This is a genomic window from Marivita lacus (assembly GCF_014637725.1).
Lineage (GTDB): Bacteria > Pseudomonadota > Alphaproteobacteria > Rhodobacterales > Rhodobacteraceae > Marivita > Marivita lacus.
On the sequence record NZ_BMFC01000022.1, the window covers coordinates 1 to 48,373 of the forward strand.

The following is a 48,373-nucleotide window of genomic DNA, read 5'->3' on the forward strand; positions in this document are numbered from 1 at the left end:
ACTACATCGAGCGCTTCTACAATCCCAGGCGACGCCATTCCAAACTGGGCTACCTAAGCCCCATGGCGTTCGAGGACCGAGCTATGCAAACCTAACCCTGTGTCCACGAAATCGGCAGCAGGCCACAGGGAATGCAGACGGTTGTGACCGGTTCGCGTGTCTGTCAGCAACTCGCCCGCGATATCGTGCAGACCAAGCACCTCGTCCAATTCCCTGAACAGCAACAGACCACCGTCGGAACTGATCTTCGAGCCATGAAACTCCAGCCGCACGCGACAGTCAAATCCAAGCCGAACATTGTCCGTTTCGCCTGCACCCTCAGGGTGATCCATGATCCGCCACCTTCAGTCCAGTTAACGTGCTGAAATATAACACATTACTGGCCACTGGTGGGATGAAATCGCCCAGTTACTTGGGAAATGCGGGTTTAAGTGTGATTGTGTCAGCTTCGTCACGCCGTGCGCGACTTGTCCGCCTTCCAGTGCCAAAGCGTTCACAACGGTCGTCCGTCAGGTAAGCAGCATCCGGTAAAATCGGCCCAGAGCCGCCGTCCGCAGGTGTGTTCGGATGCTGCGGTGCGGCCAATCATTGCGGCCTTTCACTGCCAGTGCGCCATCACAAGCATGGCGATTTCATGCTGTGCGGGACTTCGCCGATGCTTAAGATATGCTACCCAATGACAAATCGTGAATTGGCATGAACAGCACCGATCAATGGAAAGAGGACCAATTGTCGAGCCTTGTGTCCAAGCGATCCTCTTGCAACGGCTTGATCTTGGATTGATGGCGTGATGCCGTCGACGAAACCGCCGCCTTGATGACGTCGACGAGATGGGCGAAGCCGCGCAGCTTGCGCCCGATTTTTTTGGCGCATTGCCCGAGCTTGAACATCATGTGCAGCAAGCCGTCTCTGCTGAGACAGCCTTTTATGCATTCAGTCCGGGGCCGCAGTGGGATGCGGTATTGGGAAGAGCGGGGCAGCTGTCCGGCACGTCAATTTCACGCGCTTCAAGCCAAGCGAGCATTGCGTGGATCTCCTGTGTATGTTCGAAGATGATGTGGCGCGCCCACTCCATGTTTTTGGTGTCGGAACCGGCAGCGATCTGGGTATGGGCCATGCTGATGACACCCATTTCATGCGGGATCATCCCGAACACGCAGGCGACATACGTGTCTTCGTGCTTGACGCCGGTCACCATGTCGAGTGCATCCCCACCATTGACTGCACATATGCGTCGATAACGGAAGTATCCCCAAGATCGACGGCCTTGATTTGCAGAAGATCCTCTCAGTCTCGCAGGGTCGCCGGCGCTTTTCGACCGAGCAGGAGCTTTGTCGAGCAAGAGTGCGTGGCCATTCCGCTCTGTGCTGCCCGGATCTCTGCCATGGTCTGGGTGTCAGTCCCGTAGAAGCCGGCGTGTAGCCGCCAATTCGTCCGCGATCTGGAACAAACGGGTTTTCATCGTGTTGATCGTCTGTTAACGGTTTAGTGATCCGACCGTGAACTATCACACGTAAGCCCCTGCAAAGAGGGGGCGGGGAGGCAGCATGTCAGATCGACAAGCCACCGAACCCGGAATGCCACCGGAACGACCAAGCCGCCGCACGGAGTTGACCCGTTTTCTGGTACTCGCTTTTGGCGTATGGCCTTTTTTTGCAGTCTGCGTCGTCGGCGGCTACGGGTTTTTCGTCTGGATGTATCAGATGATTGCCGGTCCGCCTGGCCCGCCGGGATATTGAGGCTGGGTCGTGCGGTCCTCCACCATATCCCGCCGTGCGCTGCTGCGCGGCACGCCGCGCCCGGCACCGTTCAGGCCGCGCCCGCCTGGAGTATCGCTCGGCACCCTGGATGCCTGCACAAGGTGTGGCCTCTGCGTCACTGCATGCCCCGAAGACATTCTTCGCGTCGCTGACGTCGGAGTGGAACTGCTTCCCGACCACGGTGAGTGCACTTTCTGTGGAGCCTGCGCGGAAGCCTGTCCGGAGCCGGTGTTCGAGGCCTCTGCGGGTATGGCGCACGTCATGGAGATCACCACGGATTGTTTCGTGCAGGCTGGCATCGCGTGCATGTCCTGCCGCGATTCCTGCCCCAACGCAGCGATTACCATGCAGCCTCAGATCGGCGCACCCTTTCTGCCGCGCCTTGACGCCGCCGCATGCACCGGGTGCGGAGCCTGCGCTGCTTCTTGTCCAGCGGATGCCATCCGCGCAGTCGAGAGGGAGGTCGAAAATGCCTGAGGGACGCTGGCATGTTTCGTCGGCTGTGATGAATGTCGCAGCAGAGGAACGCGACCCTGTGCGCGCCCGGGTCGAAGCTTTGGACGGGGTGGAGGTGCACGGTTGGGACGCCACACACATCATCGTCACCATCGAGGGGAACAGCACCGGAGAACTGGGCGACCGTCTTACCGAAATCAACCTGATGCCAGGCGTGCTGGTGGCCAACATGGTCTTCGAGCATGCGGAGGAAATGGAGGAATAGCCATGCCACTTGATGTCACGCGTCGCCAGCTACTCAAGGCTCATGCCGCGGCGCTCGCCGCCTCTGCCGTAGGTCTGCCGCAGGAGGCTCTGGCCCAACCCGTGCCGGGCGGGGTTGAGGCACTGAAAATCAAGTGGTCCAAGGCACCCTGCCGCTTTTGCGGCACCGGTTGCGGTGTCATGGTCGGCGTGAAGGAGGGCAAGGTCGTCGCGACGCATGGCGATGTGCAGCACGAGGTCAACCGCGGTCTGAATTGCGTGAAGGGCTATTTCCTGTCCAAGATAATGTATGGTGAGGACAGGCTGACCACGCCCCTGATGCGCAAGACAAACGGGAAGTTCGACAAGAACGGCGAATTCGAGCCGGTCAGCTGGGACGAGGCATTCGACGTCATGGCCGAGCGCGTCAAGACGGTGCTTCGCGAGAAAGGGCCGGAGAGCATCGGCATGTTTGGCTCAGGCCAGTGGACGGTGATGGAGGGCTACGCCGCCTCGAAGCTGATGCGAGCCGGCTTCCGGTCTAACAACCTCGACCCGAATGCGCGGCACTGCATGGCTTCGGCCGCGACAGCGTTCATGCGGACCTTTGGCATAGACGAGCCGATGGGCTGCTATGACGATTTCGAACATGCCGACGCCTTCGTGCTCTGGGGGTCGAACATGGCAGAGATGCATCCGATTCTCTGGACACGGCTCGCCGACCGCCGGCTCGGCACGCCCGACGTGAAGTGCGCGGTTCTCTCGACTTTCACGCACAGGTCGATGGACTTGGCCGATATCCCAATCGTGTTCAAGCCGGGCACGGATCTCGCGATCCTCAACTACATCGCCAACCATATCATCGAGACCGGTCGAGTGAACCAGGAGTTCGTCGACCGGCACACAGTTTTCAAGAAGGGCGCTACTGATATCGGCTACGGTCTGCGGCCTGATCACGAACTCGAGATGGCGGCCACCGGCGCCGGCAATCCCGGTCTGATGGAGGACAGCAATTTCGCGGCTTTCCGGGACCACGTGTCGACCTACACACTCGAATACGTGAGCGCGCTTTCCGGAGTAGAGCCGGGGTTTCTCGAGGAGCTGGCGGAGCTTTACGCTGATCCGGACAAGAAGGTCATGTCGCTCTGGACCATGGGCTTCAACCAACACGTGCGCGGCGTCTGGGCGAACCAGATGGTCTACAATATCCACCTTCTGACCGGGAAGATTTCGGAACCGGGGAATTCGCCCTTCTCGCTCACAGGCCAACCGTCGGCATGCGGCACGGCGCGGGAGGTAGGCACCTTCGCGCACCGGCTGCCAGCCGATATGGTGGTGACGAATCCCGACCACGTGGCCATCGCCGAAAAGCTATGGAAGCTGCCGAAAGACCTCCTGAACACCCAGCCCGGGTTTCACGCGGTGCAGCAGGACCGGATGCTGAAGGATGGGGTGCTGAACTTCTATTGGGTGCAGGTCAACAACAACCTCCAAGCTGCGCCCAATTGCCAAAACGAAACCTACCAGGGCTACCGCAATTCCGACAACATGATCGTGGTGTCGGACGCATACCCTACAATCACGGCGATGGCGGCCGATATCATTCTGCCAGCTGCCATGTGGGTGGAGAAGGAAGGCGCCTACGGAAATGCCGAGCGCCGCACACATGTCTGGCATCAGCTGGTGGATGCACCAGGGGAGGCGCGGTCGGACTTGTGGCAGCTCGCAGAATTCTCCAAGCGCTTCACCACGGACGAGATCTGGCCGACGGAGATCCTTGACGCCAACCCGGATTTTCGCGGCAAGACGCTCTTCGACGTGTGCTTTGCGAATGGGCAGGTCGACCGCTATCCTCTCGCCGATATGAGCGAGGACTACGCCAACCACGAGGCACAGGATTTTGGCTTCTATATCCAGAAGGGCCTGTTCGAGGAATACGCGGCATTCGGGCGTGGCAAGGCGCATGACCTGGCACCCTACGACACATATCACCAGAACCGTGGGTTGCGATGGCCGGTGGTCGACGGGCAGGAAACGAAGTGGCGGTTCCGCGAGGGGTATGACCCCTATGTCAGCGAAGGCGCGGGTGTGGAATTCTATGGTAACCCGGACGGCCGCGCGGTGATCATCGCCGTGCCCTACGAGCCGCCGGCCGAAAGCCCCGACGATGAATACGACATGTGGCTGGTCACCGGCCGGGTGCTGGAGCACTGGCATTCCGGGTCGATGACGATGCGCGTGCCGGAACTCTACAAGGCGTTTCCCGGCGCCAAGGTGTTCATGAACGCCATCGACGCGCGCAACCGCGGACTAAACCAGGGGATGGAGGTGCGGCTAATCTCGCGCCGCGGCGAGATCCGTAGTCGGGTGGAGACGCGGGGGCGGAACCGGATGCCCTCGGGCGTCATATTCGTCCCTTGGTTCGACGCAAGCCAGCTCATCAACAAGGTGACTTTGGACGCGACCGACCCGATCTCGAAACAGACGGACTTCAAGAAATGCGCCGTGCGCGTGGAGCCGGTATGATGGGACAGTTCCGCCTTTCCGCAATCATCGCCTCCTGCCTCTGCGCGACGATCGTGCTGGCACAGACTGTGCCTGAACTGTCTGGACCACAGCCCGACCCGATGGAGTCGGTCCCGGCCGAGCCGCTGGAGCGCTACGTGACCGACGACGAGCGCCAGATGCGGGCCTACCCTGAGCAGCCGCCGATCATTCCGCATTCGATCGAGGGCTATCAGCTGTCAGTCAACGCCAACCGCTGCATGACCTGCCACCGGCGGGAGCATGTGCAGGGGTCCGGCGCGCCGATGATCTCGATCACGCATTACATGACGCGCGAGGGGCAGATGTTGGCCGACGTCTCGCCCCGCCGTTACTTCTGCACCCAATGCCACGTGCCGCAAGCCGACACTGCCGCCCTCATTGACAACACCTTCACCGACATGTCCGAAATGGGTGCTTTCGGCGCGGGGAGCGAGTGACATGCGCTGGATCACGAAGCCTTTCCGCTGGTTCTGGAACGTTCTCTGGACCCCAGCCGGCACACTCGGTCTCGGGTTTCTGACGCTCGGCGGCTTCATCGGCGGCGTCATCTTCTGGGGCGGGTTCAACACGGCGCTGGAAATTACCAACACCGAAGATTTCTGCATCTCGTGTCACGAGATGGAGGCCAACGTCTATGAGGAGATGTCGCGCACCATCCATTTTTCCAACCGGTCTGGTGTGCGCGCAAGCTGTCCGGATTGCCACGTGCCGCACGAATGGACGGACAAGATTGCCCGCAAGATGCAGGCATCCAAAGAAGTCTGGGGACACATCTTCGGCACGATCAGCACCCGCGAGAAGTTCCTGGACCATCGATTGGTCATGGCCAAGCGGGAATGGGCGCGGCTGAAAGCCAATGATAGTCTGGAATGTCGCAACTGCCATTCCGATGTGGCAATGGACCTCAGCCGACAGGCGCCTCGCGCGGCGGAAATTCACACCGAATATCTGCTGAGCGGCGAGCGCACCTGCATCGACTGTCACAAGGGCATCGCGCATGACCTGCCGGACATGACCGGAATCGATCCGGGGTGGACCGTGCCCGAGGCGCTACAGGGCGACGTGCAACCGGGCCTGACCGAGGCCGAAGAAATCCAGAGCTACCTGTTAAAGGCTCCGTTGGAGAATTGATGTTGTCGCCCTCTGACGGGTCGCAACTCTGGCAATCGGTGAACAGTGGCACCTGACCTTCAGGCTCTCTCAGGTCCTGTCTAGCCCAACGGAAGACAATTCGGTCACGTTCCCAGACCACCAGGAGGTCAAAGTGTTTTTGTCACTGGTGCCCCGCAGCAGACACCTGCGACCTTTGCAGAATAGCCTGCTTTACTCCCCGGGGCAGCCAGCCCTCTCGAAATAGGTAAAACTACGGAAAGTCAGACCTGCTGCGACTTGCACATTCCGTCTTCCAATATTCACTGAAGTCTCGGAATTGGGTTTCCAATTGCGGCGAAGTCAGGCTCGAGACGAGTTTCCGGCTGCGCCGGCAACGTGTCCCATCGTCTGAAGTGGAGGTCAGCTTTCAGCTTGAATACAGTTTTACGTCGCGAGGCAGCGTACGACCGCTTTCCTGAAGGTTTTTCGATGTGGGCCGCGGCGCGACGTGAGCGGCCTGGAGTTGGCGGCCCGCGTTGACAAACCTCGGAAGGAGGAAGCCGCGGGGGTCTTGGATCATTCTATGGGGAAAGTGCGCAGGCGGTCGGAGCGGCGGCTGCATCCGGGGTGCGGCTGATGGCGAGCCAGGTGCCCGAGACGATGGCAAATCCGGCCAGTGATCCCGACAAGGCTGTGCGTTTCGGAGTTGCTGCCGCCTTTGGCCGCGCTGGAAATGGGAGCGCACACGCTGTTCGGATCGGAACTGCGGATTGTAGCCGGTGCTGCTTCGTATCGGATGACGGGCGATATGTCATGCGGCCTGCTCCCTGGGTGGCGCGCGCGACATCGGTTTTTGCCCGCGCCGGAAGATTTCGATGATGCGCATGGGGCCGCCGCAACAGGGACAGGGTTCGCGCAGGGTGAGCGGGGCGATCTCGGTCTGTGGTTTCGGTGCGGCGACCAGTTCAGGCCGCTGGACGCAGAGCAAGGCGCGGATCTTGGTGATGGTGGCTTTGCGGGCGGCGCTGGCGAGCAGCCCGTAATGCCGGATGCGATGGAAGCCGTCAGGCAGGACGTGGATCAGGAACCGGCGTATGAACTCAGGCGTGGCCAACCGCATGACCTTTTGGCGATCACCGGATTTGACGCGGTAATCCTTCCAGCGGAAGGCCACGGTATTGGCATCGGCGCTGATCAGGCGGGCGTTCGAGATCGCGACCCTGTGGGTGTATCGACTCAGATAGGCGAGCACGGCCTCCGGGCCGCCGAATGGTGGCTTTGCATAGACCACCCATTCGGATTTGCGGAACGGAGCGAGCCAGGTGGCAAAGGCATCTGCATGCGCCAGCCGTTCGAGATCGCCGAAGAAGGCAAGCCGTCCGGCGCGATGCAGATCCATCAGCCCTTCCAGAAACAGGCGCCGGAACAGTCGCGATAACACCCGCACATGCAAAAAGAACCCCGGCTTGCTGGCGACCCACCTGGTGCCATCGGGCGACAGGCCGCCGCCGGGCACGATCATATGGATATGCGGATGGTGGGTCAGCGCCGAGCCCCAAGTGTGCAAAACGCTGGTCATGCCCACCCGCGCGCCCATACGCCTGGGATCGGCCGCGATGGTTATTACCGTTTGTGCCGAGGCCCTGAACAGCAGACCATAGACCACCTTCTTGTTCCAGTAGGCGATCTTCGCGATCTCGGCCGGCATCGTGAAGACGACGTGGAAGTATTCGACGGGCAGCAGATCCGCGGCACGCGCCTCCATCCAGTCGCGCGCCGCTGGCCCCTGACACTTCGGGCAGTGCCGGTTCTTGCAAGAATTGTAGGCGATGTGATGGTGGCCGCATTTGGCGCAACCAGCCACATGCCCACCGAGCGCTTCGGTCCGGCAGGCTTCAATCGCTGACATCACCTTCAACTGGGACAGGCTGACATGCCCCGCATTGGCCTGCCGCCACGCAGGTCCGTATCGTCGAAAGATGTCAGCGACCTCCAGCTTTGGCCGGGCCACTGGTCCCGGGCGCTATTGCATCCCTCGTCGCAGGGTCTCGTCTTGCAGCAGCTTGATTTGCTCATAGGGACTGACGGTGCTGCGGATCGTCTTGGTGGCCACATGGGCATAACGCGCAGTGGTCGTCAGCTTGGCGTGGCCGAGAAGCACCTGAATGACCCGCACGTCCGTGTTCGCCTCCAGCAGATGGGTCGCGAAGCTGTGGCGGAGCGTGTGCAGCGTTGCCGCTTTCTTTATGCCCGCCATGTGCTTGGCCGAGGTGAACGCCCGGTTCAACTGGCGTGGCGACAGCGGATTGATCTTGGGTTTGCCCGGGAACAGCCATCCCTCCGGACGGGATTCGCACCAGTAGTCGCGCAACAAGGCCAGCAGATTGGGCGACAGCATCGCTTTGCGATCCCGACCGCCCTTGCCATCATCGACATGGATCAGCATCCGGTCGCTGTCGATATCATTGACCTTGAGATTACACACTTCGGAGGCGCGCAGTCCCGCACCGTAGCTTATGCTGAGCGCGGCCCGATACTTGAGCCCCGGCCCGGGAACCGCGGCCAGCAGATCGGCCACCTCCTCCACGCTGAGCACCACCGACAATTTGCGGGGTTTGCGGTGGAACTGCATGAAGCGCTTCATCTCGTCCCTCCCGCAGGTCACACCGAAAAAGAACCGCAGCGAAATGATCCGGACGTTGAAGGTGCTTGCGGAGACCCCGTCCTCGGTCATCTTCAACTGGTATGACCGCAGCTCTTCTGGCGTTGCTGTATCCGGCGAGCGTCCGAGGAAGGCGGCGAAATGCTTCACGTTCCGGATGTGAGCCTTCTGGGTCTTCTCGCCCATTCCTCGGATGCGCATATCTTCGATCATCCGCTGACGCAGCGGGCTCAACTTCTCCTCTGTCATGGGAACCTCCTGTCTGATGATTGAGAAGGCCCCAATCGTCAGGCAGGTCGGTCAGATCGCAAAATGCGCGCCGCTATGGGGGTCTCACCCCATCAGCCAAATGCGCCAATGCCGCGAAGCGGCTTCGTCCTCCCATGCCGCACTGCCATCAGTCCGCTTTCCGCCCAGAAAGTCTTTCCCTATGGCCGGTCAACGCCGCGCAGACGTGGTGCATGGACCGGGCTTCTGAGCAGGAGAGCTGCTGCAACGCCCGCGAGGGCGCCGAACAGGTGGGCTTCCCAAGACACGCCGGGTTGCCCCGGCAGCACGCCCCACAGGAGGGAGCCATAAAGCCCCCCGATGACGACTGCGGCGCCCAGTGTCACGGGTGAGCGATCTATTAGGCCCCGTGCAATCAGGAAGCCGAACCAGCCGAAGATCAACCCCGATGCGCCGACGTGAATTGCCGGACTACCGAGTATCCAGACGAGGCCGCCGCCGAGCGCGACTATCATCATGTTCACAGCCAACAAGGCCCGTGTTGCGGTCGCCATAAGCAGTCCCCCCATGACAAGCAAGGGCGGCGTGTTTGCGATGAGGTGGGCGAAACTGCCGTGTAGCAGGGGCATCGCGACAATCCCGTCCATTCCGCTGACGTGACGCGGGACCAGGCCGAAGGCTGGGTTCAAGCCATAGCCACTGATCCAATTGACGATCTGAATCGCCCACAGCAGGGCGACGAAGGCGGCAAGCGCCGCTGCTCTGCGCAAGAAGGCGTGCATCTGGTTCTGAGTTCTCATGAAGTCGATGGTACTCTCCGGCCCAGCGGGTTCAACGGTTATCCAAGACGCTGGGAAGGACGGGCCCGCGCCCGGTCGCCCGGACGAGAGCCCGGATCACGCTGCGAGGGCTGTTGGACGAACGGGGCAGGCACGCCTTCCACCTCCCCTACATCACAGTCTTAAACCATGTCAGTGCTTTACCAGCGGCAGCAGAGGCGCTTACTGCTCTACGAGCCGCATGGTCAAAGGCGCACCACCGCCTTGTATCTCAAGCAGGCGCTCTATGTTCGGATGCGCGCCGGGTCGGTTTCGCGCGTCCTGGGTATGTTCCGCAAAGACTGCCAGCCCGTGTGTCGCGGCTTCGGCATTCAGAACCCCATACGTCGCGAACAGGTATTGGTAGACCGCCAGGGACCCTTGCTTGCCCGGTTGGTTCTCGATGGACGCGACCACATCGCCGGCGGCATCCATCATCTCCAGTCTTTCGATCCCGTCAATGGATGGCAGGTTCTGAAGGTTCTCCTTGAACGAAGATACGGGCTGTTTCATCCGGCTGTCCTTTCAAATGTCATTCGGAACCGCCCATACCAAAGGCCCCATTCTAACCGTACCCTCCGTCAGAGTACCTTCCGCTTCAGCACGACATTGAACGAGATCGAAACGCGTGGCTCATCCACGAGATTAGGGTGGACAAGGTGGTGCAGAAAACTTGGCCAGAGGAATAACTCGCCAGGCATCGGCAGTCGCCTGTACTCGGGGTTGAATTGGCCATCGTCCCTGACCGCATTCATGTTGGCTTGCGGACGCGGATCGAAGAAGCTGATCTCGCCCGGATTCAGGTCGCTCCGATTGCGAGACGCCGGGGATTGATTGGGGACCTGCACGTAGTAGGTGCCGGAGAGCCAGGAATGCGGGTGGTTGTGAAGGTTGTGATAGTCCCCGCGCCGGTTGACGTTCGCCCAGCCCTGAATGTCGAACTCTGGGCGATAGCTCATGTTAAGCTCGGCGGCATAGTCAAGAACCGCTTTGTGGCAGCATTGGCGCAGCCAGACGATGGCGGGATGCGATTGGCCGAAGATGTCCTGATCGAGATACCGAACAGTCATGTCCTCGGCCCCGGTATCCTCTGCAAGTAGCATCGGGGCCAGCACGGCATTCGCCTGATCCGCGCCGGGAAGAGTCAGTGTCATCAGGAGAGTCGGCCAGAGACGTTCGAACTGGGGGCGTGCCAAGTCAGTCATGTGAAGTGTCCGCAATACCTCGGACATGAAAACGTCATCCCCGGGTTGCCGGGGGAATGACATATTAACGGGGCGGGTGCCAAGGACTGAGTTCGAGTTGCAGGCCACGATCTTGGATTCGTGCTCTTCGCGATCTTCGGAGGAGTGGTCGGAAGTCATGTCGAGGGCAGCCATCCCGGCCTGCGCGGAAGTTCCGCGATAGCTCGTGGTGGTTTTTCAGTAGCAATCCTTGTTGTCCAGACACAAGCAGGGAAGTCTAGCGGAGGCTAATTCTTGTCAACATTTCCGGTCGAGCGACTGGATTGAACTCAAGCAGCACGCCCGGCACCACGCACTGCCCGTTGAAACATGAGCCCCATAAGCATATCTCGCGCCTCCTTATCCTGCATGAAGGCGTTCCGCATGGCGTTATCCCGCTGGAAGGCTTGAATGGTCCGACGCATGAATTCCGCATCGAAGCGTGGACGGACATCGCGCGGATCATTGTTCCGAAGCATCTCAGCCCAGACATCGTCATCCAGAATGTCGTTGTTGACCGCCTCGAACCGGATGTAGTCGTCTTCCGAAAATTCCGTGCCATGACGGGCGTTGAAGGACTCGATGATCTCGGTGAGGGTCTTTGATTCCTCTTCAGTGTAGGGGTTGGCACCAAAACGGTCGATCGGGCTCAGGGCCTGATTATCTTCCGCAGTCAGGCTCGCATCCTGAGGATCGCCCTGCTTCTCAAGACGGTAGGCGGCCATGTCGAGCATGTCATCGGTCACATCCTCACCCTGCGGGGCTTGGCGGGATGGCAGCATGCGTTTGAGCCACGAGCCGTAAATATGCATCTTCTCTAGGTCGGTGTCCCCAAGACTGATGACCTGAGCAATGAAGGAGTAAAATCGAAGGAAAGAGGCCAGTGTCTGGCGGAATTCTTCCTGCTCGGTATCGTTCAGTGTTTCCGTGAAGCGGGTTACAGCTTGACGGACAATTCCTTCCAGGATTGGGCGGTCATCTGTCCGCTTTCGGGTCTCCACAAACCGGGTGACAAACCTGTCGATCTCGGCCGCATCCAGAATGCCAAAAGCCTTGAGGCGGGCGTCCAAATTGTAAATTTGGTTCGGGTCCGAGACATCCTCAAGCTGTGTGACGTTGTAGTAGGGCTTGAACGCTTCCTGGATTTCATCGACCGTATTGCGGAAATCCAAGATAAATGTGCGCTCTTTCGATGGATAAATCCGATTCAGGCGCGCCAGCGTCTGGACAGCCTGAAGGCCACTTAGTCGGCGATCGATATACATCGCGACAAGCTTGGGCTGATCAAAACCGGTCTGGTTCTTCTCGGCCACCACAAGGACATTATAGGCATCACCATCGAACTGCCGCGGTAGTTCCGTCTCGGAAAATCCATTGATCCCGGGCTCTGTGTAAGGTTGCCCATCCACATTGATCTCGCCGGAGAAGGCAACCAGTGATCTGACATCCGTGTATTCGTTGTCCAGGATGTATTTCGAGATCGCCTGATGCGTGCGGATCGCATGTTCCCGGCTGGAGGTCACCACCATCGCCTTGGCATTGCCTGAGAGCTCGGGCAATGCATGGCGTCGGAAATGCTCCACGATCACTTCCGCTTTCTGGAACATGGCTGTTTCGTGGAAATCGATGAACCTCGCAACCTTGCGTGAAGATTTCCGCTCCAAAAGCTCAGGGTCATCTTCGATTGCCTTTTCGAGCTTCGCATAGGATTTGGGCTCAGCTGGTCATGACAGTCCATGACCTGACCGTTCGGGTGCCCCCGAAAGCTCTGATGTAGGCTTTCGCGCCTGCTGGAGCGTGACCCGTTCGACAGAGTGGCCGGGCAGGCCGTTCAGACACCTGCGCATGGATCCAGAATTAGGGCCTTTTTTCAGGAGCTTAAAAAGTTTCTATCCACCTGAAATCATACGCGTTGACACGGAGGTGCATCAAGCCTATCCAGAATTACACAGTGTAAGAATGAAAATTGAAGGAGTCGATGATTTGGGGCAGCCGCGCAACAGGCGAGAGACGCGCGCGTCGATCCTTAGCGTGATCTGGCGCCAGAACGGGGCCTATCGCACTGATATTTCTAAATTCATCGACATATCCGAGGCCAGCGTCTCGCGGATCGTCGCGGACCTGAAGGCCGAAGCCATCGTGCAGGAGGTGCATCGCAGCGCACCGTACCGGGGTGGGCCCAGTACAATCCTTACACTCAGCAATCAAAAACATGTGGCGGCGATCGAAGTGTCGAACAACCGCATGCATGTCGGCATCGCCAGCCTGCAGGGCAAACTGCTGTATTCGGAACGCGTACCCCTTAAGGACGGCGCCGACCAGATCCGCATTGATGAGGCGATCAAGACAGCCATCCAGATGCTGGCCGACGGGACGCAGCGCGGCAACTGGCTGATCGAGCAGATCGCCGTGACCATTCCGGGGTTCAATTTGGACCGCCCGCGGAACCCGATCATCGACCTGGACCCGAACCTGCTGCGCACGCAGCTTGCCGCCCGCTTTCCGGGCATCCCCGTGCAGATCGAGAATTCCATCCTTGCGCGGGCCATCGCGCACCGCCTGCGTTCGGCCGAAGATGCGGCGCGCGACCGGTATCTGTATGTCTTTGCGGGGCATGGTGTCGCGGGGGCGATGATCGACGGATCGTCCGATGCGGGCGATGTGACGGCCTGCGAGCTTGGCCATATGGTGGTGGATCGCAAGGGTCCGCTGTGCCGCTGCGGCCATCACGGCTGCGCCGAGGCCTATGCCTCGACCGTCGCCATCGCGCCTTTGATGAAGGTCGAGGAGCAGACCCTGCTGGAGATGGGCGACAGCTGGGCGCAAGAGCTTGGCCTGCCAGCGCGGGTCAGTGGGGCCCTTCACGACCGACTGACCCTTCTGGGCATCGCGATCGGCAACACGCTGAACGTGACCCGTGCGCGCCGGATCAGGGTAGGGGGCTGGCCCGCAGCCATGGGCGCCGCAGGCGAGGACGCCATCCGGAACGGGTTGGACATGAGCCTTCTGGGCGGTGCCAGCGCGATAGACCTGAAGTTTGTGCAATCAGAACTGGGGCGAGAGCCGGAGTCCGCGCTTGCTTTGGCAACATTCGACTTTTTGCGTCAAGGCGGCAAGTCAGTTCACCAGCAAGACCAAACCGATGCCTGGGCAGAAGAAGCCATCGGCACGGAATAGATGAAACACTAAGGGAGGATACGATGAGGAAATCCGCATTCTTGACCACATGTCTGCTGTTGGCAGGCATAGGTCTGGGCGCAACGGGCGAATCTGCCGAAGAGGTGCTGCGCATCAAGCCTTCGGGCGACGTCAAGGTTCTGGACCCGATGCTTGGGTCGGATTCGATGGCGCGCAACTACGGCTACATGGTTTATGACACCCTGTTCGCCGTGGACGCCGATCTGAAGATTCAGCCGCAGATGGTCGATGCCTGGTCCAAGTCGGACGACGGGATGACCTATACCTTCACGCTGCGCGACGGGTTGAAGTTCAGCGATGGCGCGACTGTCACCTCGGCTGACGTCATTGCTTCTCTCAAGCGCTGGAGCGTGAATGACAGCCTTGGCCAGCAGCTGAACACCAATGGCGCCACCTATGCCGAAGTCGATGCAAAGACCTTCACCCTGACCCTGTCCAAGCCCTGGGGCCTGGTGATCGACGCCCTGGGCAAGCCTGGCGCCCCGGTACCGTTCATCATGCCCGCGCGGATCGCCGATGCGACCGCGCCGACCGATCCCGTCAAGGACTATACCGGATCGGGCCCGTTCATGTTCGTGGCCGAAGAATGGGTTCCCGGTGCGAAACTGGTGTTCACGAAGAACCCGCACTACACGCCGCGCGCCGAAGCGGCCAGCGGCTTTGCCGGTGGCAAGGTCGCCCATATGGACCGCGTCGAATGGCTGATCATACCTGACCAGCAGACCGCAATCGACGCACTGAAAAAGGGTGAGATCGACATCAACGAGGATCTGGCGGCCGACCTGATCCCGCTGGCCAAGCAGGATCCGAATGTCGTTGTGACCAAGCAGGACGAAATCGGCGTGGCCCAGCAGATCCGTCTGAACACGCTGCAGCCGCCGTTCAACAACCCGAAGGTCCGCCAGGCGGTGCTTCACGCGGTGGATGGCAATGACTTCCTTGCCGCCGTTCTGGATGACCCGAGCCTTGGCAAGGTGTGCCCGTCCTTCTTCATCTGCTCTTCGCCCTATTTCACGGATGCCGGTTTCCCTGCGCCGGACCTTGAAAAGGCCAAACAGATGCTGGCGGAAAGCGGCTATGACGGCACGCCGGTCGTGCTGCTGGATGCGACGGAAAACACCAACATCCATGCCTTTGTCACGGTTGCGGACCAGTTGCTGCAAGAGATTGGCATGAACACCAGGGTCGAGGCCATGGATTGGGCGACGATTACCACGCGCCGCAAGAGCAAGGACCCGGTCGATGCGGGCGGCTGGTCGATCTTCATCTCGGGTCCAGGCGGGTTGGACTATCTTGAACCGGTCAGCCATCTGGGCCTGCGGTCCAACTGCGAAAACGCATGGTTCGGCTGGCCCTGTGACGACCAGATCGAGACGATGCGCGCCGACTTTGCGGGCCTTTCGGATCTGGAAGAGCGCAAGGCCCTTGCCGCCAAGATCCAGGCACGGGCGCTTGAAACCGTGCCCTATGTGCCGATCGCGGTGCAGTACCAGATCCGCGCCCATGCCGCAAACCTGACCGGCATCCTGACGCCGCCGGCGCCCGTGTACTGGGGCATCGAACGCAAGTGAATCTTGTCTCTGGCGGCGGGCACCAATTGCCCGCCGCCAGAGACTGATCGAATGGCAGGAGGCCCGCAGTGCTCAACTTTGTTGTCAGACGACTGGTTTCGACCATTCCGGTCATGGTGTTCGTAGCGCTGTTCGTGTTCAGCCTGATCTACTTTGCACCCGGCGACCCTGCGGCCCTGATCGCGGGAGATCAGGCCTCGGCTGCGGAAATCGAACGGATCCGATTGTCGCTTGGTCTGGATCGCCCCTTCTTTCTGCGGTTCTTCGGGTGGCTGGGTGACGTCCTGCAGGGCGACCTTGGCGTTTCGGTGTTTTCTCAGCTGCCGGTGACAACCCTGATCGGCCAGCGGCTTGAACCCACTCTCTCGCTCATGGTGATGACGGTGGTCCTGTCGGTCACGATCGCCGTGCCGCTGGGCGTTGTTGCCGCGGCCAGGCAGGGCACCTGGATCGACCGGTTCGTGATGACCTTTGCGGTCATCGGATTTTCCGTGCCGGTCTTCGTGATCGGCTACATCCTGAGCTATGTCTTTGCGATCCGGCTGAACCTTCTGCCTGTGCAGGGGTATTCGCCGCTTGCAGAAGGTTTCTGGCCCTTCTTAAAAAGCCTTCTGTTGCCCTCCGTTGCGCTGAGCGGTGTCTATGTCGCGCTGATCGCCCGGATCACCCGCACCTCGATGATCGAGGTACTATCGCAGGATTACATCCGCACTGCACGCGCCAAGGGGCTGGGCCAAGGTCCGATCCTGTTCGTGCATGCGCTGAAGAATGCCTCGGTTCCGATCATCACGGTCATCGGCATCGGCATCTCCTTGCTGATCGGAGGGGCGGTGGTCACGGAAACCGTGTTTGCCATTCCGGGGATCGGGCGGCTTGTCGTCGATGCGATCCTGCGTCGCGATTACCCCGTCATCCAGGGCGTCGTGCTGTTGTTCAGCCTTGGCTACGTGCTGATCAACCTGTGCATCGACCTGATCTACACCCTTCTGGATCCGAGAGTACGCTACTGATGGACACCCCCACCCAAGCGCTGCCGCCGCTTCCAGATCTGTTTCCGCCGCAACCCCGGCGCGGAAAGGTCCGGCGATTGATCGTCCAGCATCCGTCCATCGTGATCGGCGGCAGCCTGCTGGTTCTGATCATACTGCTGGCCATCTTTGCGAACTGGCTTGGCACGGTTGACCCCTACAAGATCGCCCCTGCCAAGCGAAACCGGCTGCCGTCGATGGACTTCTGGTTCGGCACGGATACCCTGGGCCGCGACATCTATTCCCGGGTGCTTTACGGAGGACGGGTCTCGCTGTTCGTGGGCGTCTCGGTGGCGTTTCTGGCCACGGTGCTTGGGCTGGTCACGGGTCTGATTGCCGGGGCCTATCGACGGCTTGACGCCATCATCATGCGGCTGATGGACGGGTTGATGTCGATCCCGCCGATCCTTCTGGCCATCGCCTTGGTGGCCGCCATTGGCGGGTCGGTGCTGAACGTCATTCTGGCCATCACGATGGCCGAATTCCCGCGCATGAGCCGCATTGTGCGAGGTGTTGTCCTGTCGGTGCGCGAACAGCCCTTCATCGACGGCGCCATCGCGGCCGGATCGACGATGCCGAAGATCATCATCCGCCACATCCTGCCCAACATCATGGGCCCGATCATCGTGCAGGCGACCTATATCTGTTCGGCCGCGATGATCACCGAGGCAGCGCTCAGCTTCATCGGGGCGGGTACGCCGCCTTCGATCCCCAGTTGGGGCGGCATCATGAACGAAGGCCGGATGCTGTGGCAGATCAAGCCCTACATCATCCTGTTTCCGGCGGTCTTTCTGTCGGTGACGGTTCTGGCGGTCAATCTGCTGGGTGACGGCCTGCGCGATGCGCTGGACCCGCGCTCTGCAACCCGGCTATAGGAAGGGCAGCCTGATGGAACTCTTGAACGTTCAGCATCTGCGCACGCATTTCCGGTCGGCCGAGGGGGCGGTGCGGGCGGTCGAGGACGTGTCATTCCGCCTTGAGACTGGCAAGACGCTGGCCATTGTCGGAGAGTCCGGGTCCGGCAAGTCGGTGACGTCGCTGTCGATCATGGGGCTTCTGGACAAGAAGACGGCGCGCAACAGCGGCTCGATCACCTTTGGCGGCCGCAACCTGCTGACCCTGTCGGAACGCGAGATGCGCAAAATCCGCGGCAACGAGATCGGGATGGTATTTCAGGAACCGATGACTAGCTTGAACCCCGTCCTGAGCGTCGGGCGCCAGATCGGCGAGACATTGCGCCTGCATCAGGGCTTGTCCAGACAGGCCGCGCGGACGCGGGCGATCGACCTGCTGCGGCTGGTGGACATTCCCGCGCCCGAACGCCGGATCGACGAATACCCGCACCAGTTGTCGGGCGGGATGCGCCAGAGGGTGATGATCGCCATCGCGCTGGCCTGCGAGCCGAAGCTGCTGATCGCGGATGAACCGACAACCGCGCTGGATGTGACGGTGCAAGCGCAGGTGCTTGACCTGATGCGCGATCTGCAGAAGCGTACCGGAACCGCCATCATACTGATCACCCATGACCTGGGCGTCGTGGCCGACATCGCCGACCGTGTGATCGTGATGTATGCCGGGCGCACTGTGGAAGAGGCCGCAACGGCCGATCTCTATGCCCGCCCGATGCACCCCTATACCAAGGGGCTGCTGGCCACGATCCCGCGGCTGGGCTCATCCCTCTTGCCCGGCGAACCGGCGCGGCTGGAGGAAATTCCCGGGCAGGTTCCCAGTCTGCGCAAGCCGATTCACGGCTGCGCCTTTGCCGGGCGCTGCAAGTTTTCCGTCGATCTGTGCCGCAGCAAGGCCCCGGTGCTGGAGCGCAAGTCAGAAGGCCACAGCGTCGCCTGCCACCTTGCGGACAACGGAGTTTCGGCATGACAACGTGCGCCCCGCTTCTTGAGCTCAGAAACCTGCAGAAGCACTATTTTCTGCGGCCCAATCTTCTGGGTAAGCCCACAGCGACGGTCCATGCCCTGGACGACGTGAACCTGACCCTGTCGGCGGGCGAGACGCTGTCCATCGTCGGGGAAAGTGGCTGCGGCAAATCCACCCTGGGCAAAACGGTTGTCCGCCTGCACCAGCCGACCGACGGCCAGATCCTGCTGGATGGACGTCGGGTCGACCAGATCGGCGGGGCCGAGCTCAAGGCCTTTCGCGCGCGGGTTCAGGTGGTGTTTCAGGACCCCTATTCCAGCCTTAATCCCCGCATCCGGGTGCGCGACACCCTGAGCGAGCCGCTGCACAACTTCGGGCTGGCCAAGGATGCCGCCGCTGTGACGCAAAGGGTCGAGGAACTGCTGGATATGGTGGGATTGCCGCGCGACGCGGCCGGCCGGTATCCGCATGAATTTTCCGGGGGCCAGCGGCAGCGCATCGCCATTGCCCGGGCGCTTTCCCCGCGCCCCGATCTGATTGTCTGTGACGAGGCCGTGTCGGCGCTGGATGTCTCGGTCAAGGCGCAGATCGTGAACCTTCTGGGCGATATCCAGAAAAAGACCGGCCTGGCCATGCTGTTCATCAGCCATGATCTGGCCATCGTGGAACACCTGACGCATCGCGTTGCGGTGATGTATCTGGGCCGGGTGGTCGAGGTCGGCAACCGCCGCGAGATTTTCGGCAATGCCCTGCACCCCTATACGCGGGCGCTGATATCCGCCGTGCCGCAACCGGACCCGATGAACAAGACCAGGCGCAAGCTGCTGACGGGTGACGTCCCCAGCCCGATTGCGCCGCCACCGGGTTGCCGGTTCAACACGCGCTGCCCCTTTGCCACCGACCTTTGTCGCGCCGAGGTGCCCGTGCTGCGCGCTGTCGGCGGCACTCATCAGATCGCCTGCCATTATGACAACCTTGTCGAGGCGGCGGCATGAACCTGCAGCCGGCCGTCAAGCCAGAAGACACGGCCGAATGTTGCATAGAGGTGGCACAGGGCGCGTTGCGCGGCAGCGAACAGGGCGGATACCGCCGGTTTTTGGCCGTCCCCTATGCCGAGCCCCCTGTCGGGCGGCGTCGGTTTCTTCCAGCACTGCCGCCGCGTTCGTGGGATGGCTTGCGCGATGCGCAGACACAGGCGCCCGTCGCCCCGCAACGACCCGATCCTGGGTTCTTTCCCGGCGACCCCGATGCCATGCCCGCATCGGAAATGGACGAGGATTGTCTTTACATGAACATCTGGGCCCCGGCTGCGGGCAGCGCGCCCTGTCCGGTGCTGGTCTGGCTGCATGGCGGATCGCAACTGATCGGCGGCACCGCCCGGCCCGTCTATGACGGCGCGGCCTTTGCCCGGGCCGGTATCGTCTGCGTCACCGTCGGGCACCGGCTGGGGCTGCTGGGGTTCATGGAGCTGGAACATCATCTGGGGGCGGACTATCGCGAAAGCGGCAATGCAGCGCTGGGGGATATGATCCGGGCCCTTGAATGGGTGCGCGACAATATCGGCGTTTTTGGTGGTGATGCGCAGCGTGTCACCCTTGGGGGTGAATCGGCGGGCGGCAAGAATGTTGCGACGCTGCTAGCCGCCCCGCGCGCGCGCGGGCTGTTTCAGGCCGCGGTCATTGTGTCCGGTGGCGGCGAGACGATCCTGACCTTCGACGAGGCCAAGGCGCTGGCCAATCGGGTCATCACCCTGACCGGCCACGGGGCACAGGCTCTGTGCCATCTGCCTTGGCCCGACATGCTTGACGCGCAGCGGCGCCTTTTGTCCGGCGGGGGCCGCAAGCTGCCGACACGGCCCTTTGTTGGCGGCGCCATTCTGCCTCTGCCGCCGCTGGCCGCCATCGAAAGCGGAACGGTTCCCCCGGTTCCGTTGCTGCTGGGCACCTCGCGCGATGAGATGATTGCGTCTGTGCTTGGGGCGCAAGGCGACTGGGCATGGATGCCCGAGATCCTGAGCCACGCCCTGCCGGATGACATGACCCGGATCGAGGGTGCGGCCAGACAGGCCTGGCCCAAACTGGACGCTGTGGCCCGCCGCTGCGCCCTGCTGACGGCCGAGGAATACTGGCTGCCGGCCCGACGCCTTGCCGATGCGCAGGCACGGGCGGGCGCGCCCGTGTGGATGTACCGCAATGATATCTCTTGTACGACTGGCCCACTTGCCGGATATGCCTCGCATGTCTCGGATCTGAATGCTCTGTGGGGCCATCTGCCGGCCCTTCCCTCTGCGCGGCTGCACCGCATGCTTTGCGATTTCGTCCGCAATCACGCCGCCCACTGGGATCGTTATGACCCCACGACGCGCCGGACCGCGGTTCTTTGCAACGATCTGAGTGTTCAGACCAACCCGGGCGCAGATGTCGCCGCCCTGTTCGGGGCATACGGGTTCGGTCGCGGGGGAATGGGAAGATGAAGAATTCCGCAAGACTCCTGAGTGATCTGCTGGAACGCGTCGCAGAGGTTGGACGCACCCTGCGATCGTACCCCCCCGGCCAGACCGGCATTCTGGATCAATGCCATGTCTTACTGTCCAGCAAGGGCGAAGCGACCAGCCTTGCCACGGCCAGGGAAATTCTCGACCGTTTCCCAAATCTGGCTCCGGGCGAAAAACACGACTTCTTTTGCAGGTTGCTGTCGGAATTCGGACCCGACATGACCGCCACCGCCGCAAGCATCGCGGCGTGGCAGGCCACCCCGGACAGCGCCACCCTGCGCCGCCTGCATTTTGCCAGCGAACCGCGTAGTCAGGAACTTGTCCGCCGCCTGAACCGGGCCCCGGGTGGGACGGGCGGCGTGGTTGCCATGCGCAAGGACCTTTTGGCCTGCCTGAAGGCCGAACCGGGCCTGAAGGCATTGGACGATGATTTCCGCCACCTGCTGTCGTCGTGGTTCAATCGCGGCTTTCTGGAATTGCGGCAGATCACCTGGTCCACACCGGCAGAAATCCTTGAGCGGATCATCACCTATGAGGCTGTGCATGAAATCGGCGACTGGTCCGATCTGCGCCGCCGGGTCGCCGAGCCGGATCGTCGTCTTTATGCCTTTTTCCACCCCGCCCTGCATGCCGATCCTCTGATCTTTGTCGAGGTGGCGTTGACGCGCGAGGTCCCCGAGAAGATCGGAACAATTCTGGCGGCGCAGCGAGAGATCACCCATCCCAATCAGGCCAGAACGGCTGTTTTCTATTCGATCTCGAATTGTCAGGAAGGTTTGCGGGGAATCTCCTTCGGCAATTTCCTGATAAAACAGGTGGTCGAGGAACTGCGCAAGGAACTGCCGAACCTGACCACATTCGTCACGCTGTCCCCCGTTCCGGGATTGCGCAGATGGGCCGAGGCCGAAACCCTGCCCTCCGCCCTGCGTGCGACCGTGGCCCAGATTGCCCGATCCGGCGCGGTCCCGGATCAGGCAATGGCCGAACTGGCGGCCTTCTATCTGGCCGGAACGGACGGGTCGGGCAGCGGTGCGCGCGATCCTGTTGCGCGTTTCCATCTGGGCAACGGGGCGCGGCTTGAACGCATCCATGCCAACGCCGATCCCAGCCCAAAGGGAATGAGAGAGTCCTGGGGAGTCATGGTCAACTACCTCTACGACCTTAAGGATATCGAGGCGAACCACGAAGCCTACAATGGCGGTGGCGCCATTGTCTGCGGGCCAGTGGTCGAGAAGACCCTGAACAAGATACAGAAAGTCTAGGGATCCATGATGGTGAACTACCTGATTGACGCATTGCGCGCCGGGTCTTCCGGCGCGGACGAGCGCGTCTTTGCGACCCTGCCGGACCGGACAACCATGAGTTTTGACCAGCTTTTCGGCGGTGCCGAACAGATGGCGGCCGCGCTGTTCGCAGCAGGCGTCACCCCCGGCGACCGCGTCGCGGTGCAGGTTGAAAAGTCGCCGTCGGCCGTGCAGCTTTACCTTGGCACCGTGATGGCGGGCGCAATCTTTCTGCCCCTCAATACGGCCTATACCCCGGCAGAGCTTGACTATTTCCTGACCGACGCCGCACCGCGGGTCTTTGTCTGCGACCCCGCGCGGATAGATGCGCTTGCGCCGATTGCAACAAAGGCAGGCACCGCCCGTATTCTAACGCTGGGTTCGGATGGCAGCGGAACGCTGGCTGAGGCTGCACAAACCCGCGCTGCGAGATTTGCGGCCGTAGCGCGGTCGGCCTCGGATATCGCCGCGATCCTGTATACCTCGGGAACGACCGGGCGCTCAAAGGGGGCGATGCTGACCCATGACAATCTTGCCTCGAACGCCAGGGTATTGGCCTCGTTATGGAAATTCACACCGCAAGACGTGCTGATCCACGCCCTGCCCATCTTTCACACCCACGGCCTTTTTGTGGCGACGAACGTTGCCCTGGTGGCTGGGGCATCCCTGCGCTTTCATGCCAGTTTTGACGCGGCTGCAATTCTGGCCGATATGGCCGATGCCACGGTGCTGATGGGGGTGCCCACCTTCTACACCCGGCTGCTGGCGCACCCGGACCTGAACCGCCAAACCACGGCGGGTATGCGGGTTTTCGTGTCCGGTTCGGCCCCGCTGCTTGCGCAGACCCATATGGAATGGTCCGAACGCACCGGCCACGCCATTCTGGAACGCTACGGCATGACCGAAACGAACATGAACAGTTCCAACCCCTATGATGGGGAACGTCGCCCCGGAACCGTCGGCTTTGCGCTGCCGGGAACCGAGATCATCATCACCGATCCGGCAACCGGCGCGCCCTTGCCGCAGGGCGATGTTGGCGCGATTGAGGTACGCGGCCCGAATGTCTTCAAGGGGTATTGGCAGATGCCCGAAAAGACCGCCGCCGAGTTGCGCGAGAACGGCTTTTTCATCACTGGAGATCTGGGTCGTTTCAGCAGCGATGGCTATCTGGAGATTGTGGGGCGTTCCAAGGACCTGATCATCACAGGCGGCTATAACGTCTATCCCAAGGAATTGGAGGATCTGATCGATGCTTTGCCCGGCGTTGCGGAATCCGCTGTCTTTGGCCTTCCGCATCCCGATTTCGGCGAAAGTGTCGCTGTCGCCGTGGTTCTGCGGCCGGATTCAACCATGACCGCCACAGAGATCCAGCAGGCGATTTCCCCAAATCTCGCACGGTTCAAACAGCCCAAACAGGTGTTCATTCTTGCCGAATTGCCCCGAAATGCGATGGGTAAGGTCAGCAAGGCTGTGCTCAGGCAAAACCACATTCCAGTGCCAGAATGACTGTCGCGTAGCCCTTAAATGGGCTCTGCCTCAATCTGTGTGGCGGAACGGTAGCATTCTCGCCCGCAACAATTCTGGACCGGCTCGGCCGTACATGGCGCGCTTGAGGGTCTTCAGGCGATTGATCTGACCTTCTGCTTGGCCGTTGCTCCAGGGCATCTCGATGGCGTTTTTGACGGCATCGTAGTCTCGGTTCAATGTTCGGGCGAAGCGCACGAGTGGTGCCAGGTCGGTTTCAATCGCGTCACAGGTCCATGCTGGGAGCGGGTCTCCTTCGCGGCCGCGCAGGATACCGCTGAACCGCATGGCGAGACAGCGCATCGTTGCGAAGGCCAGAGAGCCGGTCTTGAGAGCGTCGACTTTACGCGCCTGATCCGGGGTAAACTTGCCACGCGGTTTGATGCACAGCGCTGCCGCGATGACTGCGGAAATCGCGTGCCCAGTTTCCGGGTCCCGGACTGGCTTAAGGATTGCGTGCTCAACCTTGGGATCGCTCGCTTGCTGTTCGGTTCTGCGCCAACCCGCCAGCAGCCGCTGCAAATGCGACAGATTCCCCTCGTAGCCACGCTCTTGGATCATTGCAGACCCACCTTGGCATATCGATGCCGTCGGGGGGCGGTTACATCATCAGAGCCCATCAAAGGTATCATCTATATCGACCACGATCCGGCCTGGGGGCGCAATGGACTGACAGTAGAACCGGACGATCTCGCGGCCCATGCGGATCAGCGCGCGCGCATCGGGCAGGTTTTCCATGCGCGAAATCGTCGGTTGCGAACATGACGCCGCCCCGGTTTCCGGGCCGCGCTCCAGCGCAATCCTGAAGCTGGGATCGTGCCGCAGGGCGTTTGCGTCATTGCCGTCTTCATACCCTGCTGCGATCATCATGATCCGGAAACGGATAATGTCGCACGGGCCATGCTGAACTTTCACCGGATCACGCCGGCAATTAGCGAGCCGCTGCGCCAGAACCGCCTTACGCTCGATCTCGCGCAGCAGGGTCAGCCCGGCGTCGGAGCTCATGTCGGCGCCGTCAAAGCCAAACAGGATCGGTTTGCCATTGAGGGGTGACAGGCATGAAGTGAAGCACGTAGATTGGGCCATGGCTGAGGTCGTCCTCCTGAAAGCTTCATGTTTGGGGTCGACAACCAAAATATACGGCGTTTCAGATGGTTATGCTACCTCCGCAACCTTCTCGTGAATTATCTGGGTTAGTAGTTTCATGCAAACATACCTACGTTCCCTTCGCCCTGTTCAACTGCACCTGATCGCTGCTGTCTCGCGACTGGGCAAGCTGAGCCTTGCAGCCGACGCCTGCTCGATGACCACGCCGGCCGCATCGCGCATGCTGGCGGACATCGAAACCCAGCTTGGCACGGTGTTGTTCGAGCGGAAGCCGAAAGGCATGCTCGCCACGCCCGCTGGCGACGTGCTTGCAAATCACGCCAAGAAGCTGATCAGCGACATTGACCAAATGACCAAGGATTTCGCGGCCCATCTCGATGGCACGGGAGGTAGCGTTCGTGTCGGTGCAGTGACCGGAGGGGCACTGGCCGTCTTGATTCCGGCTATATTGGAACTGCAACGACAGGCTCCACTGATAGACGTTTCTTTGGACGTCGCATCCTCAGCGCAGCTTATGCGGGGGCTTGAAAGCGGCGAGTATGATTTCACCCTCAGTCGCGTGGGCCCACAAGACTTTTCGCATCATTTTGACATTCATCCTGCGGGGAGCGAATCCGTCCGCTTGATGGTGCGCTGCGGTCACCCTGTCGACGGTGCTGGACCAGTGACCCTCCGTGACCTTAGAAACTACATTTGGACCATGCAGGATCGCGGGGCTCCGATCCGTCATGCAATCGAGATCGCCTTCCACGAGGAAGGCCTCGACCTCCCTGCCAGTCTGATCAAGACGCCGTCTGTTGTGGCGATCATGGCGCTGATGCGTGATTCCGACGTCATCGCGGTTGTGACCGAAGAAGTGGCCGATCTTCTTCTCTTGCCGCCATACAATGCGGCTCTTGTCCTACTGGAACTGCCCAGACCCATTTTGATTGAACCGTATCACATTCTGCGTCCGCGCGACCGTCTGCTGTCTGCGGCCGCACAGCGCCTTCTTGACAATGTCCGGGATCAGGTTGGCAGCTGAAGTGTTATCAATTCTGTCAACGCGATAGTGCGAAATGTAAATTGTTTGTCAACAAAATATAACCTTACGGTGATCCCAACGAGAGAAGTTTGCCATTGGGAGGGGACATGAAGGCTCGTGCCACGATTCACCGGGATTTTGCGCTCGCGCAGATAGACGACCGGCTCTACTCGGCTTTCATCGAACATATGGGGCGTGCGATCTACAGTGGGATCTACGAACCCGGACACCCGACGGCAAACCCGCAGGGCTTCCGGCAAGATGTTCTGGAACTCGTTCGAAACCTGAATATTCCGGTGATCCGCTACCCTGGTGGCAATTTTGTATCGGCCTATAAGTGGGAAGACGGCATTGGTCCCAAGGAGGACCGGCCGGTGCGGCTTGACCTGGCGTGGCGGTCCAAGGAAACCAACCAGGTCGGGATCAACGAATTCGCCCAGTGGGCCAAGGATGCCGACATTGAAATGATGCTGGCCGTCAATCTCGGCACGCGAGGCATTGAAGAGGCGCGCAATTTCGTCGAATACTGCAACCACACGTCAGGAACCTATTGGAGTGACCTGCGCCGCAGTCACGGTGTTGATGAACCATATGGCGTGAAAATGTGGTGTCTTGGCAATGAAATGGACGGTCCTTGGCAGATCGGCCATATGGAGGCCAAGGAATACGGACGGCTTGCGGATGAAACCTCGAAGGCGGTCAAGGCTTTCGGCGGCGGGATCGAGACCGTTGTCTGCGGGTCGTCCAACGACGGGATGCCGACCTATCCCGACTGGGAACGCCAAGTTCTGGAAGAGTGTTACGAGAATGTCGATTACATCTCGCTGCACAAGTATTTTGGGAACAGCAGCCACGACTCGCTGAACTACTTCGCCAAGATCGATGAAACTGGCCGCTACATCCAGGCCATCGGTGGTGTCATCGACTTCGTGAAGGCCAAGAAGCGCGCCAAGAATGATGTGTTCATTTGCTTCGACGAGTGGAATGTCTGGTATCACAAACGCGAGCAGGACGCCAAGAACTGGCGCTCCTGGGATTGGCCGGAAGCGCCAGAGCTTCTGGAAGAGGACTACAACCTTGAAGATGCACTTCTTGTCGGGGGCCTGCTGAACGAATTCATTCGCCGGTCTGACCGGGTCAAGATCGCCTGCATCGCACAGTTGGTGAACGTCATCGCTCCGATCCGTGCCGAAAAGGGCGGTGCTGCCTGGGCCACGTCGATCTACTATCCGTACCAGTTCGCCAGTCTTTACGGGCGTGGTACCGCGCTGAATGTCGCGGTCAACGGCCCGCGATATGACGCGGACGCTGCGCATGACGTGAACTACCTGGACGTGGCCGCGGTCCTGTCGCCTGATGGCACGTCGATCACGATCTTTGCCATCAATCGCAGCCTGGATGAAACGATGGAACTGGACATTGCGCTGCAAGGGTTCGAAGGGCTTAAGCTGGTCGAACACAAGGTTATGGGCGGCACCAGTGCCGAGGCACGCGTTGCCAATACCAGCGCTGCGCCCGACAGGATCAAACCACGCAAGGGCGAAAAGCTGGCCGTGGGAGATGACGGCATAAAGGGCGAACTGCCCGCTTTCTCCTACAATATGATCCGGCTTTCGGTCAGGTAAGCTCAGAGGGGGTGACAAGGGAGAAGAGGTTATGAAAGCCACCGGCGTTCATTTGAAGGCGGTAAAGAAGAGTTTCGGCGCCGTGGACGTCATTCGCGGCGTCGACATGGACGTCGAACGGGGGCACTTCGCCGTATTCGTAGGCCCTTCGGGCTGTGGAAAATCCACACTTCTGCGTATGATCGCGGGCTTGGAAGAGACGAGCGACGGTGAGATCTTCATCGGGGATCGCGACGTGACACACGAAGATCCGGCGGATCGTGGTGTTGCCATGGTATTCCAATCCTATGCGCTCTATCCCCATTTGTCGGTCTACGAGAACATGGCCTTTAGCCTGCGGCTGGCAAAACGTCCCAAGGCCGAGATCGACGACAAAGTCCGCGAGGCTGCTGGCATCCTGCAATTGGCAGATCATCTGGAAAAGAAGCCAGCGCAATTGTCGGGAGGGCAGCGCCAACGTGTTGCTATTGGTCGCGCCATCGTTCGTGCGCCGGATGTCTTTCTATTTGATGAACCGTTGTCGAACCTTGATGCGGAACTGCGGGTTCAGATGCGCCTGGAACTCGCGCGACTGCATCAGAAGCTTGGCGCCACCATGATCTATGTCACCCACGATCAAGTCGAAGCCATGACCCTGGCTGACACGATCTTTGTGCTTCAAGGCGGGCATGTCCAGCAATCGGGGGCGCCACTGGATCTTTATGACGATCCATCGAACCGCTTTGTCGCCGGGTTCATCGGATCGCCGTCAATGAACTTCTTCAGTGCATCAGTCGACGACCACACCGGAGACGGTATCGACGTTCGATTGAGTGGGCAGCCTGACATGACCTTGAACCTGCCTGTTTCAAAGCCCCCCACCAAAGGGGCATCTATCGTGCTTGGCATGCGGCCCGAGCATCTGGTCGTAACCAAGGGAGAGGGCTTGCGCGTCACCGTCGATGTTGCCGAGGAACTGGGAGGTGTCTCGTATCAGCACGGCACGTTGGAAAGCGGCGATCCCGTGATTTTTCAGCAGGCCGGCGTGCGGCACGGCATGCATGGCACAGTACAGACCGTCATGCCCGAACCGGGACGGGTCTTCGTCTTCGACATCGATGGCGAACGTATCCGGTGACTGACTGACAACAAGGAGGAGAACTGAAATGAAAAATGTTATTTCGAAACTCGCAGCGACCACGGCGCTTGTCGTGGGCTTGTCGAGCTCGGCCTGGGCTCAGGTTGAAGTCGAATGGTGGGATTTTCTTGCCGGCGGCGACGGCGTGCGCATGAAGGCGCTGATCGACGAGTTCAATGCAGAACATCCCGACATCGAGATCAGCGGAACAACGCTGGAATGGGGATTGCCGTTCTACACCAAGGTGCGGACTGCGGTGGCGGTCGGTCAGGGTCCGGACATCATGACCTATCACTTGTCCCGCCTGCCGCTGGCGTTGGAGGAAGACGTCCTGTCACCGATCTCGGAGGAAGATCTGGAAACGGCAGGTATTTCCAAGGGTGATTTCTTCGAAGCGTCAATCAGAGCGGCTTCCACCGATGATGGCCAGCTGATGGCGATCCCCTTCGATATCCACTCGATTGTCGCGCACTACAACCGCACCGCTTTGGAAGGAACGAAATGGCTGGACGGTGACGGTAACCTGACCAACCTGAATTCCATTGAAGCCATGACAGAAATGCTGACTTGGGCGAAGGAAAACGGATTCTCGGACCCACTAAGCTATCAGACCTCGGGCGGTGGCGGCACCTGGCGCATGTTCTACACCCTGCTCAGTCAGCAGGGCGGCGAGATCCTGACCGATGGCGAAGTGATGGCCGGCGACAACTTTGACAAGGCGGTGACCGCCATTCAGACACTCGCTGACTGGCGCTCGCAAGGGCTGATCCCGGAACAGGCCTCATACGAGGCAGGGGTTGCTCTCTTTTCGGGGAAAAAGGCTGTTCTGCATTTCAATGGCGTTTGGGAAGTCCCCACCTTCAAGGATCAAACCGAGGCGGGAACGCTGGGCTTTGAATGGTTCGCCAATGAGGTTCCTCAGATGATGGACCAGCCTGCAACCTGGGCGGATTCCCACGCCTTCGCCATCCCGAACGATCCCGAGATGAGCGACGAGATGCGGAACGCGGTCCTGACTGTCATTGGCTGGATGCAGGAGCATTCGCTGGCCTGGGCGGGTGCAGGCCACATCCCGGCCTACAAACCAACGGTGCAGAGCGCAGAATACGCCGCACTTGAGCCAAACGCGACCTATGCATCATTGGCCGACAATGCAGCCTTCGACCCCCGGTCGAAAATCGCGGGTGTCGCCTCGCCGATCTATGACGCGGTCGACAACCTGATTGCGCCTGCCGTGCATGGGTTCCTGAGTGCCGAGGACGCTGCCGCGCAAATGAAAGCTCAGTTGCAGGGCCTGTTGAACTGATGCTTTGAATTCGGGGGCGTCATGTGCGCCCCCGATCAAAATCTTCAAGAGGGGGGGTGCAATGTCAAAATTGAAAAGACGTCGGCGCGAACTTCGGGCCGCCGGTCTGCTGACCGCGCCTTTCCTCTTTGTCTTCACGGTTTTCTTCCTCTACCCGACCTACAAGGTCATTGCGCTCAGTTTCACGGATGCGCCGCTGATCGGTGAGGGTCAATGGATCGGGTTTGCCAACTATGCCAAGCTCCTCAACGACAGGCTGTTCTTCACGTCGCTGTGGAACAACCTCTATTTCGTGCTGCTGACTGTCGTGCCGACGACGGTGATCGCACTGCTCATTGCGCTGGCCGTTAGCAAACTCAAGGGTCGCATGCAGGCGCTGGTGCTCACGCTGTTCTTTCTTCCCTATGTCCTGCCAGTCTCGGTGGTTACGCTGATCTGGGCGTGGATGTTGGATTTTCAGTTCGGCATCCTTCAGCCCCTCATTGCTGCGGTGACCGGAAAGCCGGTACCGGTCTTCAGAAACCCGTACTGGGTGATGCCCATGATTGCGGTTGTCACGATCTGGTGGACTAACGGTTTCAACGTGCTTTTGTTGATTGCCGGTCTGCGCAACATTCCGCAGGATCTCTACGAGGCCGCGTCGCTCGACGGTGCAACACCCTGGCAACGTTTCTGGCGCGTCACCTGGCCGCTGCTCTGGCCTGTGACTGCGCTCGTGTTGACCTTGCAGCTCATCCTTCAACTCAAGCTATTCGATCAGGTCTATTTGCTGTCCAACGGGGGGCCGTTCAATTCGTCCTATGTCGTGCTCATGCAAATGTACCGCGAAGCGTTTCAGTTGAACAACGGCGGCTATGCCTCTGCCATCGCAATGGTGTTGTTTCTGGTCATCGTCATCGTATCGGTCCTGCAATTTCAAATTTTGCGCATCGGAGGACGCAAATGACCGCTCGGCGCGCACGCAACTTCGCTTTCTCCGGTATCGTTCTTATCGCAGCGATGATCTGGATCTTCCCGCTTTACTGGTCTCTGACTACATCTTTGCGAAGTGAAAACCGCATCGTTTCGAATGCTGGCGTTCTCATCGACGAGCTGAATTTCGCATCCTATATCGAGGTTCTGTCGACCTCCAAGCTGCCGATCTGGTATCTTAATTCGGTTGCCACGTCGTCAATTACCACCGCGATCGTGCTCGTGACCGGCATGATGTGCGCCTATGCACTGTCGCAGTTGCAGTTCCCTGGGCGCAAGGCGCTCTATCTGCTGGTGGTGGCCAGCTTCATGGTCCCCGTACCCGCGCTCTACGTCGCGCAATTCATTCTGATGAGCGATCTGGGCCTGGTCAACACTTGGTGGGGCATCATCCTGCCTCAGCTGATCGTGCCGGTCGTGGTCATTGTCTACAAACAGTTCTTCGACGCCATACCCAAGGAAATGCGCGAGGCCGTTCTGCTTGATGGCGGCGGAGAATTCACACTGCTTTTCAAGCTCTACCTCCCCCTCAACTGGGGAATCACGGCGGCGCTGGCGATCATTACCTTCATCAGCACATGGAACAATTTCTTCTGGCCGTTCCTGATCGTTACAAGCGAGAGCATGATGACAATTCCGGTTGGCATTACGCAGGTTAACGACGCCTTCGGCGTGGCCTATGCCCGAATGATGGCGTTGGCGCTGCTTGCCGCCGCCCCCGTGATCATCGGCTACCTCATCTTCCAGAAACGCGTGACCGAGGCCGTGATGATATCGGCCGGAGTGAAAGGCTAAAGCAATGACATTCAAACCTGCAAAATGGCCCCGCAAGCTGAGATCTGCCGAGTGGTATACCGGCAGCACCAAGGACGTGATCTATCATCGTGGCTGGATGAAAAACCAGGGTTATCCGGATGACCTGTTCGACGGGCGGCCCATCATCGGCATTCTGAACACCTGGTCGGACATGACGCCGTGCAATGGGCATTTGCGAGAGCTGGCTGAAAAGGTGAAGGCCGGCATCTGGGAGGCCGGTGGCTTTCCGATGGAGGTGCCGGTCTTCTCGGCCTCGGAAAATACGTTCCGGCCCACCGCGATGATGTTCCGCAACCTTGCGGCGCTGAGCATCGAGGAACAGATCCGGGGTCAGCCGATGGATGGCTGCGTGCTCATGGTCGGGTGTGACAAGACCACGCCAAGCCTGCTCATGGCGGCGGCCTCGTGCGATCTGCCGTCGATCATCGTGACGGGCGGGCCGATGCTGAACGGCTGGTTCCAGGGTGAACGCGTTGGCGCGGGCACGCATCTGTGGCGCTTTTCCGAGGCGGTGAAGGCCGGCGAGATGACGCAGGAACAATTCCTTGATGCGGAATCCGCGGTGACCCGCTCGTCGGGCACGTGCAACACGATGGGCACGGCGTCGTCGATGGCCAGCATGTCCGAGGCGCTTGGCATGGCGCTGTCGGGCAACGCGGCGATCCCGGCCGTCGACAGCCGTCGCCGCGTCATGGCGCAACTTTCGGGTCGGCGGATCGTGCAGATGGTCAAGGACGATCTCAAACCCTCGGACATCCTGACGCGCGATGCGTTCGAAAACGCGATCCGCTGCAATGGCGCGGTTGGGGGATCGACCAACACGGTGGTACATATGCTGGCCATCGCGGGCCGCGTCGGCGTGGACATCACACTTGATGACTGGGACCGCTGTGGGCGCGATATCTCGACGATCCTGAACCTTCAGCCATCGGGCGAATACCTGATGGAGGAGTTCTTCTATGCGGGCGGATTGCCCGTTGTCCTGAAACGTCTGGCCGAAGCCGGGAAGCTGCACAAGGACGCTCTTACCGTGTCGGGCCTGACCCTTTGGGACGAAGTCAAGGATGCCGTGAACTGGAACGAGGACGTGATCCGCCCCGTCGACAGGCCCCTGACGGACAAGGGTGGCATCGCTGTGCTCAAGGGCAATCTCGCACCCAAGGGCGCGATCCTCAAACCCTCTGCCGCCACGCCCGCGCTGATGCAGCATCGAGGTCGCGCCGTCGTGTTCGAGGATATCGACGACTACAAGGCCAGGATCAACGACGATGCGCTCGAGATCGACGAGACCTGCATCATGGTGCTCAAGAACTGCGGGCCAAAGGGGTATCCCGGCATGGCCGAGGTCGGCAATATGGGTCTCCCTCCCAAGGTGCTGAAGAAGGGTATCAAGGACATGATCCGCATTTCCGATGCGCGCATGTCGGGCACAGCTTACGGCACCGTGATCCTGCACACATCGCCTGAGGCGGCGGCCGGCGGGCCGCTGGCGGTTGTTCGGACGGGCGACATGATCGAGGTCGATGTCGAGAATCGCCGGTTGCATCTGGACATTTCGGACGCCGAGCTGACCGAGCGCCTGTCCCGCTGGACACCGATCCACGAGCGCGCCGAGAGCGGCTACGCGTGGCTCCACCAGCAGCATGTGGAAGGCGCTGACACCGGCGCGGATCTGGATTTCCTCAAGGGTTGCCGCGGCGCGCCGGTCGGAAAGGACAGTCACTGATGAAGATCGCACTTGTCGGCATCGGGAAAATCGCGGTGGACCAGCACGTGCCGGTCATCGCCGGTAGCTCTGACTGGGACCTCGCAGCAACGGTCAGCCGTCATGGGGCGGTTGAGGGCGTCGAGGCGTTCACCGACATGGGCGCGATGCTCGAGGCGCGGTCCGACATTCGCGTTGTGTCGCTGTGCTTGCCGCCGGTGCCGCGGTTCGACTACGCGATGCAGACGCTCAAGGCAGGGCGGCATGTGATGCTGGAAAAACCACCCGGTGCCACGATTGCCGAATGTCACGCGCTCGAGGCCGCCGCGCGCGAGGCGGGGCTTTCGATCTATGCGACCTGGCATTCGCGCCATGCCGACATGGTGGCCGCTGCCAAGGTCTGGCTGGCCGAGAAAGTGCTCCGGTCGCTGACCGTGACCTGGAAAGAAGACGTGCGCCGCTGGCATCCCGGACAGGCCTGGATCTGGGAGCCGGGTGGTTTGGGAGTGTTTGATCCCGGCATCAACGCGCTGTCCATCGTGACCGAGATTTTGCCGGACGACATTCACGTGACCCACGCTGAACTGGATGTCCCCGAGAACTGCCAGACGCCAATTGGCGCGCGGATCGCGTTCCACCACCCCAAGGGTGCCCAGGTCAGTGCCGTGTTCGACTGGCGACAGGAGGGCGACCAGACTTGGGAGATTGAGGCCGTGACAGAGGCAGGAACGCTGAAGCTGAGCGACGGGGGCGCCGTGATGGAGGTTGACGGCACCCGAACCGGCGATGCTGCCCCGCTGGGTGGCGAATACCCACGGCTTTATGACCGCATGGCACAGCTTGTCAGTAAGGGCGGGATCGACATGGACCTGCGCCCGATGACGCTTGTCACTGATGCGCTGGCCATCGGACGGCGGCACGCGGTTGCCGCCTTTTTCGAGGGTCCGCAATGATCCTTGGCCTGGCCCCTGACGGCACCAAGATCGAGGGTATCGAGATTGCCAACGGCCCCGCGCGGGCGGTGCTGATGACCTATGGTGCAACGCTATGCCGGTTTCATGTTGACGGGATCGACACGTCTCTGGCCCTTGGTAGCCCGGAGGTCGAAAGCTACTTTGCGCAGATGCGCTATTTCGGTGCGATTGTAGGGCCTGTCGCAAACCGGATCGCCGGTGGGGTCGCACCGCTGGACGATGACGTGTTGCGGCTTGCCGTGAATGAAAACGGCAACGCCTTGCACGGTGGTCCCAACGGGCTTTCGCAGCAAGTCTGGACCATTGCCTCGAGCGATGCCCAAAGCGTGACCTTCCACCATGTGGTTTCCGATGGCGCGGACGGGCTTCCGGGGCCGATCGACATGTCGGTGACATATGCGCTTGTCTCTGAGGGCGCGCTCGAGATCGCCATCACGGCCAAGAGTGACCGCGCGACGCTCTTCAATCCGGCGTTTCACGGGTATTGGTCGCTGACCGGCAGCGGGCTGGACGGGCACCGCCTGACCATCGATGCCGATCATTACCTACCTGTCGATGACGCGCTTATTCCGACCGGTGACATCAGACCCGTCGAGGGCACGCCTTTCGACCTGCGGCGGCCAACGTCGTTGCCGGCGACCACCGATCTGGACACGAACTTCTGCCTCAACGGCGACGGTTTCCGCCCTGTGGCAACGCTCGAGACGGACGCAATGGCAATGATCGTCGAAACCGATGCGCCCGGCCTGCAAGTCTACGACGCCGCGCGCCTGAACACGGCTCCGGCCAAAGGCCATCACGGTCTGCCCTACGGGCGGCATGCAGGCCTCGCGATGGAGCCTCAGTATTGGCCGGATGCGCCCAACCACGATGGCTTTCCGTCGATCACGTTGCGACCCGGCACGCCGTTCAGGCAATTCTCCCGATTTCGTTTCATCCGAAAGGATCTCTCATGAAACACCCGCTGACCGGCATTCTGCCCGTGGCCCCGACTCCGTTCCACGACGATGGATCTGTTGACACTGAAGGCATGACACGTGTGCTGGAATGCATGATCGACCAGGGCGTTGACGCGATCTGCATCCTTGCCAATTATTCCGAACAATTCGTACTGTCGGATGCAGAACGCGCCACGCTGACAAAAGTGTCGCTGGAGCATGTCGCAGGCCGCGTGCCGGTCATCGTCACCGTCAGCCATTTCAGCACGCAGATCGTTGTTGATCGCGCGCGCGAAGCCGAAGCGATGGGCGCTGAAATGCTGATGATGATGCCGCCCTATCACGGCGTCGGCCTCGTTCCAGCCGAAGCGGGCATCTTCGAGCATTTCGCGGCGGTCTCCGACGCCATCTCGATCCCGATCATGGTGCAGGATGCGCCGCTCTCTGGTGTTTCCATGCCTGTGCCACTGCTTGTCCGGATGGCGAAAGAGATCGAGAACGTGAGCTATTTCAAGATGGAAACACCCTTTGCTGCCGACAAGCTGGCGGCGCTGATCGAGGCGGGTGGCGACCATATTGTCGGGCCGTTCGATGGCGAAGAGGCGGTGACCTTGCTGGCGGATCTCGACGCGGGCTGTACCGGCACAATGACCTCGGCCCTCCAGCCCGAATTGATCAAGCCGATTGTCACGAATTACCTCGCGGGCGACATCGACGCGGCGTTGACGCAGTGGCGCGAGTGTCTGCCGTTGATCAATCACGAGAACCGCCAATGCGGTCTGCGGGCCACCAAGGTGGTGATGAAGGAAGGCGGGGTGATCGGCTCGGATCATGTGCGTCACCCGCTCAAACCGATGTCAGACCGCACCCGCACACGATTGCTGCAACTGGCAGCCGAGCGCGACGTGATCGCGCTGCGTTGGGGCAAATAAGGGAGAATTTTGATGGGCTATGAACCGCACGGCAAACATCTGATCGCAGGCGATTGGGTGTCGAGCCAGAACACCTTCACGTCGCAACCCGTGACCGGCGAGGGCCAGTCCTTTTCCGAAGGCGGTGCCGACGAGGTCGATCGCGCCGTCCGTGCTGCCGAAGAGGCGTTCGCGACCTACGGCTGGACCAGCCGTGAAGAGCGCGCGGCGTTTCTGGAGGCCATCTCCGAAGAGATCGACGCCCGCGGGGACGACATCACGCGGCTGGGCTGTGCCGAAACCGGTCTTCCCGAGGCGCGGCTTCAGGGTGAACGAGGCCGCACCACCGGTCAGCTGCGCCTCTTCGCTTCGCATATCCGCGACGGTGCGTATCTTGACCGTCGCCACGACGCGGCCTTGCCGGACCGGCAACCGCTGCCGCGCTCCGACCTGAAGATGGTGCAGCGGCCTATCGGTCCGGTTGCCGTGTTCGGCGCGTCGAACTTTCCCTTGGCGTTTTCAACGGCCGGTGGGGATACCGCGTCGGCGCTTGCCGCCGGTTGTCCGGTTGTGGTCAAGGGTCACCCGGCCCATCCCGCCACCGGCGAGATCGTGGCCGATGCCATCGCGGCGGCGATTGCGCGTTGCGGCATGCCTGCGGGCATTTTTTCCCTGATTCAGGGCAGTAGCCATGACCTTGGCGGTTCGCTTGTTCGTCATCCCCTGATCAACGCGGTCGGGTTTACTGGGTCTTTGGGGGCCGGGCGCGCGCTGTTCGACCTTTGCGCTGCACGGCCCGTTCCGATCCCGTTCTTCGGAGAGCTTGGATCGGTAAATCCGGTCTTCGTCATGCCCCGCGCATTGGCCCAACGCGGCGCAGAGCTGGGCGCGGCTTGGGCCGGGTCGCTCACGATGGGGGTCGGGCAGTTCTGCACCAACCCGGGAATTGTCGTGGCAACCGAAGGTGCGGGTCTTGATGCCTTTATCAAGGCTGCAACCGATGCATTGGAGGCAGCTGGTGAGTCGGTGATGCTGACCGACGGAATTGCCGACGCGTTCCGGCGTGGCGTGGCCGAGGTCGGATCGGCAAGTGGTGTGCAGGAATTGCTGAAATCCACTTGTGACCACCGCAACGCTGCACCTGCGGTGTACAAGGTGGATGCGGAAAGCTGGCTTGCCAACGCGGTGTTGGCCGAAGAGGTCTTTGGTCCATTGGGTATCCTCGTGACCGCCAGCGGGCCAGGGCAGATGCTGGACGTGGCGCGCAGTCTGCAAGGCCAGCTGACGGCGACCTTGCAGATGGACGATGCCGATACCGACATCGCACGCCCCTTTGTGCCGGTGCTGGAACGCAAGGCCGGGCGCGTTCTGGTCAACGGCTTCCCCACAGGCGTCGAGGTCGCCGATGCCATGGTGCATGGCGGGCCGTACCCCGCCTCGACCAACTTTGGCGCAACCTCGGTCGGGACACTGGCGATCCGCCGGTTCCTGCGCCCGGTCTGTTACCAGAACATGCCCGACGCGCTTCTGCCAGGTGATCTTAATTCCAATTGAGGGGAGAATTTTTGCAAAGGGCGCTCCATGAACGAACCAAAGGTACATGGAGAAGGATGACTTGACGAGCAGACCGGAAACCGCCGGGCAGGAGGAAGGCCCGGTAGACACATTCAAAGGGAGAGAAGAATGACTATTCGATTCAATGTTAAGAAGAAGATGAAGGTTGCAACCGCAACCTTGCTTCTTTGCTCTGTCGCGACTGGCGCACTGGCGCAGGACGCCATCCGCGTCATCAGTCATCGTCAGCCAGCGCTGGAATTTTACACGCAGCAGATGGTCGAAGCTTTGCCTGAAGGGCGGGTTACCGTTGAGCTTATGCCGATCGACAAGCAGCTTGAACTGGCTTCGATTACCATGTCGTCGGAATCTGACGCGATTGACGTGCTTTACCTCAACGACTCGTCGTTTCGGCGCTTTGCTGCAAACGGTTGGTTGGAACCGATAGATGACTTATGGGAGAAGTACCGGGGCGAATACGATCTTGATGACTTCCCGAAATCTGTGATCGACGCCGTCAGCTATGACGGCAAAATCTACGCGATGCCTATCCTAACCAATACCCAGCTGTTCTTTTATCGCAAGGATCTGCTGGAAGAAGCTGGGATAGAGCCACCGCAGACGATGGAAGACTATATGGCTGCCGCTTCTCAGCTGGATTCGGCGCGCATGGCGGGTACGATCATGTCCCTGAAACCGGTGGACGCAGCCCTGAACGAATCGCACTGGTACATGAATGCGATCGGCGACGGATGGTTTGATGAGAACTGGAAGCCGATCTTCAACAACGCTGCTGGCGTCGAGGCGATCACGAAGCTCAAGGAGATGACGGAAAACGCACCGCGCGGCTTCACCGCGCATGCCAACGACGAATCCACCATTAACCTCCAACAGGGGCTGGCCGCGATGGGCCTGCAATGGTTCACCCGCGCTGCAGCGATGGACAACGCCGAACAGTCCCGCGTCGTTGGTCAGATCGAATGGGTTGCACCTCCGGGCGGCGGCGCTCGGACCGCGAATGACGGTTTTGCAATCTCTGCCTTTTCATCTGCTGACCGGGAAGAAATGTTCAAGATGCTAGCTCAAGCAGCCAGCAAAGAGAGTATGCGGGAGGGCGCCCAATTCGCCATGCCGCCACGTTTGTCCGTGCTCGAGAACACCGAGTTGGCCGCGCAATACCGTTGGTATCCGGCCGCACGGGCTGCGCTGGAAAGTGGCAAGGCGTTTCCGGCCATGCCCGATTTCAACGATGTGGGCGAGATCGTCACGCGCCACATCCTGCGCGCTGTGACTGGCGAGGCCGAAGTTCAGGAGGCGCTCGACCAAGCCGCAGCCGAGACCGAAGAACTGCTGGCCAGCCGCGGCTACTATAACTGAATCCGCGGATGACACTGCGCCGCGCGCCGCGACTGTGGTGCGCGTCGACCTCACCTGAAAAGGACGTACCAACATGGTTCGCTGGCAACACGGCCTCTGGCTGTTCTTCCTGCCTAGTTTCGGCTTGCTTGCCGTCGTGCTGCTCTGGCCATTGGGCTACGCCGTTTATCTGAGCTTTTTCGACTACTACCTGGGATCGGGTGAGCGGACCTTTGTCGGCTTAGCCAACTATATCGACCTGCTGACCGAAGCGCGCCTTTGGAACTCCATGTGGACGACGATCATCATTGCCTTCGGGTCAGTTGCCTTGGAATTTCTCGTCGGGTTTGCACTGGCGCTCGCGCTTTACCGGTTAAACGGCAGCGCCAAGGTCTTTTCCGTCCTGCTTTTCCTGCCGCATATCGTGACACCGGTCGTGGCGGCGCTGTTCCTGAAATGGATGCTCGCTTCGAACTGGGGCTTCATCGATGCGACACTTCTGACCTTCAACATCGAGCCGGCAGATTGGTTAGGCAGCCCGGTCTGGGCCAAAGTCAGCGTTATCCTCGCGGACGCCTGGGTCTTTACGCCATTGGTCATGATGGTGCTCTATGCTGCGCTACAGGGTCTGGATACCTCGTTGCTCGAGGCGGCGCAGATCGATGGTGCAAGCAGTTGGAACACCCTGCGTCATGTCATCATCCCTGCGCTGATCCCGGCGATCATCTTTGTCATCTCTATCCGCCTTATGGATGTCTTCCGCTTCTTCGACCTAATCTATGTGCTGACCGGCGGCGGGCCGGGTACCGCGACCGAAACAATTACGATGTACACCTACCAACTGGGTTTCCGCATGCTTGAAGTCGGCAAGGCCTCGGCCTTGGGGGTCATCACGCTGATCGTCGTTGCAATATTGCTTCTTACAATCAATCGCGGTCTCAACAAGGCCTACCGGGGAGGCGACCGATGAGCGCCCAGATGAGAGTCGGCCAGCAAAGAACAACGTGGCTGATCTTCATCGGCCTGTGCTTGTTCACCTTCATCAACTTGACGCCGTTGATTTGGGCGGTGCTGACCTCGCTCAAAGATCCCCGCGACGCCTTTACCATCCCGCCGACGATCATTTTCGAGCCGACGCTGAAGTATCACATTCAAGTCTGGACCGAGAATGACTTCGTCTTCTACCTGATGAACAGCCTGATCATTTCCGCTGGCACTGTTTTCATTTCGGTTCCGGCTGGCAGCCTTGCAGCCTATGCACTGTCACGCATTCCAAGGCGGAGCGCGGGGCCGATCCTCAGCGCGCTGTTCACAATCCGGATGTTTCCCCACATGCTGCTCGCGATCCCGTTTTTCGTGATGGGTACGTTCCTCAACATGATCGACACCTACCCGCTCTTGATCCTGGCTTTGGTGGCGATCAACCAGCCTTTCACGATCTGGCTGATGCATGGCTTCTTTCTCGAGATCCCGCGTGACCTCGACGAAGCCGCCGCCATCGACGGTTGTTCCAACTGGCAGGCCTTCCGCATCGTTATCCTGCCCTTGGCGAGGCCCGGGATGACAGTGGCCGCGCTATTCAGCCTGCTGCTGTCCTACAACGAATTTCTCTTCGCGCTCGTCTTGACCGGCACGGATACCAAGACCCTGCCAGTTGCAATCGCGTCTTTCGGCGGCGAGGACATCTCGTCATGGTCGCTGTCCGCCGCGGGAGCGGTCGGGATCATGTTGCCGATCGTTTTGGTCATGCTGATTTTACAGCGTCACCTTGTGCGCGGCCTGACGGCGGGGGCGGTGAAGGGATGAGACACAACACGCATAACTTCCGGCCGATGTACCCGGACATGGAGATGAAGACATGGCACCCCTGACCATCCAGCAGGCCACCAAATCCTTTGGCGAGGTTCAGGTTCTGCACGGAATAGACATTAGTATCGACGACGGCGAATTCGTCGTTCTCGTTGGGCCTTCGGGCTGTGGCAAGTCCACACTGCTCCGGCTGATCGCGGGGCTCGAAGACATCTCAACTGGCAGCATCCTGATCGACGGAAGGGACATCAGCCGATCGCACCCCAAGGATCGCGACATTGCGATGGTGTTCCAATCTTACGCGCTTTATCCGCACATGACCGTGGCCGAGAACATGGGCTTTTCGCTGCGCATGCGCGGCGCGACGATGGATGAACAGCACCGAAAGGTCCACGAGGCGGCGGGCATCCTTGATCTCGAACCACTGCTCGACCGATATCCCCGGCAGCTTTCGGGTGGTCAGCGCCAGCGCGTCGCGATGGGTCGCGCCATCGTGCGCGATCCGAAGGTTTTCCTTTTCGACGAACCGTTGTCAAACCTCGACGCCAAATTGCGTGTGCAGATGCGCGCCGAGATACGTTCGCTGCACAAATCGCTGGAAACCACGATCGTCTACGTGACCCACGACCAGATTGAGGCAATGACTATGGCCGACAAAATCGTCGTCATGCGCGGTGGGTATGTCGAACAGATCGGCAGCCCCATGGCCGTCTATGACGCGCCGGCCAATGTCTTTGTCGCTGGATTCATAGGCTCTCCCGCGATGAATTTGCTGAAAGGTCGGATTGGCTCCGATAGGCAGTCTTTCGATCTCGATGCAGGTGGGGTGCTGCAATTTGACTCGGTGCTCAACGCCCGACCGCACCAACCGGTTATCTTGGGAGTCCGACCAGAATACGTGAAGATTTCGGATGGCGGTAGCGCGGCGGTGGTCAAATTGATCGAGCCGACCGGAGCCGATCTGCACGTAATGCTGGATATTGCCGGAACCAAGCTTACCGCAGTATACCACGAGCGTTTGACCTTGGAAGAGGGGCAGGAGGTGAGACTGGCCATTCCGACAGATCACGTGCATCTGTTCGACCCCGAGAACGAGACGCGCATTGTGGGAAATTAGTATCATGAGGGACGCATAAATCTCTTTTCTCGTCCCATTCGGTTATTTTGAACCGGCTGAACGGGCCTACTTGGACAGCAAGGTGGATATCGATGCCTATTTCGCAGTCCACAGAGGCATGTCAGATGTCGGTAACGCTTCGGCCGCTATGGCTCTGTTCGATGGTTTTCAGGCCAGCATCAATCAGGCTGTGGCGGCTATTGATGGTTACTATCAGGATGCCCTTGATCCCAACAATGGGGAGTTCCTGATGCAGGTTGTCGGTGTGCTGGACAATCCATTCATAGCTTGAGCTGAGAAGGTCTGAATGAGTACGGGTTTAGACCTCCTATTGGACCTAGCAGTGTGGGCGAAACCACCGTCGGTCGCCACTATGGTCAGCAGCGCATCGGTGATGTGACCGGTCAGGGTGATGTGGCTCTGCACCTCGTGGAACCGCTGGCCCTGGATTGTCGGCAGCGGGTTTTCCTGCGCGTCGAAGGCAGAACCCGTCCAGCCTGTCGCGCGACACATCTATCCCAAGGATGGTAGTCTCAGATATCATGTCATTCTTTCTTCCCTATGCTTCGCGGTCCCACAAAACGGGCCGCCGTCAACTGTTCGAGGACCTTGATCGACAGACAGACTTGTATGGCCGCATCGAAAAACACCGGATGCATGAACGCGCGGTCGGCTTCCAAATCCCCATCGGTCTGTCGGCGGAACAGGATACTGGCATGGTGTTCCGGCCAATCTCGGATCGGAACTTGCCGCCGGGCAACCTGCTTCTGGGGCAGATGCGCGGGCGTGTGCTGTCCGTGGCCACATCGCGCTTTGCAGACCAGGTCGCGCTTGCGCTTACGGAGATGTCCAGTGCCTGAGGTGCGCAACCGAAAATCTAGTCACTCGAAGAGATCCAGTTCTTCGTCGATCCCGGTCAGGGTCGAGATACGCTGACTGACCGTTTCGGGGTTTCGACCCAGATAGGCAACTGCGAGCAAGCGGATGATCGACAACATGGTGGCATGCGTAGGCAACAAGCCATAGCTGGCGACGTGGCAGGGCAGAACGATTTGCGAATAACGGGCGGCTTGCGGGGCGTAGACATGGTCCGTGATGGTCACAACGCGCATACGGGCTGTCCGCGCATGTGCAAGCAATGACTTCAGAACTTTGGGGCGCGGCTCGAATGTGAGAAGCACCATGACATCCCGCGGGCCGGTCATGGACAATTCTCTGGCCCAACTTTGACCTTGCCCTTGAAGCTGATGGACATCGTGGCGCAGGCGGGAGAACAGAGTGCATCCCAAGGTCGCAAGGCCTTGCTCGTCGCCGAAACCCACGAACCAGACCCGGGGAGCGGACTCGAGGATTTCTGCGGTTTCAGGGAGCAAATCAGAGCGCAATTCCTCGAAAGTGCGGGTCATGTTCCGCAGCTCCAGATCGAGGTGATCAGAGATGGTGCGCCCGAGGCTGGCCGGTTCGGGCTGCGATTCGAGTGCGGTATAGGGCTCTCTGCGATTGCGTTCCTCACGTGCCTGAAGACGGACTTCCTCGAAGTCGGCATATCCCAAACTGCGGAAAAAACGGGCAGTTGTCGCTTTGGACACACCGGCCTGTGCGGCAAGTTCTGTCGCCGTGTGGGTTTCCACAAGGCTCTGATTTTGCAGCAGGACTTGCGCAATTTTTCTTTCGCTCGAAGTCAATCGCGCGGATCGTTCCTGGATTCTTAAGATCAGTCTTGATGCCATGAAGCTCGAAATCTCTTGACGCGTGAAACCGACGTTTCATTATCTTGAAACAATGAAACAACCGAAATGAACACGATGTCGACCTCCAAAACAATTCGCGAAAAAATATGGACGAAACTGCGGGACGTAGCGAGGCCGGATACACGGTTCCATCTGAATTTTGCAGAAGTGATCCCGGATTTCGACGGATCCGAGACAGCGACGGACAGGATCGTCGAGGACCGCGCATATAAGGCAACGCGCTTTGCCTTCATCACGCCAGACAATTGTCTGGCCGACCTGCGCCGCCGCATGATCGAAGACGGAAAGCCCTTCGTGATGTCCACCTACGGGATCTACAGGGGCTTCCTATATCTGGATCCTGCGACCGTGCCGGAGGGTGCAGCACTCTACGCGTCCTGGCTCGATGGAATGGAACATTTTGGAGTGCCCATAACGCTGGAGGAAATCGCCAGCATTGGCCGCTTTGATTATCTCGTAACCGGTGCCTCGGCAGTGTCGGTCAACGGTGTTCGTTTTGGCAAGGGGCACGGGTTCTTCGACCTTGAATGGGGAATGTTCACCGATCTCGGCCTCGTCGATGACGATACGCCGGTGCATGCGCTGGTGCATGATGTGCAGCTTGTCGAAGAGCAGTTGCAGCCGTCGGAAACCGACATTCTTGTAGATCGCATCTTTACGCCATCCCGAACCCATATTGTCGAGCGACGTGCCAAGCGCCCACGTGGCGTGAAATGGCCGTTGCTCGAACCCAAGCAGATCTCAGATACGCCGCCCTTACAGGAGCTTCAGCGCCTGCAAGGCCTCGCTTGACCAACCACCTGAACGCAACCTTTCATTGAAATCCAAGACCGGAGTCCTCTGATGAGTCTCAAACTTGATCGCCGACACTTCCTCGGCACTGCTGCTGCAAGTGCCGCTGTCGCCTCTCTGCCCTTGCGCGCCCGTGCTTCTACTCCCTTCACGATGCAGGCCGCCTGGATCAACGATGCAGAATTTGCTGGATACTTTATCGCCATAGACGAAGGGTATTACGCTGACGAGAGCCTTGATGTGACCTATCTTTCCGGCGGACCGGATGTCATCCCGGAAAGCACGATCATCGCAGGCCGGGCCGACGTTGCACTGACAACGCCAGACACCACCATCAAGGCCATTGTCGACCAGGGTGCTCCGTTCAAGATCATCGGTGCGCAATACCAGAAAAACCCCATCGGCATCGTCTCCCTCGTGTCGAACCCGATCAACGAGCCCAAGGATCTGATCGGCAAGACCTTGGCCGTTCCCCCCGTGAACGTCATCTCGGTGAATGCGATGCTCGCGCTCAACGGGATCGATCCGGCAGACGTGAACATTGTGCCCTATGCCTATGATCCGACCCCGCTCATCCGTGGCGAGATCGACGCAAGCCTCGATTTCACGACCAACGTGCCTTACACGATAAGCCAGCAAGGCGTGGAGGCGACATCCTTCCTGCTCTACGATTTCGGTTTCACGATCTACAATGACACCGTGGTGGTGACCGAAGAGACGTTGGCTGCGAAACGCCAAGACTTGGTGGGGTGGCTGCGCGCCTCACGCCGTGGCTGGGAAGAGAACTTCAAGGACCCCAACCTGTGGCCGCCGAAGTGGAAAGACAGCTGGTTTGCCGGCACCGGCCGCACCATCGAAAACGAGATCTTCTTCAACAATGCCCAGCAGCCGCTGATGGAAAGCCCGGCGGGCTTCATGGCCATGACAGAGGAGGGGATCGAGGCGAATCTCCGTGCCTTGAGTGCGGTTGGTATCAACGGCACCCGTGACATGTTCGACACCACGCTGCTTGACGAAATCTGATGGCTGCCCCGGACGGGATTGCCCTTTCCGGGGTCTGCAAGACCTTTGCGGGGCGGGGCAAGGTTGTCGAAGCCTTGCGCGATGTCACCCTGTCGTGCCCCGAGGGGTCCTTTACCGCGATCATCGGTCCGTCGGGTTGTGGCAAGTCCACTGTCATGCGGATCGCGCTCGGTCTGGAAAGTGCAGATGCAGGCACGGTCCGGATCGCGGGACGGGCGTCGCTGGAGGCCGCGCGCGCCGGGGTGACCGGTGTCGCCTTCCAGGACGCTGCATTGCTGCCTTGGCGAAGCGTCAAGAGCAATGTGGAAGTGCCCTTGGAGGTCCTGCGGCAGTCGCGTGCAGAGGCGGCCACCCATGTGCGTGCAATGATCGAGCTGGTGGGTCTCAAAGGTTATGAAAATGCGCTGCCCGGCGAACTGTCCGGCGGCATGCGCCAACGGGTGGCCATTGCCCGTGCATTGGTAACGCATCCCCAGGTTCTGTTCATGGACGAGCCCTTTGGCGCACTCGACCAGATCCTGCGTCGTCAGATGAATGTGGAGTTGCAAAGGATATGGACCGAAAGCGGTTCAACTGCGCTGCTGGTCACGCATGGGATTGACGAGGCTGTGTTCCTGGCGGATCGAGTTGCGGTGATGCACGCGGATCCGGGCAGGATTGTCGATGTGATTGACGTGCCATTCGACAGGCCTCGCAAGACCACGTTGTTTTCCGACCCGGAGTTTCACCGCGTCTGCGATCACATCGCCGAGGTGCTGCATGGCGGTTGAGGCAACAGGTCCGTGGCGGGGTCTGCGCAACGCCACCATCCTGCTCGTGATCTGGGAGATCGTTGGCCGGCTTGATCTTGTGGCGGGTGGTGCATTGCCGGGCATCTCGGAGATCTTGTTCCGGCTTTGGCAGGACTGGGCGGACTATCCAAGGCACATCTGGGCCACTGTCTATGCCTCGACACTTGGCTTCATCATAGGAAACACGATCGGTATCGGGGCAGGCGTCCTGTTTGCCCTGTCTCCGACGGCGCTGAGGCTCTTCCGAGGCGTCAACATCGCTGTCTTCGCTCTTCCACCCATCGCGATTGCGCCGATCCTCGTTCTGACGTTGTCTGGCATGGCCCCGCGGATCGTGCTGGCGGCCTTGGGCGTCTATTTCGTCACCATGACGGCCACCGTGATCGGCTTGTCACAAGCGGACAGCCGCGCCACCGATGTGATCCGTGCCTATGGTGGCGGACGGTGGGACATCTTGCGCCAGGTCCAGTTTCGCGGGGCGATGCCGTCCATTCTTGCTGGTCTCCGCGTGGCTGCACCCAATGCCGTTTTGGGTGCGATCCTCGCGGAATTCGGTGGCGGCGGTCGCTGGGGTCTGGGCGCCTACCTGCTGGGCTCACTGGGGCGTGGAGAGCCGGACAGGCTCTGGGGCATCGGCCTCGTGGCGACAGTGATTGCCGGGCTCAGCTACGCGGTGTTCGCCGTTCTGGCGACCCGGACAATCGGTGCGACCCGGGCCGTGACGTTGAACACTGCCGTGCCGGACGCGGCTGCACCGGCAGGATCCCGGCTTGGCCGCGGTGCCTTGACCCTGGGCACGATTGCTTTGCCCTTCATCGTCTGGTGGGGCTTTATCAAGCTGACAGGCGTGCCCGACCTGATCTCCAAGACACCCTTCGGTGTGGTCGACTACCTGTTTCTCGGACCCACGGCAGAAACCGCCCAAGCGCGTCTGCTTGCCGCCTTGGCTGAAACATTGCCGATCACCTTCATCGGAATGGCCGCGGGCTTGGGCTTTGCGTTCCTGCTGGCGATTTCATCGCGTCTTTTCCCGCGTGCAATCGAGGCGTTCATGCCGATTGCCTTAGTGACGCAGACAATGCCCTTGGTTGCGTTGACACCGTTGCTTGTTCTCATCCTGGGTAGGGGCACGTCCTTGACTTTGTGGGTCACGATATCGGTGACGTTTTTCCCGGCTTTCGTGACGCTGGCACAAGGGTTGGCGCTTGTGCCAAGAAGTGCCGAAGACCTGCCACGCGCGTATGGGGCCAGCCGTTGGACCGAGATGCGGATGGTCACGCTGCCTGCATCGTTGCCTTACCTTTTCGCGGCCACGAGACTGACGGTTCCACGTGCGCTTTTGGGTGTAATGATCGCGGAATGGCTGGCGACCGGAAAGGGGCTTGGCAATCTCCTGAACCAATCCAGAGGTTTTCTCGACTACGGAATGATCTGGACGGTCGCCGCTGTGTCTGTGCTTCTGTCTGTCGTGTTCTATCAAGGCGTCGTGATCATCGAGCGGCGGTTGTTGAGACGCCTCGGGATGGCAACCGCTGAGTGAGGTTACGGAAACTGGATGAACTGATGCGGTGGATGCCCCCACCCGCCGGCATCGGATACCATGACGGTTCTATACTCGCTTAGTGGAGGGCACATCGATGACATCAAAGATCAGTGTTTTGGCAATCGACTTGGCAAAAGGCA

Annotated in this window: 46 protein-coding genes and 4 pseudogenes; 37 read left to right on the forward strand and 13 right to left on the reverse strand. The window is 60.1% G+C overall.

Annotated elements, in window-relative coordinates; all coding sequences use genetic code 11:
• The coding region (locus tag IEV82_RS24100; protein WP_373285259.1) for an IS3 family transposase at window positions 1-95 on the forward strand (95 nt) is incomplete at its 5' end.
• A gap of 30 nt (window positions 96-125) precedes the next feature.
• On the opposite strand, the pseudogene IEV82_RS21740 reads toward IEV82_RS24100, so the two are convergent.
• From IEV82_RS21740 to IEV82_RS21750, 3 genes and pseudogenes are all read right to left on the reverse strand, one after another.
• Window positions 126-332: pseudogene (locus IEV82_RS21740) on the reverse strand (transposase); the annotation flags it as partial.
• Window positions 333-759: 427 nt separating this feature from the next.
• Window positions 760-950 (reverse strand): annotated as a pseudogene (locus IEV82_RS23775) (IS256 family transposase); the annotation flags it as partial.
• Complete coding sequence (locus IEV82_RS21750; RefSeq protein ID WP_188484198.1) at window positions 926-1,198, reverse strand: DUF305 domain-containing protein; 273 nt, start codon at window positions 1,196-1,198, stop codon at window positions 926-928. The pseudogene IEV82_RS23775 and the gene IEV82_RS21750, both read right to left, overlap by 25 nt.
• A gap of 379 nt (window positions 1,199-1,577) precedes the next feature.
• Between IEV82_RS21750 and napE the strand changes: the two genes are divergently transcribed.
• The 6 genes from napE to IEV82_RS21780 are packed head-to-tail and all read left to right on the forward strand — an operon-like array spanning window position 1,578 to window position 6,137.
• On the forward strand, window positions 1,578-1,739 hold the full coding sequence (gene napE / locus IEV82_RS21755; protein WP_229747968.1) for a periplasmic nitrate reductase, NapE protein: 162 nt from the start codon (window positions 1,578-1,580) through the stop codon (window positions 1,737-1,739).
• A gap of 9 nt (window positions 1,740-1,748) precedes the next feature.
• A complete protein-coding gene (locus tag IEV82_RS21760; RefSeq protein ID WP_188484200.1) occupies window positions 1,749-2,237 on the forward strand; it encodes a ferredoxin-type protein NapF in 489 nt (162 codons plus the stop codon).
• A complete protein-coding gene (locus IEV82_RS21765) occupies window positions 2,230-2,481 on the forward strand; it encodes a chaperone NapD (protein ID WP_188484201.1) in 252 nt (83 codons plus the stop codon). Before IEV82_RS21760 ends, IEV82_RS21765 begins: the two co-directional genes overlap by 8 nt.
• Before the next feature lie 2 nt (window positions 2,482-2,483).
• Complete coding sequence (gene napA / locus IEV82_RS21770; protein ID WP_188484202.1) at window positions 2,484-4,985, forward strand: periplasmic nitrate reductase subunit alpha; 2,502 nt, start codon at window positions 2,484-2,486, stop codon at window positions 4,983-4,985.
• Window positions 4,982-5,443, forward strand: coding sequence for a nitrate reductase cytochrome c-type subunit (locus IEV82_RS21775; RefSeq protein ID WP_229747964.1), 462 nt, complete (start codon window positions 4,982-4,984; stop codon window positions 5,441-5,443). The genes napA and IEV82_RS21775 overlap by 4 nt, the downstream gene beginning before the upstream one ends.
• A 1-nt stretch (window position 5,444) precedes the next feature.
• A complete protein-coding gene (locus IEV82_RS21780) occupies window positions 5,445-6,137 on the forward strand; it encodes a NapC/NirT family cytochrome c (RefSeq protein ID WP_188484203.1) in 693 nt (230 codons plus the stop codon).
• A 772-nt stretch (window positions 6,138-6,909) separates the two neighbouring features.
• Here IEV82_RS21780 and IEV82_RS21785 read toward each other — a convergent pair.
• The 6 genes from IEV82_RS21785 to IEV82_RS23780 form a co-directional block, all read right to left on the reverse strand.
• Complete coding sequence (locus IEV82_RS21785; RefSeq protein WP_188484204.1) at window positions 6,910-8,109, reverse strand: IS91 family transposase; 1,200 nt, start codon at window positions 8,107-8,109, stop codon at window positions 6,910-6,912.
• 12 nt (window positions 8,110-8,121) lie between these two features.
• The gene (locus IEV82_RS21790) at window positions 8,122-9,009 is read right to left on the reverse strand and encodes a tyrosine-type recombinase/integrase (protein ID WP_188484205.1); all 888 of its coding nucleotides are present in this window, start codon (window positions 9,007-9,009) and stop codon (window positions 8,122-8,124) included.
• A gap of 179 nt (window positions 9,010-9,188) precedes the next feature.
• On the reverse strand, window positions 9,189-9,770 hold the full coding sequence (locus IEV82_RS21795; protein WP_188484237.1) for a rhomboid family intramembrane serine protease: 582 nt from the start codon (window positions 9,768-9,770) through the stop codon (window positions 9,189-9,191).
• Window positions 9,771-9,989: 219 nt separating this feature from the next.
• Window positions 9,990-10,319 carry a DUF2322 family protein gene (locus IEV82_RS21800; RefSeq protein WP_188484206.1) on the reverse strand — a complete coding sequence of 110 codons (330 nt, stop codon included), beginning with the start codon at window positions 10,317-10,319 and terminating at the stop codon, window positions 9,990-9,992.
• Between the two features lie 68 nt (window positions 10,320-10,387).
• Window positions 10,388-11,011 carry a TIGR02466 family protein gene (locus tag IEV82_RS21805; protein ID WP_188484207.1) on the reverse strand — a complete coding sequence of 208 codons (624 nt, stop codon included), beginning with the start codon at window positions 11,009-11,011 and terminating at the stop codon, window positions 10,388-10,390.
• A gap of 308 nt (window positions 11,012-11,319) precedes the next feature.
• Entirely contained in the window at window positions 11,320-12,636 is a 1,317-nt protein-coding gene (locus IEV82_RS23780) for a type I restriction enzyme subunit R domain-containing protein (protein WP_229747965.1), read from the reverse strand.
• 352 nt (window positions 12,637-12,988) lie between these two features.
• On the opposite strand from IEV82_RS23780, the gene IEV82_RS21815 reads away from it, so the two are divergent.
• From IEV82_RS21815 to IEV82_RS21855, 9 genes are all read left to right on the forward strand, one after another.
• Window positions 12,989-14,206, forward strand: a complete 1,218-nt coding sequence (locus IEV82_RS21815) for an ROK family transcriptional regulator (protein WP_188484208.1) — start codon at window positions 12,989-12,991, stop codon at window positions 14,204-14,206.
• Window positions 14,207-14,229: 23 nt separating this feature from the next.
• Window positions 14,230-15,798 carry an ABC transporter substrate-binding protein gene (locus IEV82_RS21820; RefSeq protein ID WP_188484209.1) on the forward strand — a complete coding sequence of 523 codons (1,569 nt, stop codon included), beginning with the start codon at window positions 14,230-14,232 and terminating at the stop codon, window positions 15,796-15,798.
• 68 nt (window positions 15,799-15,866) lie between these two features.
• Window positions 15,867-16,808: an ABC transporter permease gene (locus IEV82_RS21825; RefSeq protein ID WP_188484210.1), complete on the forward strand. Its 942-nt coding sequence runs from the start codon at window positions 15,867-15,869 to the stop codon at window positions 16,806-16,808.
• Window positions 16,808-17,701 (forward strand): ABC transporter permease, encoded by an 894-nt coding sequence (locus IEV82_RS21830; protein WP_188484211.1) that lies wholly within the window; start codon window positions 16,808-16,810, stop codon window positions 17,699-17,701. The genes IEV82_RS21825 and IEV82_RS21830 overlap by 1 nt, the downstream gene beginning before the upstream one ends.
• A gap of 13 nt (window positions 17,702-17,714) precedes the next feature.
• Window positions 17,715-18,704 carry an ABC transporter ATP-binding protein gene (locus IEV82_RS21835; RefSeq protein WP_188484212.1) on the forward strand — a complete coding sequence of 330 codons (990 nt, stop codon included), beginning with the start codon at window positions 17,715-17,717 and terminating at the stop codon, window positions 18,702-18,704.
• A complete protein-coding gene (locus IEV82_RS21840) occupies window positions 18,701-19,696 on the forward strand; it encodes an ABC transporter ATP-binding protein (RefSeq protein ID WP_188484213.1) in 996 nt (331 codons plus the stop codon). Before IEV82_RS21835 ends, IEV82_RS21840 begins: the two co-directional genes overlap by 4 nt.
• Window positions 19,693-21,174 carry a carboxylesterase/lipase family protein gene (locus IEV82_RS21845; RefSeq protein ID WP_188484214.1) on the forward strand — a complete coding sequence of 494 codons (1,482 nt, stop codon included), beginning with the start codon at window positions 19,693-19,695 and terminating at the stop codon, window positions 21,172-21,174. The genes IEV82_RS21840 and IEV82_RS21845 overlap by 4 nt, the downstream gene beginning before the upstream one ends.
• A complete protein-coding gene (locus tag IEV82_RS21850) occupies window positions 21,171-22,457 on the forward strand; it encodes a malonyl-CoA decarboxylase (RefSeq protein WP_188484215.1) in 1,287 nt (428 codons plus the stop codon). Before IEV82_RS21845 ends, IEV82_RS21850 begins: the two co-directional genes overlap by 4 nt.
• 9 nt (window positions 22,458-22,466) lie before the next feature.
• The gene (locus tag IEV82_RS21855) at window positions 22,467-23,984 is read left to right on the forward strand and encodes a malonate--CoA ligase (RefSeq protein WP_188484239.1); all 1,518 of its coding nucleotides are present in this window, start codon (window positions 22,467-22,469) and stop codon (window positions 23,982-23,984) included.
• A gap of 30 nt (window positions 23,985-24,014) precedes the next feature.
• Here the strand turns inward: IEV82_RS21855 and IEV82_RS21860 are convergent.
• Together IEV82_RS21860 and IEV82_RS21865 are read right to left on the reverse strand one after the other, a co-directional pair.
• Window positions 24,015-24,560: pseudogene (locus IEV82_RS21860) on the reverse strand (ISL3 family transposase); the annotation flags it as partial.
• Between the two features lie 54 nt (window positions 24,561-24,614).
• Window positions 24,615-25,088: pseudogene (locus tag IEV82_RS21865) on the reverse strand (transposase); the annotation flags it as partial.
• A gap of 118 nt (window positions 25,089-25,206) precedes the next feature.
• Between IEV82_RS21865 and IEV82_RS21870 the strand changes: the two are divergent.
• The 16 genes from IEV82_RS21870 (at window position 25,207) to IEV82_RS21945 (ending at window position 42,625) form a co-directional block, all read left to right on the forward strand.
• On the forward strand, window positions 25,207-26,133 hold the full coding sequence (locus IEV82_RS21870) for a LysR family transcriptional regulator (RefSeq protein ID WP_188484216.1): 927 nt from the start codon (window positions 25,207-25,209) through the stop codon (window positions 26,131-26,133).
• Between the two features lie 107 nt (window positions 26,134-26,240).
• Window positions 26,241-27,758: an arabinosylfuranosidase ArfA gene (gene arfA / locus IEV82_RS21875; protein WP_188484217.1), complete on the forward strand. Its 1,518-nt coding sequence runs from the start codon at window positions 26,241-26,243 to the stop codon at window positions 27,756-27,758.
• A gap of 31 nt (window positions 27,759-27,789) precedes the next feature.
• Window positions 27,790-28,875, forward strand: coding sequence for an ABC transporter ATP-binding protein (locus IEV82_RS21880; RefSeq protein WP_188484218.1), 1,086 nt, complete (start codon window positions 27,790-27,792; stop codon window positions 28,873-28,875).
• Between the two features lie 28 nt (window positions 28,876-28,903).
• The gene (locus IEV82_RS21885; RefSeq protein WP_188484219.1) at window positions 28,904-30,181 is read left to right on the forward strand and encodes an extracellular solute-binding protein; all 1,278 of its coding nucleotides are present in this window, start codon (window positions 28,904-28,906) and stop codon (window positions 30,179-30,181) included.
• Between the two features lie 4 nt (window positions 30,182-30,185).
• On the forward strand, window positions 30,186-31,127 hold the full coding sequence (locus IEV82_RS21890; protein WP_229747966.1) for a carbohydrate ABC transporter permease: 942 nt from the start codon (window positions 30,186-30,188) through the stop codon (window positions 31,125-31,127).
• Window positions 31,124-31,948: a carbohydrate ABC transporter permease gene (locus IEV82_RS21895; RefSeq protein WP_188484220.1), complete on the forward strand. Its 825-nt coding sequence runs from the start codon at window positions 31,124-31,126 to the stop codon at window positions 31,946-31,948. Before IEV82_RS21890 ends, IEV82_RS21895 begins: the two co-directional genes overlap by 4 nt.
• Window positions 31,949-31,952: 4 nt before the next feature.
• The gene (araD, locus tag IEV82_RS21900) at window positions 31,953-33,695 is read left to right on the forward strand and encodes an L-arabinonate dehydratase (RefSeq protein WP_188484221.1); all 1,743 of its coding nucleotides are present in this window, start codon (window positions 31,953-31,955) and stop codon (window positions 33,693-33,695) included.
• The gene (locus IEV82_RS21905) at window positions 33,695-34,627 is read left to right on the forward strand and encodes a Gfo/Idh/MocA family protein (protein ID WP_188484222.1); all 933 of its coding nucleotides are present in this window, start codon (window positions 33,695-33,697) and stop codon (window positions 34,625-34,627) included. Before araD ends, IEV82_RS21905 begins: the two co-directional genes overlap by 1 nt.
• On the forward strand, window positions 34,624-35,604 hold the full coding sequence (locus IEV82_RS21910; protein WP_188484223.1) for an aldose epimerase family protein: 981 nt from the start codon (window positions 34,624-34,626) through the stop codon (window positions 35,602-35,604). The genes IEV82_RS21905 and IEV82_RS21910 overlap by 4 nt, the downstream gene beginning before the upstream one ends.
• Window positions 35,601-36,518, forward strand: coding sequence for a dihydrodipicolinate synthase family protein (locus tag IEV82_RS21915; protein ID WP_188484224.1), 918 nt, complete (start codon window positions 35,601-35,603; stop codon window positions 36,516-36,518). The genes IEV82_RS21910 and IEV82_RS21915 overlap by 4 nt, the downstream gene beginning before the upstream one ends.
• A 12-nt stretch (window positions 36,519-36,530) precedes the next feature.
• Window positions 36,531-38,051: an aldehyde dehydrogenase (NADP(+)) gene (locus IEV82_RS21920; protein WP_188484225.1), complete on the forward strand. Its 1,521-nt coding sequence runs from the start codon at window positions 36,531-36,533 to the stop codon at window positions 38,049-38,051.
• 129 nt (window positions 38,052-38,180) lie between these two features.
• Entirely contained in the window at window positions 38,181-39,428 is a 1,248-nt protein-coding gene (locus tag IEV82_RS21925; RefSeq protein WP_188484226.1) for an extracellular solute-binding protein, read from the forward strand.
• A gap of 73 nt (window positions 39,429-39,501) precedes the next feature.
• Entirely contained in the window at window positions 39,502-40,377 is an 876-nt protein-coding gene (locus tag IEV82_RS21930; RefSeq protein ID WP_188484227.1) for a carbohydrate ABC transporter permease, read from the forward strand.
• Window positions 40,374-41,213 (forward strand): carbohydrate ABC transporter permease, encoded by an 840-nt coding sequence (locus IEV82_RS21935; RefSeq protein WP_188484228.1) that lies wholly within the window; start codon window positions 40,374-40,376, stop codon window positions 41,211-41,213. The genes IEV82_RS21930 and IEV82_RS21935 overlap by 4 nt, the downstream gene beginning before the upstream one ends.
• A gap of 52 nt (window positions 41,214-41,265) precedes the next feature.
• A complete protein-coding gene (locus tag IEV82_RS21940; RefSeq protein WP_188484229.1) occupies window positions 41,266-42,333 on the forward strand; it encodes an ABC transporter ATP-binding protein in 1,068 nt (355 codons plus the stop codon).
• 82 nt (window positions 42,334-42,415) lie between these two features.
• Window positions 42,416-42,625 (forward strand): hypothetical protein, encoded by a 210-nt coding sequence (locus tag IEV82_RS21945; RefSeq protein ID WP_188484241.1) that lies wholly within the window; start codon window positions 42,416-42,418, stop codon window positions 42,623-42,625.
• Here the strand turns inward: IEV82_RS21945 and IEV82_RS23960 are convergent.
• Window positions 42,547-42,846: a hypothetical protein gene (locus IEV82_RS23960; RefSeq protein ID WP_268236145.1), complete on the reverse strand. Its 300-nt coding sequence runs from the start codon at window positions 42,844-42,846 to the stop codon at window positions 42,547-42,549. The genes IEV82_RS21945 and IEV82_RS23960 overlap by 79 nt on opposite strands.
• Window positions 42,847-42,986: 140 nt before the next feature.
• Between IEV82_RS23960 and IEV82_RS21955 the strand changes: the two genes are divergently transcribed.
• The gene (locus tag IEV82_RS21955) at window positions 42,987-43,193 is read left to right on the forward strand and encodes a hypothetical protein (RefSeq protein ID WP_188484230.1); all 207 of its coding nucleotides are present in this window, start codon (window positions 42,987-42,989) and stop codon (window positions 43,191-43,193) included.
• Between the two features lie 21 nt (window positions 43,194-43,214).
• Here the strand turns inward: IEV82_RS21955 and IEV82_RS21960 are convergent, their stop codons facing one another.
• Window positions 43,215-44,063, reverse strand: a complete 849-nt coding sequence (locus IEV82_RS21960) for a MurR/RpiR family transcriptional regulator (RefSeq protein WP_188484231.1) — start codon at window positions 44,061-44,063, stop codon at window positions 43,215-43,217.
• 75 nt (window positions 44,064-44,138) lie between these two features.
• Between IEV82_RS21960 and IEV82_RS21965 the strand changes: the two genes are divergently transcribed.
• From IEV82_RS21965 to IEV82_RS21980, 4 genes are read left to right on the forward strand one after another with little or no spacing between them, the layout of a single operon-like run.
• The gene (locus IEV82_RS21965) at window positions 44,139-44,876 is read left to right on the forward strand and encodes a 5-formyltetrahydrofolate cyclo-ligase (protein ID WP_188484232.1); all 738 of its coding nucleotides are present in this window, start codon (window positions 44,139-44,141) and stop codon (window positions 44,874-44,876) included.
• Window positions 44,877-44,927: 51 nt separating this feature from the next.
• Window positions 44,928-45,899, forward strand: a complete 972-nt coding sequence (locus tag IEV82_RS21970; protein WP_188484233.1) for an ABC transporter substrate-binding protein — start codon at window positions 44,928-44,930, stop codon at window positions 45,897-45,899.
• On the forward strand, window positions 45,899-46,669 hold the full coding sequence (locus IEV82_RS21975; RefSeq protein ID WP_188484234.1) for an ABC transporter ATP-binding protein: 771 nt from the start codon (window positions 45,899-45,901) through the stop codon (window positions 46,667-46,669). The genes IEV82_RS21970 and IEV82_RS21975 overlap by 1 nt, the downstream gene beginning before the upstream one ends.
• Window positions 46,659-48,230, forward strand: a complete 1,572-nt coding sequence (locus IEV82_RS21980) for an ABC transporter permease (RefSeq protein ID WP_188484235.1) — start codon at window positions 46,659-46,661, stop codon at window positions 48,228-48,230. The genes IEV82_RS21975 and IEV82_RS21980 overlap by 11 nt, the downstream gene beginning before the upstream one ends.
• Window positions 48,231-48,373: the final 143 nt, after the last annotated feature.

What these genes read in the sequence shown, in the direction of transcription:
- IEV82_RS21750 (WP_188484198.1), bottom strand. Translation starts at nt 1,198, where the DNA reads ATGGTGACCGGCGTCAAGCACGAAGACACGTATGTCGCCTGCGTGTTC.
- napE (WP_229747968.1), top strand. Translation starts at nt 1,578, where the DNA reads ATGCCACCGGAACGACCAAGCCGCCGCACGGAGTTGACCCGTTTTCTG.
- IEV82_RS21765 (WP_188484201.1), top strand. Translation starts at nt 2,230, where the DNA reads ATGCCTGAGGGACGCTGGCATGTTTCGTCGGCTGTGATGAATGTCGCA.
- napA (WP_188484202.1), top strand. Translation starts at nt 2,484, where the DNA reads ATGCCACTTGATGTCACGCGTCGCCAGCTACTCAAGGCTCATGCCGCG.
- IEV82_RS21775 (WP_229747964.1), top strand. Translation starts at nt 4,982, where the DNA reads ATGATGGGACAGTTCCGCCTTTCCGCAATCATCGCCTCCTGCCTCTGC.
- IEV82_RS21780 (WP_188484203.1), top strand. Translation starts at nt 5,445, where the DNA reads ATGCGCTGGATCACGAAGCCTTTCCGCTGGTTCTGGAACGTTCTCTGG.
- IEV82_RS21790 (WP_188484205.1), bottom strand. Translation starts at nt 9,009, where the DNA reads ATGACAGAGGAGAAGTTGAGCCCGCTGCGTCAGCGGATGATCGAAGAT.
- IEV82_RS21795 (WP_188484237.1), bottom strand. Translation starts at nt 9,770, where the DNA reads ATGCACGCCTTCTTGCGCAGAGCAGCGGCGCTTGCCGCCTTCGTCGCC.
- IEV82_RS21800 (WP_188484206.1), bottom strand. Translation starts at nt 10,319, where the DNA reads ATGAAACAGCCCGTATCTTCGTTCAAGGAGAACCTTCAGAACCTGCCA.
- IEV82_RS21805 (WP_188484207.1), bottom strand. Translation starts at nt 11,011, where the DNA reads ATGACTGACTTGGCACGCCCCCAGTTCGAACGTCTCTGGCCGACTCTC.
- IEV82_RS23780 (WP_229747965.1), bottom strand. Translation starts at nt 12,636, where the DNA reads ATGTTCCAGAAAGCGGAAGTGATCGTGGAGCATTTCCGACGCCATGCA.
- IEV82_RS21815 (WP_188484208.1), top strand. Translation starts at nt 12,989, where the DNA reads ATGAAAATTGAAGGAGTCGATGATTTGGGGCAGCCGCGCAACAGGCGA.
- IEV82_RS21820 (WP_188484209.1), top strand. Translation starts at nt 14,230, where the DNA reads ATGAGGAAATCCGCATTCTTGACCACATGTCTGCTGTTGGCAGGCATA.
- IEV82_RS21830 (WP_188484211.1), top strand. Translation starts at nt 16,808, where the DNA reads ATGGACACCCCCACCCAAGCGCTGCCGCCGCTTCCAGATCTGTTTCCG.
- IEV82_RS21835 (WP_188484212.1), top strand. Translation starts at nt 17,715, where the DNA reads ATGGAACTCTTGAACGTTCAGCATCTGCGCACGCATTTCCGGTCGGCC.
- IEV82_RS21840 (WP_188484213.1), top strand. Translation starts at nt 18,701, where the DNA reads ATGACAACGTGCGCCCCGCTTCTTGAGCTCAGAAACCTGCAGAAGCAC.
- IEV82_RS21845 (WP_188484214.1), top strand. Translation starts at nt 19,693, where the DNA reads ATGAACCTGCAGCCGGCCGTCAAGCCAGAAGACACGGCCGAATGTTGC.
- IEV82_RS21850 (WP_188484215.1), top strand. Translation starts at nt 21,171, where the DNA reads ATGAAGAATTCCGCAAGACTCCTGAGTGATCTGCTGGAACGCGTCGCA.
- IEV82_RS21855 (WP_188484239.1), top strand. Translation starts at nt 22,467, where the DNA reads ATGGTGAACTACCTGATTGACGCATTGCGCGCCGGGTCTTCCGGCGCG.
- IEV82_RS21870 (WP_188484216.1), top strand. Translation starts at nt 25,207, where the DNA reads ATGCAAACATACCTACGTTCCCTTCGCCCTGTTCAACTGCACCTGATC.
- arfA (WP_188484217.1), top strand. Translation starts at nt 26,241, where the DNA reads ATGAAGGCTCGTGCCACGATTCACCGGGATTTTGCGCTCGCGCAGATA.
- IEV82_RS21880 (WP_188484218.1), top strand. Translation starts at nt 27,790, where the DNA reads ATGAAAGCCACCGGCGTTCATTTGAAGGCGGTAAAGAAGAGTTTCGGC.
- IEV82_RS21885 (WP_188484219.1), top strand. Translation starts at nt 28,904, where the DNA reads ATGAAAAATGTTATTTCGAAACTCGCAGCGACCACGGCGCTTGTCGTG.
- IEV82_RS21895 (WP_188484220.1), top strand. Translation starts at nt 31,124, where the DNA reads ATGACCGCTCGGCGCGCACGCAACTTCGCTTTCTCCGGTATCGTTCTT.
- araD (WP_188484221.1), top strand. Translation starts at nt 31,953, where the DNA reads ATGACATTCAAACCTGCAAAATGGCCCCGCAAGCTGAGATCTGCCGAG.
- IEV82_RS21905 (WP_188484222.1), top strand. Translation starts at nt 33,695, where the DNA reads ATGAAGATCGCACTTGTCGGCATCGGGAAAATCGCGGTGGACCAGCAC.
- IEV82_RS21910 (WP_188484223.1), top strand. Translation starts at nt 34,624, where the DNA reads ATGATCCTTGGCCTGGCCCCTGACGGCACCAAGATCGAGGGTATCGAG.
- IEV82_RS21915 (WP_188484224.1), top strand. Translation starts at nt 35,601, where the DNA reads ATGAAACACCCGCTGACCGGCATTCTGCCCGTGGCCCCGACTCCGTTC.
- IEV82_RS21920 (WP_188484225.1), top strand. Translation starts at nt 36,531, where the DNA reads ATGGGCTATGAACCGCACGGCAAACATCTGATCGCAGGCGATTGGGTG.
- IEV82_RS21925 (WP_188484226.1), top strand. Translation starts at nt 38,181, where the DNA reads ATGACTATTCGATTCAATGTTAAGAAGAAGATGAAGGTTGCAACCGCA.
- IEV82_RS21930 (WP_188484227.1), top strand. Translation starts at nt 39,502, where the DNA reads ATGGTTCGCTGGCAACACGGCCTCTGGCTGTTCTTCCTGCCTAGTTTC.
- IEV82_RS21935 (WP_188484228.1), top strand. Translation starts at nt 40,374, where the DNA reads ATGAGCGCCCAGATGAGAGTCGGCCAGCAAAGAACAACGTGGCTGATC.
- IEV82_RS21940 (WP_188484229.1), top strand. Translation starts at nt 41,266, where the DNA reads ATGGCACCCCTGACCATCCAGCAGGCCACCAAATCCTTTGGCGAGGTT.
- IEV82_RS23960 (WP_268236145.1), bottom strand. Translation starts at nt 42,846, where the DNA reads ATGTGTCGCGCGACAGGCTGGACGGGTTCTGCCTTCGACGCGCAGGAA.
- IEV82_RS21955 (WP_188484230.1), top strand. Translation starts at nt 42,987, where the DNA reads ATGCATGAACGCGCGGTCGGCTTCCAAATCCCCATCGGTCTGTCGGCG.
- IEV82_RS21960 (WP_188484231.1), bottom strand. Translation starts at nt 44,063, where the DNA reads ATGGCATCAAGACTGATCTTAAGAATCCAGGAACGATCCGCGCGATTG.
- IEV82_RS21965 (WP_188484232.1), top strand. Translation starts at nt 44,139, where the DNA reads ATGTCGACCTCCAAAACAATTCGCGAAAAAATATGGACGAAACTGCGG.
- IEV82_RS21970 (WP_188484233.1), top strand. Translation starts at nt 44,928, where the DNA reads ATGAGTCTCAAACTTGATCGCCGACACTTCCTCGGCACTGCTGCTGCA.
- IEV82_RS21975 (WP_188484234.1), top strand. Translation starts at nt 45,899, where the DNA reads ATGGCTGCCCCGGACGGGATTGCCCTTTCCGGGGTCTGCAAGACCTTT.
- IEV82_RS21980 (WP_188484235.1), top strand. Translation starts at nt 46,659, where the DNA reads ATGGCGGTTGAGGCAACAGGTCCGTGGCGGGGTCTGCGCAACGCCACC.